Below are 56,839 nucleotides of genomic sequence, written 5' to 3'. Positions count from 1 at the left end.
CTTCCTCGGGGTCGCCGACACCGGAACGCTCCAGATGTACGCGCGCCTGGAGGCGGCCGGCGAACTCCGGGCGCGGGTGAACGTACTGCTGCTCCCCCTGGAGATGGGCGGCGCGGCCCGGCATCTGCCCGAGCGGATGGACCGGCTCGAAGAGGTGTGCGCCCGGGCCGACCCGCGGCGGCTGCGCGTACTCGGCGTCAAGCTGTTCGCCGACGGCATCCCGCCGAGCCGCACCGCCTGGATGCACGAGGAGTACGTGGGCGGCGGGTACGGCAGCCTCTGCCTGCACGGTCACAATCACGCGCAGCGCGTCGAGGAGCTGGACGCGATCGTGCGGTACGCGCATACGGCCGGCCACCAGCTCGGCGTGCACATCACCGGGGACCACGGCATCGACGCGGTCGTCGACGCCTTCGAGGCGGCGCAAGCCGACACTCCGCGCCCGGACGCGCGCCACTACGTCATCCACGGCGACTTCGCGTCGGCCCGCTCGCTCGCCACGCTCTCCCGGCACGGCTGGGGCATCAACATGAACCCCGGGGTCAAGGACGCCATCGCCGATCTGATGGACGGGATCGTGGGGCCCGAGCGCTCCGCCTACCAGTGGCCCGTACGCAGCGCCGCGGAGGCCGGGATCCCGGTCACCGCGAGTTCGGACGCGCCCATCACCTACCCCGACTGGCGCCGGGGCGTGGCGTCGATGATGCTGCGGGAGTCGAAGGCGAGCGGCCGGCGCAGCGGCCCGGAGCAGTGCGTCGATCTGGAGACCGCGGTCCGCGCGTACACCTCGAACGCCGCGTGGCAGGACTTCGCGGAGAGCTGGAAGGGGTCGCTGGAGCCCGGCAAGGTCGCCGACATCTGCGTGGTGGACGGCGATCTCGCGCACGCGGACCCGCACGAGATCGCCGCGATGCCGGTGGCGATGACGGTCTTCGACGGGGAGACCGTCCATGACGCCCGGTGACATGACGCCCGACGGCGCGGCTACCGACGGCTCGGCGCCCGGTGCGCGGCCGCCCCGGCCGTCCCGGAACGGCGCGCTCTCCCGGCGGTTCGCCCGGTGGGCCGTCGCCCTCTCGCCGCGGCGGAAGTGGGCGATCTTCGGCTCCTGGTTCGCGTTCGACGCCGTGGTGGCGCTGGCGCCGCCGGTGTACTGGGTCGCGGGCGACCCCGCGTTCCAGGGCGGAATCCCACTGTCCTTCCTCTACTTCCTCGCCATCGGCGCCCACGTCTCGGCCGGCGTCATCGCGCTGTACTGCGTCGAAGCGGCCCGCGGCGAGATCGACTGACCCGCGGCCCCGACCGACACCTCCTCGGACCTGAGAGGGGTTCGCCCCCAGTGAATGTGTTCCTCGGCTACAGCATGGTGGTGCTCTTCTTCGCCGGAGTGCTCCTCACGCTGTACATGCACCGCCGGCGCGACGCCGACTTCACCGACTACGCCGTGGGCGGGCGCAGCTTCGGCAGCGGCTACCAGACCATGTCGGTGCTCAACACCTGGTTTCCCGGCTCGGTCTTCATCGCCGACGCCGGCCTGGCCGCGCGCAGCGGCGTGATCGGCTTCCATCTGCTGATCTACGGGCTGTTCGCCTATCTGCTGATGTATCTGATGTCCCGGCGGGTGTGGATGTGGGGCGAGCGGAACGGACTGCGCACCCAGTCCGACCTGTTCGGGCTGCGCTACGGCGGAACGGCGTCGCGCACCGTGCCCGCGCTCATCCAGGTCCTGGTCAACTTCCCGATGACCGTGCTCGGGATGCAGGCCATGGGGCTGATCTTCTACTACATCTCGTTCGGGCACCTCAGCTATTCGCAGTCGGTGCTCGCGGGCGTGCTGGTCCTCGTGGCGCGCCAGTTCTGGACGGTGCGCATGGGCATGCGCGGCGTGGTCGTCACGGACTTCTACCAGGGCATGATCGCGTACGTCTTCGGCTCGGCGCTCCTCGTGGGGCTCATCGTCTATCTGGTCGTCAAGGGCCACGGGTTCGCCCGGCTGCCCGTCGAGCGGCTGTCGCTGCCGATGGACGGCGGTGGCAGCGGCGGGCTGTACCTCTTCGCGCTGACCTTCACCGGCGCGGTGGGCGGCTGGTGCCTCTCGGGGATGTTCGTCCGGCTGTTCACCGCGGACGGGGTGCGGAGCGTCAAGCGTTCGGCGATGTTCGTCATGCCCAGCTCGCTCGTCTTCGCCGGGCTGCTGCTGACCGTCGCGCTGCTGTCCGGGACGCTGCCCGGCGTCTCCGACAACCCCGACCGCGCGCTGTTCACCCTGGCCCAGCGGATCGGCGGGCCGTGGATCATCATCGCGATCGCCCTGTGCGTCCTGGCGGCGCAGATCGGCATGGCCGACGGGGTGCTCCAGTCCGTGGGGACGCTCATCTCCAACGACCTGGTGGCGGTGGTCCGGCCGATGAACGACAAGGGGCGGCTGCTGGCGGCGAAGATCTCCATCGCCGTCTACACGGTGGCCTCCGCGCTGGTCGCCAACATCGGGCTCAGCAACCTCATCACGCTGTCGATCATGGCGTACCAGGGGGTGGTGCAGCTCGCCGTGCCGCAGTTCCTCGGCCTGTTCTGGAAGCGCGGCAACCGGATCGGCGCGGTCGCCGGAACCGTGGCGGGCTTCTGCACCGCGGCCGGGCTCTCGGCGGCGTACCCCACGTCCATCCCGTGGCTGGACGGCCTCACCTCGGGGGTCGTGGGCATGGCCCTGAACCTCGCGATCTACGTCGCCTGCGCGTATCTCTTCCCGCAGAGCGCGGCGGAGGGGAAGCGGGTCTCCGAGCTGTTCGCCGCCACGTCCGTCGTCAAGGCGCCGGCCGCGCCCGGCAGGGCCGCGGCCGCCCCGCCCGGGCCGGCGCGGACCTGAGCCACGGGTACGCCCCTGCCCGACCGCTCCGGGCGGTTGGCGGGGGCGTACCCGAAGGGGCTCAGTCCCGGCGGGGCGGGCGGATGCCGCGGTACTCCCAGTCGCCGCCGAAGGCCGTGGAGCGGACCTCCTCGGAGGCGGTCGGCTGCGCCCCGCAGTCGTCCCGTACGGGCGTGGGGCCCGTCACGATGTGGTTGGTCAGCCGGCCCAGGCCCTCCGCCTCGACCTCCACGACGTCGCCCGGCTCCACGGGGCGCGAGTTCGCGGGCGTGCCCGTGAGGAGGACGTCGCCGGGGACGAGGGTGATGGTCCGGGCGATGTCGGCGACGAGGTAGTCCATGTCCCAGGTCATTTCGTCGGTCGAGCCGTCCTGCACCAGCTCCCCGTTGACGTACGTGCGCAGGTACTTGCCGTGGAAGTCCCACCCGGTCACCAGCCCGGGGCCGAGCGGGCAGAGGGTGTCGGAGCCCTTGACGCGGAGCATCGACCCGGCGTCCGTGTCGCGGAAGTCGTGCAGGCCGTAGTCGTTCGCGACGGTGTACCCGGCGATGTACTCCCCCGCGTCGCGCGGCGCGATGTTGCGGCACACGCGGCCGATGACGAGCGCGATCTCGCCCTCGTAGTTGAGGTACCGGCAGCCTTCGGGGCGCACCACCGCGCCGCCGTGCGCGTTGAGGGCGGAGACGGGCTTGTGGAAGTACGTGGGCGCGGGCGGCAGCGCGGTCCGGAACTCCTCGACCCTGCTGCGGTGGTTGAGGTGCACCGCGATGACCTTCGAGGGCTGTACGGGCGGCAGGTGGCGGGCGTCGGCCGCCTTGACTCGGCGGCCGTCGCCCGCGACGAGTTCCTCGCCCTCCCTGACGGCCTGGACGGCGGCGCCGTCCAGCAGGATGCGGCGGTGTTCACGTGTGTCGCTCATTTCGGTTGGTCCTCCTCGGGGGTGCGGGGGGGGCTCAAGGGGGCGCCCCGCAGGGCGCCCCCGGGACGACGCGCGATCCGCCGCTATGCGGTCCAGCCGCCCGCCGGGCGGTCGAACCACAGGTGGACCTGGCCCGTGCCGATCGAGTTCTCGTACGCGCTGTAGGCGCGTCCGGGCGCGGTCAGGCGCTCCTCGCCGAGGGCGCCGGCCATCATCAGGTAGTGCCCGAAGCCCGCCTCGGGCTTGTGGGCGGCGAACTCCGGCATGGTGCGCAGCACGCGCGCGTGGTCGCCGCGCGACAGCCAGTCGATCCGCTCCTCGTCGGCGGCGCGCGCCTCGGGGGTGCGCAGGTGCACGGGGTCGCTCGCCTCGTGGTCGCGCAGTTCGCGCAGGGGCCAGAAGGTGTGGGAGAGCGCGCCGGAGGCGATCAGCAGCACCTTGCGGCCGGGCAGTGCGGCGATGCCGTCGGCGAGCGCGCGGCCGAGCCGGAGATGGTCCTCGGCGTCGCCGGTCTGGCAGACCCCGACGGACATCCACCGCTTGTCGGGCAGCCCCTGTCCCAGGTACGTCCACAGGTTGACGGTGGCGTAGTGGATCGGCAGGTACGGGTCGTCGATCGGGGTGATCCAGGTGCCGTGCCGCGCGGCGAACGCGGCGGTGGAGCGGGCGAGTTCGGGGTCGCCGGGGAAGTCGTAGGGCATCCGGGACATGCCGCGCGGCAGTTCCTCGGAGGTGAACAGTCCGGCCCTGCGGGACTGCGCGGCGACGACGAACTCGACGGTGGTCGCCCAGTGCGAGTCCAGGACGACGACGGTGTCGTAGTCGAGTTCCTCGAAGACGTCCCGGCGCAGTCTGCGCAGCCCCGGCACCAGGCTGACCTCGCGGCCCGCGTTCAGCTCCCGGCGGCCCGCTTCGGGCAGGACGATGGTGGGGACGTGGGCGAGGAGGCCGGCTCCGACGATCTCACCCATGGCGCTGCCAGCCCTTCGGCGCGGTGACGGTGTTCTTGAGGTCGCAGTAGAAGTCGAAGCTCCAGTCGCCGCCCTCGCGGCCCATGCCGGATGCGCGGGAGCCGCCGAAGGGCGCGGCGAGGTCGCGTACGAAGAAGCAGTTGGTCCAGACCGTGCCGGCGACGAGCCGTGCGGCGACGCGGGCCGCGCGTTCGCGGTCCCCGGTGGCGAGGGTGGCGGCGAGTCCGAAGCGGGTGTCGTCGGCGAGGGCCACGGCCTCGTCCTCGGTGGTGAAGGTCTGGAGGGTGAGCACGGGTCCGAAGACCTCTTCCTGCACGATCTCCGAGTCCTGCGCGACATCGGTCAGCAGCGTCGGCCGGTAGTAGGCGCCGCCGGTCCGTTCGGTCAGCTCGGTGTGCGGGCCGCCGCCGAGGAGCGCGGTGGCGCCGGCCGCCAGCGCCCGCCGTACGAAGCCGTCGACGCGCTCCAGGTGCCGGGGGTGGATGGTGGGACCGATGCCGGTGGCGTCCTCGCGCGGGTCCCCTTGGACGAGGGCGCGGGCCCGGTGCAGGAAGCGCTCCAGGAAGGCGTCGCGCACGGAGTCCTCGACGAGCAGCCGGGTGGCGGCGAGGCAGACCTGGCCGGCGTTGTCGTACTGCTCGACGGCGAGGTCCGCGGCGAGGTCGAGGTCGGCGTCCGCGAAGACGAGCAGCGGGGACTTGCCGCCGAGTTCGAAGCTGGTGGGCGTCAGGTGCCCGGCCGCCGCCCGGGCGATCCGCCGCGCCGTGGGCACGGACCCCGTGAAGCTGATGCGGCGGATGCCGGCGTCGGAGACGAGGGGTTCTCCGGCCTCGTCCCCGTACCCCTGGAGGACGTTGAGGACGCCCGGGGGCAGCCCCGCGTCGGCGGCGATGTCGGCGAGGAGCGAGGCGGTGAGCGGGGTCCACTCGGCGGGCTTGAGTACGACCGGGTCGCCGGCGGCGAGCGCGGGGCCGATCTTCCAGGTGGCGAGCATCAGCGGCGCGTTCCACGGGGTGATGAGCGCGGCGGGGCCGGCCGGGTCCCAGGTCACGTGGTTGGTGTGGCCGCGGGTCGCGAAGTCGTCGTGGCCGAGGGCGAGCAGGCGGTCGGCGAAGAAGCGGAGGTTGTGGGCGGCGCGGGGCATGACGCCGCGCCGGTGGGAGCGGAGCAGCGCGCCGTTGTCGGCCGTCTCGACGGCGGCGAGGTCTTCGAGGCGGGCCTCGATACCGTCCGCGACGGCGTGCAGCAGCCGGGCGCGTTCGCGCGGCGGTGTCGCGGCCCAGCCGGGGAAGGCGGCGCGGGCGGCGGCGACGGCGGCCCGCGCCTCCTCGGCGCCGCCGCGGGCGATCTCGGCGAGCGGCGTCCCGTCGATGGGCGAGCGGTCGGTGAACGTGGCGGCGGAGTCGAGGCGTTCGCCGCCGATCCAGTGGCGGGTGTCGACGGTGACCCCGGCCACCGTGGCGGTGGGCGGGCGGTCCCGGTGCTCCGACGGCGCCGGGGCCGCCTGCTGCGCCGGGGGCCCTGGGGCGGGGGCGGGGAGGGCCATCGCGGCCTCCAATTCGTTTGAGTCCAAACAAAATAGGCGACCTCGTTCCGGGCGGTCAACCCTCTTCCCCGGTGGTGGCTCGCGGCTATCATTTGGCCCCAAACATCATGCCGGAGACGCACGCGCCGACACAGCGACCACAGCGGACACGGGAGAGACGCCCATGCCGGACAGCCAGCAGGACAGCGCGAAGAGCCGCGACGACGGCCGCGACAGCCACCGCGCCGACGACCACGACGCGTGGCTGCGCCGGGCGGAACGGTGGACGCCGCCCACCCGCCACCGCGTCGCGGGCAAGGACGAGGACGGCTCCGGCGCGTCCTTCCGCGTCCGCTCCCCGCGCGACGGCCGCGAACTGGCGGTCGTCGCCGACGCCGGCGAACAGGAGGTCGGCCGCGCGGTGCACGCCGCCCGCCGCGCCTTCGACGCCGGCCCCTGGCCCCGCCTCTCCCCCGCCGAGCGCGGCCGGGCCCTGATCCGCCTCGCCGACCTCCTCGAAGAGCACCGCACAGAACTCGCCCTGGCCGTCAGCCTGGAGAACGGCAAGCCGGTCGGCGAGGCGTACGGCGTCGAACTGCGCGCGACCATCGCCACGTTCCGCTGGTACGGGCAGCTCGCGGACAAGCTGCGCGACGAGTCCCCGCACACGGATCCCGGCGCGCTCGCCCTCGTCACCCGCGAGCCCTCCGGCGTGGTCGGCGCCGTCGTCCCCTGGAACTTCCCGCTCTCCCTCGCCGCCTGGAAGCTGGCCCCCGCGCTCGCCACCGGCTGCACGGCCGTGCTCAAGCCCTCCGAGCTGACGCCGCTGTCCGCGCTGCTCCTCGGCCGGCTCGCCGACGAGTCGGGGCTGCCGCCGGGCGTGCTCAACGTGGTCGCGGGCGACGGCCCGACAGCGGGGCGCGCCCTCGGCCTCCATCCGGACGTGGACGTCCTCGCCTTCACCGGCTCGACGGCCGTGGGACGCCGCTTCCTGCGCTACGCCGCCGACTCCAACCTCAAACGCGTCTGGCTCGAACTGGGCGGCAAATCCCCCAACATCGTGCTGCCCGACGCTCCCGACCTGCGCGCCGCGGCCGCCACGGCGGCCTGGGGGATCTTCTTCAACCAGGGCGAGATGTGCACGGCGCCCTCCCGGCTGCTGGTGCACTCCTCGATCGCGGAGCAGGTCGTGGACACGGTGGTCGAGCGCGCCCGCGCGCTGCGCGTCGGGGACCCGCTGGACCCGGCGACGGAGATGGGCGCCGTGGCGGGCGAGGCCCGCGCCGACGCGGTGCTCGGCCACGTACGGGCGGGGCGGGAGGCGGGCGCCAGGCTGCGCACCGGCGGCGCCCGCCTGGAGCGCGTACCGGGCGGCAGCTACCTGGCGCCGACGGTCTTCGACCGGGTGACGCCGGACATGCGGCTCGCGCGGGAGGAGATCTTCGGCCCCGTGCTGTCCGTCCTCGCCTTCGACACGGAGGAGGAGGCGGTGGCGCTGGCCGACGACACCGAGTACGGCCTCGCCGCGGGGGTGTGGACCGCCGACCTCGGCACCGCCCACCGCATCTCGCGCGCCTTGCGCGCGGGCACCGTCTGGGTCAACTGCTACGAGGAGGGCGACCTCTCCGTACCCTTCGGCGGCTACAAGCAGTCGGGCAACGGGCGCGACAAGTCCGTGCACGCGCTGGAGAAGTACACCGAGCTCAAGACCGTCTGGATGCGGTGGTGACCGCCGCGCGCAACGGCGCCCCCCAGCGCGCCCGCCCCCTCATCGCCCTCCCCCAGCGCTTCTCCGCCACGGCCTCGGCGCTGCGCTACGGCGCCGTGGTGACCGCGCGGGCGCTCTCGGCGGCCGTACTGCGCGCGGGCGGCGAGCCGTTCATGATGCATCCGGGCCCGCCGGAGGAGGCGGCCGGGCGGCTGGCCCGCTGCGACGGGGTGCTGCTGCCGGGCGGCGGCGACGTGGCGCCGCACCTCTACGACACGGGCGCCGAGGTCCACGACCGGGTCTACGACGTCGACGCGGAGCAGGACGCGTTCGACCTCGCGGTCGCGCGGCACGCGCTGGCGGGCGGGCTGCCGCTGCTGGCCGTCTGCCGCGGGCTCCAGGTCGTCAACGTCGCCCTGGGCGGGACGCTCCGCCAGGACATGGGCGGCGAGCGGGCCGACCACCGGCACCGCGTGCACCGCGTCGCGCTCACGGCGGGCTCGGTGGTCGCCGCCGCGATGGACCCGGCGGCGGCCGGGGTCTCGGCAGCGGCCGGGAGCGGCCGGGAAGTGGAGGTGTCGTGCTACCACCACCAGTGCGCGGACCGGCTCGGCGAGGGGCTCGCGGTCACCGGGCGCGCCGAGGACGGCACCGTAGAGGCCCTCGAACTGCCGGGCCGCCGCGCCTGGTTCGCGGCGGTCCAGTGGCACCCCGAGGACACGGCGCTCTCGGACCCCGCCCAGCAGGGCCTGTTCGACGCCCTGGTCGAGGCGTGCCGCGAACGGCTGCCGCTCACCGCCGGCCGCGGGCGGCTCCCCTGACGAGCGGGCCGGAGCCCGGCGGCGGGCCGGGCTCCAGCGGCAGGCCGGATGCGGAACGGGGCGGGGAGCCGGGCGGCTCAGCTCCGGGAGGGGCGGCGGCCGCTGCGCCGCGGGCGGGGGTCGGCGCCGTCGAGGAGGGCGAGCCGCCGCTCCTCCCCGTGCTCCTCCGTCTGCGTCACGATCTTGCGCAGCAGATCGGCCAGCGTCCCGCACTCCTTGGCGGTCAGCCGCTCGGCGACGAAGACCTCCTCCGCGTTGAAGGCGGGGAAGACCTCGGCCATCAGCTCCTCGCCCTTGTCCGTCAGCCGCAGCAGCACCAGCCGCCCGTCGGAGGGGTGGGAGCCGCGTTCGAGCAGGCCGCGGTTCTGGAGCGTGCGGGCCACCCCGGTCAGGGTGCCCTTGGAGATGCCCGCCTCCTCCGCCACGTGGCGGGTCTCCATCTCGCCCCAGATCCATACGACCCACAGCACGACGAACGAGGTCCAGGTCAGCTCGGCCCCCCGCAGCACGGAGTTCTCGAAGTGCTGGCGCACCGCCGCGGCGGCGCGGTAGATGTTCGCCACCGCGACCATCTGCTCGTGCCGGATCGGCGTGTCGCCCAGCTTGGCCTGTACGGCCTTCTCGGTCTCCCGGATGGAACGGTCCGCCGTCACGTCGTGTTCTCCCGCATCTCTAGCCGCCTCCCGCGGGCCCTGCCGGGCCCCTGGCACCTCACCGCCGGGTCGCGACCGCTCCTGTACGACCGTTGCCGTTCGCGACCCTTACGGACTCAAACGATAACCCGCCACGCGCCGGCCGCCCCGTTCTCCCCCCTCTGCCCGAAACCGCCCGCTTCACCCCCGCCCGGCGCACTCGCCGGACCCTGCCCGAACCACCGCCTCGCGAAAGGGAGTTCCCCATGAACCAGCCCATCGAGCCCCGGCCGCCCGTCCTGCTCGTGGCCGGGGCCAGCAGCGGGATCGGCGCGGCCGTCGCCGCGGGCGGCGCGGACGACGGGGCCCGCGTCGCCGTGTGCGCCCGGCGCGCCGACGCGCTCCGCGAGGTCGCGGACGCGTGCGGCGCGACGCCCTACGTCGCCGACGTGACCGTACGGAGCGAGGTCGACCAGCTGATCGCGGCGGTGGTGCGCGACCACGGCCGGCTGGACGGCGTGGTCGCCAACGCCGGGGTCATCCGCCCCGGCGGCCTGCTCGAACTCAGCGACGAGGACTGGGACGCCACGCTGCGCACCAACCTCACCGCCGTCTTCCTGCTCGCCCGTGCGGCGCTCCCCCATCTCGCCGCCGCGCGCGGCGCGTTCGTCACGGTGGGCTCCGTCGCCGGGCTGCGCGCCGCCACGGGCGCGGGCGCGTACGCCGCGTCCAAGGCGGGCGCAGCCATGCTGACGAGCGTCATCGCCGCGGAGTTCGGCCCGCGCGGAGTACGCGCCAACACGGTCTGTCCGGGCTGGACGCGGACGGAGATGGCCGACGAGGAGATGCGGGAGTTCGGCGGCGAGGCCGCCCCCTTGGACGCGGCGTACGCACAGGCCACGGCGCTGGTGCCGCAGCGGCGCGCGGCGCTGGCCGAGGAGGTCGCGGACGCCGTGCTGTGGCTCCTCGGACCGCGGTCGTCGTACGTCAACGGGGCGACGCTGACGGTGGACGGCGGCCTGACCATGGTCGACGCGGGGCGCGTGCCGTTCGACTTCACGCTCGCGCCGCGGTGACGGAGCGGGGCCGAGCACCGAGGACCGAGCGGGTACGGACGTACGGGCACCCGCATTCCTGGGGGGCGCGGGCGTGCGGGTACGGGCGCACGGACGCCCCGGCACCCCGGCGAGGCGGGCACCCCTCCGCCTCCCCGCCCGCACCCCGCCGATCGCCGCTACCCGCCCGTACCCCGCTCCAGCAGCGTCCCGCCTTCCCAGCACACCCCCACCTGGCGGTAGTAGGCCCCGATCGGCTCCTCGACGGTGAGGACGGCCAGTTCTTCCGTGGGCGACTCGAAGAGTTCGAGGTCGGCGTCGGCCGCCCACGCCTGGCCGGCTTCGAAGGACGCGGCCCCGCTCTCGACGAGTTCGTCGAGAGCGAGCCCCGACCCGTCTATCGAGGGCATCCAGCGGTGGTGGGCCATCGGGTGGCCGTTGACGAAGCCGCCCGTCCCGGACGGCTCGCGCAGCGTGGCGACCGTCTGCGCGAGCCGCCGGTCGCCCGCGGCGAGCGTCGCGCCGAAGACGGCTCCGGGTTCGATGCGGGGCGCGGGCCCGTACGGATGGGGTCTGGTCAGGTGAATGGAGCCGAGCTTCTTCGGGTAGCCCTGGTGGATTCCGCGGGCGAGGGCGAAGTCCTTGTCGACCCAGATGTGGACGCAGCGGGAGTACGTATGGCCGCGGTAGCCGCAGCGCACGACCGCGAAGCACTCCTTGTACTGGCTGCGCACGGGGTCGAGCAGTTCCTCCCGCCCGGCGCCGCAGGACTGCCAGTCGGCCCAGATCAGCGCGACGGCGCCGGGGTCCTCGGCCGCGGGGGTGAGCGGCGCGGGCAGGAGTTCGCGGACCCGCGCGGGGTCGGTGCGGTATTCGACGGTGAGCAGGTCGCCCGAGTAGTACCAGGGCGGGGCGGGGATCAGCGACGCCCGCCCGGTGGCGGTCTTGGGCGGGAAGAAGCCTCGGACGGTCGGCACGGTGGGCACAGCGGACTCCTCGGGTTCCTCGCCGGACTAATCGTTTGGGCCCATACGTTATGACCTCGGCCGCGAGTTGTCACGGGCGCGCCGGGATCGCCGCCGATTCGCCGCGACCCCTTGCGCGGCCCTCGCCCCCTTCATATTGTTCGACCCCAAACGACTTACCGAGTGAGCCCGCGAACAAGCCCCGCAGGAAGGCTGGACAGGGTGAACGAAGAGAGCCCCGCCGCCCACGGCGACCAGGCCCGTCAGACCGTCACGACGCTGCGAGCGCGGAACATCGACGTGGTGCGCGTCCTCTACCCCGATCTGCTGGGCGCCGACCGTGCCCGCGACATCCTCGTCGACCACCTGCCGGCCGCCGTCCGCCACGGCCTGACGTTCTGCCGCGCCGTCTACCACACCAGCCCCCAGAGCGACGTCGTCCCCATGCCCGGGGGCCTGTCGGCCGGCATGCCGGACATCTCGGTCCGCCCCGACCTGGACACCCTGCGCGCCCTCCCCTGGGAGCCCGGTGTCGCCTGGTGCCTGGGCGACGCCCTGGACCCGGCGACCGGCGAGGCGGCCACCGAATCCCCGCGCGACCTGCTGCGCGGCGTCCTGGAGCGGACCGGCGAGGAGCCGCGCGCGGTGATCGGCCCCGAGCTGGAGTACTACCTGTGCGAACGGGACGAGGGATCGGTCACCGGCTGGTCGCCGTACGGGCGGGCCCCCGGCAACGTCTACAGCGCGGGGCTGCGCGGCGACCCCGACGGCCATCTGCTGCGCACCCTGCGGCACTTGAGGAAACTGGAGATCGGCGCGACGGCCGGGAACCGCGAGTTCGGCAGCGGCCAGTTCGAGATCAACCTCGACCACTCGGCGGCGCTCGACGCCGCCGACCGCGCGTTCCGCTTCAAGTCGGCCGTCAAGGAGATCGCGCGTACGGAGGGGCGGCTGGCGACCTTCATGGCCCGGCCCTTCAACGAGGAGGGCGGTTCCGGCTTCCATCTGCACCTGTCGATGGTGGACGCGGACGGCCGCAACGTCTTCGAAGGCCGTGCCGATGACGGCGCGAACGCACACGGCCTGTCCGCCACCGCGCGGCACGCCATCGCCGGCGTCCTGACCCACGCCCCCGCCCTCACCGCGCTGCTGAACCCGACCGTCAACTCCTACAAACGCTTCGGCCCCGACACCCTCGCCCCGTGGCTGATCGACTGGGGGCTGGACAACCGCAGCGCGATGGTGCGCATACCGCCCGAGCGCGGCCCCGGCACCCGGCTGGAACTGCGCCTCGGCGACGCCACCGCCAACCCCTACCTCGCCGTCGCGGGCGTGATCGCCGCCGTGGGGCTCGGCCTGCGGGAGAAGCGGGAACCGCCCGAGCCACTGCGCGGCTACGGCTACCAGGAGGGCGCCGCCGCCCGGCTGCCGGACACGCTCGGCGCGGCGCTGGACGCACTGGAGGACGACACGGACCTGACCGAGGTGCTGGGGGCCGGCTTCACCCGCTCGTTCCTCGCCTACAAACGCAACGAGATCGAGCGGTTCCGGCAGTACGTCACCGACTGGGAGTTCAAGGAGTACGCCTTCCTCACGTGACGGCCGATCAGCACCCCGCGCCCCGCCGCCAGCCGCCCGCCGCCCGCCGCCCGCTTCGAAGGACAGCCCCATGACCGTCACGTCCACCGCACCCGAACCGCTCCCCCTCGACGCGGTCGACCTCGCCGACCACGACAACTTCACCGACGGCGAGCTGCCCTGGCGGATGTTCGACACGCTGCGCCGCGAGGCCCCCGTCCACTGGCAGCCGGAGTCCGCGCCCAACAGCGGCTTCTGGGCCGTCACCCGGCACGCCGACATCGTGCGCGCCGGCAGCGACCCCGAGACGTTCACGTCCACGCGGTTCACCAACCTCGAAGAGGTCGACGAGGACCACCGCGAGCTGCGCCGCTCCCTCCTGGAGACCGACGGTCCGCGCCACCGGGCCATGCGCCGGCTGCTCCAGCGGCAGTTCACGCCGCGCGCCGTCGCCGGGTACGAGGTGTTCCTGCGCGGGCTGACCGCGCGGACCCTCGACGCGGCGCTCGCCAAGGGCCGCTTCGACTTCGTCCGGGAGATCGCGGCCGACTTCCCCATCAACGTCCTCGCCCGCATGCTCGACGTCCCCGAGCACGACACCCAGCGGCTCATCGACTGGGGCAACCGCATCATCGGCAACACCGACCCCGACTACGCGGACGTCCTGCTCGGCACGGAGGAGAGCGAGCGCTACCGCGACCTGCCGTTCCGCAGCCCGGCGGCGCTGGAGGTCTTCGCGTACGGCCGGGAGCTGGCGGCGCGGCGCAGGGGCGCCGGCGGCGACGACCTGGTGAGCCGGCTCGTCAACGAACCGCCGTCGGACGGGGCGGCCCTGTCGGCGCGGGACTTCGACAACTACTTCCTGCTGCTGGTCGTGGCAGGCAACGAGACCACCCGGCACGCCATTTCGCTCGCCACGCTCGCGCTGATCCACCACCCGGAGCAGCGGGAGAGGCTGCGCCGGGACCCGTCCCTGATGCCGGGCGCGGTGGAGGAGTTCCTGCGCTGGTCGTCCCCCGTCCACCACTTCCGGCGCACCGCGACCCGCGACACCGAGCTGGGCGGCAGGCGGATAGCCGAGGGCGAGAAGGTCGTCCTCTGGTTCTCCTCCGGCAACCGGGACGAGGCGGTCTTCGAGGCGCCCCACCGCTTCGACGTCACCCGCACCCCCAACGACCACCTCACCTTCGGCAAGGGCGGGCCGCACTTCTGCCTGGGCGCCTCGCTGGCCCGCCTGGAACTGCGCGTGCTGTTCGAGGAGCTGCTCCCCCGCCTCGCCGACATCCGCCTCACGGCCGAGCCCCGCCGCGTCCGCTCCAACTTCGTCAACGGCCTCAAGGAACTGCCGGTCGAGATCACGGCGGCCTAGTACTCCAACACCATCTCCGCGTCGTCCCCCGCCAGTTCCTTCGTCGACAGCCACCACGTCGGCGACATCCCCGGCGTCTCCTACGCGGCACCAGGGCGGCGACGCCGGCCGCATCGGGTACTCGGGCCACCAGCGCTGAGCGCGGAACCGGCCCGCCTGTCCCTCACCGGCCACCGGCCTCCTGGTCGACGGCTTCGTTGGCGCGGTCGATCTCGGTCATATGCTCCTCCGCCCAGGTCCGCAGCCCCGCGAGCGCGACCTCCAGAGACAGCCCGAGTCCGGTGAGCCGGTAGAAGACCTGCGGCGGCACGGTCGGTTCGACCCGGCGCGCCACCAGCCCGTCGCGGGTCAGGCTTCGCAGCGTCACGGACAGCATCTTCTGCGAGACGCCGGGCATCCGACGCCTCAGCTCCGCGAAGCGCACCTCGTCCGGTGCGGCATCAGCGAGCGTCTTGACGGCCATGGAGGTCCACTTCGTACCAATGCGGTCCAGCAACTGCCGCGTCGGGCACTGGGGATCGAACAGATCGCCGCGCGCACCGCGACCGGCGGTCCGGGCTTCTCGGGTGGTCACCTGCGACTCACCACCTTCCCTGAAAGTGCCGTCTGGGCACCGGTCGGACAGTTACCTATCGTTTTGTAGTCACCAATGGTAACCGCGAAGGGACCGTCATGCCCACCCCCGCACACCGACTGCACCGCATCACGACGAACGGCGTCCAGCTCAACGTCGCCATCGCCGGAGACGGACCCGCGGTCCTCCTGCTGCACGGCTTCCCGCACACCTGGCAACTCTGGAGCGGCATCATGGGCCGGCTGGCCGGGCAGTACCGGGTCATCGCCCCGGACCTGCGAGGCTTCGGCGCCAGTACACGAGCCGTCGAGGGCTACGACGCGGGGACCCTCGCCACCGACGCCGAAGGGCTGCTCGACGCACTCGGCGAACCCTCGGCAGCGGTGGTGGGCATCGACGCCGGAACCGCCCCTGCCGTCCTGCTCGCGCTGCGCCGCCCCGGCCTCGTCCGCCGCCTGGTCGTGATGGAGGCACTGCTCGGCCCCCTTCCCGGAGCAGAACACGTCTTCGCGGGCGGCGCCCCGTGGTGGTTCGGCTTCCACGCCGTCCCCGGCCTCGCCGAGACCGTCCTGGCCGGCAACGAGGCCCCGTACATCGACTGGTTCCTCGACTCGGGGACGCTCGGGCGGGGAGTACCCGACGACATCCGTGCGACCTTCGTCCACGCGTACACCGGAAGCGAGGCCCTGCGCTGCGCGTTCTCCTACTACCGGGCCCTGCCCACCAGCGCCCAGCAGATACAGGACGCCGTCGCGACGGCCCGGCTGACGATGCCCACCATGGCCATCGGCTCTCACCCCATCGGCGCCGGGCTCGAACGCCAACTCCGCCCCATCGCCGACGACCTGGTCGGACACCAGCTCCAGGACTGCGGCCACATCATCCCCCTCGACCGCCCCGACGCGTTGTTCGCGCTCCTTGCTCCCTTCCTCTCGACGACGAGGCCGACGGGGCCGACGGGGCCGGCGATCCGGTCGTAAGGCTCCAGTGCGAGCTGCTTGAGCCGGGCGAAAACGCCCAGTCGTATCCACTCGTCGCGGCGGTTGCGGATTGCGGTCCCCAGTGATCAAGGAGCGCGTACCTGTCCGCGCGATCTCCTAGTCGTTCGGCCTCGGCTCGTTCGGACTGGGCACGTTCCGTCCCGGCTCGTTCCATCCCGGCAGCCGGTGGATGTGGCGCAGGCCCAACGGCGGGGGCGGGGACAGGGGTTCGGCGCGGTCGGCCCGGAAGGACTGGAGGAAGTAGCCGACCAGCCGCCGGGAGGCGGCCGATGCGTCCTGCTGGGTTCCCTCGACGACGCCGCAGTTGGCCAGGAACAGGAGCGTGAGGTCGGCGGGGTCGAAGTCCTGGCGCAGCCGCCCCGCGTCCTTGGCGCGCCGCACCAGCCGGTCGAGGCCGGCCTCCGCGCGGGTGCGCTCGCGCTCGTACTCGACCGCGTCGGGGGACCGGGAGAGGAAGGCCGCCGTGAAGCCCCGGTCGACAGTCTGCATGGCGCACACCTTCTCGATGACGGAGCAGAATCCGCGCCAGGGGTCGGGGTCCTCCAGCGCCTCGTCGAGGATGGCGACGCAGCGGGCCAGTTGTTCGGCGAACGCCTCGGCGACGAGGGAGGCGCGGGTGGGGAAGTGCCGGTAGAGGGTGGCGGCGCCGACTCCGGCCCGGCGGGCGATCGTGGTGAGGGGCACGTCGATGCCCCGGCTCATGAACGCCTCGCGGGCGGCTTCGAGGATGCGCTCGCGGTTGTGCCGGGCGTCGGCGCGCAGCCCCGCCGCACCGGTCGGCCGGTCGCGCTTCCGAGGGGTCTGAGCAGGCATGTCTCTCACTTTACGGTAAGTGGAAGGTGTCGCCCGGTTATGGCGCTAGCTTGGGCGAGCAGGCGTAGAGCCCCCTCTCGTCGGCGAATCCCCGGCAGACGACAGAGACAGGACGGTCATGCCGTGAACGAGATGCGCGCTGCCCTCTACGACCGGTACGGCCCTCCGGAGGTGCTGTACGAGGGCAGGGTGCCCGTGCCGGACGTCAACCCCGGCGAGGTGCTGGTCCGCGTCCGCGCGATCAGCGTCAACGGCGGCGAACTGGCGGGCCGGGCCGGAAAGGTGCGTCTGGTGACGGGGCGCCGCTTCCCGCAGCGCACCGGCATCGACTTCGTCGGCGAGATCGCCGAGGTCGGCGCCTCGGTGACCGGCGTCCGGGAGGGTGAGCGGGTGTGGGGAGTCCTGGGTCGGATGACGAGCGGCAGCGCGGCGGAGTACGTCACGGTCCGCCCCCGGCAGATAGCCCCCGCCCCGGGCAACCTCACTCCGGTGGAGGCTATTTCCTTGCCCGCGGGCGGTACGACCTCGATCACCGCCCTGCGCGACAAGGCTCGTCTCAGACCGGGCGAACGCCTTCTGGTGCGCGGCGCCAGCGGCGGTGTCGGCAGCGTCGCCGTCCAGCTCGGCAAGGCCTTCGGCGCCCACGTCACCGCCCTCGCGGGCCCCAACAACCTCGACTTCGTCCGCGGCCTGGGCGCGGACGAGGTCTTCGACCACCGGACCACCGGCCCGTCCGAACTGGGCTCCTTCGACGTCATCATGGACACCGCGGGCACCGAACACCCTGCCTTCCGCCGGCTGCTGGCTCCGGGCGGCCGCATGGTGGCCATCGCCTTCGACATGGCGAACCCTCTCCCCAGCATCGCCTATCTCCTCGCGTCCGCCCTCCACGGCTCCCGCCGGGTCCGCTTCTTCAGCGGCAACCCCCGCCACGAGCTGTTCGCCGAACTGACCCGGTACGCGGAGAACGGCGATGTCCGCCCCGTCGTGGACACCGTCCACCCCCTCGCCTCGATCGCCGCCGCGCACCGGGCGCTGGAGGCCGGCGGCGTGCGCGGAAAGCACATCATCGAGATCGCGTGAGGCACGGCCGTTCCGGATCGGCGCCCGGCCCCGCCCCGCCCGGCGCCTCCTCCCGGACCGCGGCCGCGGTGACGCTCGTACCAGGCGTCAGGCCGCCAACCGGCGCACGTTCAGCACAGCGGTGGCCGTGAGGCCGACCGCGACCACGCAGCCACGCAGTCCCGCAGGACAGCGGTGGACATGCGACGGGCGGAGAGCGCACCGCCGCCGGGAATGGCACGGCCGCCGGGAATCGCACGGCCGCCGGGAATCGCACGGCCGCCAAAGACCGTACGGCTCAGGGCCGATGGCCGTTCCCGAACCGGCTCAGCACCCGCTCGGCGCGGTCCATCATCTCCCGGACGATCTCCCCGGCGGACCCGATGTCGCGGATGAGGCCCACGCCCTGCCCCATCAGCCAGGGCATCTCCTCCCAGTCGGCCACGGTCTCCGGCACCGGCGGCAGCACGTTGAACTTGCGCAGCACGGTCTCCTCCCCCTGGAAGACCGTCGTGCCGACCTCGGCGAGCGAGTCACGGTCCGCGGGCACCTGATCCAGCCGGTCGTCCCACTCGGACACCACGCGGTCGCGCTGTACCCGCATCGGATTGAAGTCCGGCCACTCGGGGCCGAAGACCGCTGTACGCACCGTGTCCTCCCCTCGGGAGGCGAGCAGCCGACGGTGGTGCTCGGGATGCACCCGGGCCTCCCGTGAGGCGGCCAGCCGGGTTCCCACCCATACGCCGTCGGCGCCCAGGCACAGGGCCGCCGCGACCTGACGGCCGTCGGTGATCCCGCCCGCGGCGAGGACCAGCGCGCGGTCCCCCACGGCGTCCACGACGGCGGGGACGCCGACCATGGTGGGCAGTCCGCCGTAGTTGTGCCCGCCGGCCTCCCAGCCCTGCGAGACGACGACCTCCACGCCGTCGTCGACGGCCGGTTCGGCCGCCGCCGCGGAGCCGACCTGTTCCCACACCGACACACCGGCGTCGCGCAGCAGCCCGATCTGACCGGCCGGCGGGTGGCCCCAGTGGAAGGAGACGATCGGCACCCGCTCCTCGGCGCAGACGCGGACGTGGTCGGCGGTGTCGAAGTAGGTGACCAGGTTGATGTTGAAGGGCGCTCCGCCCACGCCGGCCCGGACCTCATGGATGATCCGCCGCAGCCCGTCCGGGGTGGTGAGCGCGGCCCCCACCGCCCCGATACCGCCCGCCTTGGTGACGGCGACCGCCAGATCGGGGGTCCCGCCGGCGATGGCCATCCCGGCGCCGGCGAACGGGTACGGTACAGCGAATCTCTCGGTCATCCTGGTGGCAAGCGCGTTCATGACGGCTCCCTCCCGGTTCCTGGAAGACGTTGTGTTGTACGGGTATGGGGGCCGAGCCGGCGGCGCGGGCAGCCGAAAGGCGTGTCCTGCTCCCTCACCGCGTCCGGGACGGTCACTCGCCGATGACGATGTCCGCCGCCTTGCCGTACTCGCGCAGCCCGCCGCGCGCCGTGGCCAGGTCGTCCAGCGTCAGGCCGGGCATGACCGCGTCCACATGCGGTGAAGACCGGCTCGGGCCGCTGCGGCACGGAGACGACCGTCCCGTCCGCCCACACCGCGATGCCGGAGTAGGCGGCCGGTTCCCGCAACCGCCCGAGGCTCAGGTCGGCGATGAGGGCGCGGAAGGGGCCGACGACCTCGTTGCCGCGGAACCCGAAGTCGACGCAGGAGTGGTGGTTGGCCAGGCACTGTTCGGTCAGCGCGGTGAAGCGGTCGTTGCCGACCACTGTCCAGATCCGCGGACGTACCGCCTTCGCGTGGGCCAGGGCACGACCGTGCCGTCGATGTACACCGGGGCCACGTCGGGGATGTCCGCCAGAGCCGAGGCGAGGGTCAGGGCGCCCAGGCTGGGGAAGTTGGACCAGTCGGTGTGGTCCTCGGGGCGCGTGACGGTGCAGACGGAGCCGTCGAGGACGGTGTTGGAGTTGGGCGGGTTGACGATGATCACCTGGGCCATACGCCCGACTCCCCGTCTGGGAGGGCTCATTCATGGCTCTCGGCTCATGGGCCTCGGCTCACGATCTGTTGGGCCCTTGGGCCCTTGTCTCTTGGTTCTGCGAGACGCCGCCGGCAGAGGAAACGACGGGCCGAGAGGGCGTGGGAGAACAACGGTAAGCACGCGGACGTCGAGGGATGGCCGAAACGACCGGTCTGGCGTGTTCGATTACGAACATGACCTGATGCCGCGTAGACACGGCTGACCTGTCACCGCTCCGGACAGGTACGGACACGTGCAGACAGATACGGGCAGACACGAACAGGTACGAGCAGGCACGACGTCAGGCGTCAGGCGCCAGGCGTGAGACGTCGCGACATGCCACGGAGAGGGCTCAAGTGGCACTACTACTCGGGCTGTTGTCGAGCGTCCTGTGGGGTGCGGCGGATTTCGCCGGAGGGCGGCTGTCGCGGGCGCGGTCCGCGTACTCGGTGATCTTCGTGGCCCAGACGGCGGCCCTGGGCGGCACGGTCCTCCTGCTCCTCGCCCCTGTCGCCGCCCGAGCGGAACCGGCGGTGGACGCACCTGCCCTGGCCTGGGGCGTGGCCCGCCGGCTCGACCACGAGCGCCTCCGGCCGCTCCAGCTGGCCGGCATCACGGTGACTTTCCTCGGCGTCGCCTGCATCGCGGCCGGCTGATCGCGCTCGCGCGCTCCGAACAGTGGCACGATCTGGCCATGAGCCCGCCCATCCCCGTGCCGGTTCGCCACGGCCGCCCCGGACCGTCGGCTCCCCCGATCGAACACCGACGCCTCGATGCGGCTCGATGCGGCTCGATGCGGCGGAGGCGGCCCGCCGCGTCCGCACCCGGCCCGGTGCCGGTACCGCTGAAGCGAGGTGTAAAAAGTTCGGCCGGCGATGTCGAGAATCCGCGACCGGCTCCGTCCCCGCAGTGAACGTGACAGCGAATCTGACAGCGAACGCGGCCGCGAGAGGCCGCACCAGCGACGAGGAGACCCACCATGGCCAAGTACTTGCTGCTCAAGCACTACCGCGGCGCCCCGGCCCCGGCGAACGACGTGCCCATGGACCAGTGGACGCCGGACGAGATCTCGGCCCACATGCAGTACATGCGCGACTTCGCGGACCGGCTGGAGGAGACCGGCGAGTTCGTCGACGGGCAGGCGCTCGCTCCTGAGGGGACGTTCGTCCGGTACGACGGCGAGGGCCGGCCGCCCGTCACCGACGGGCCGTTCGCCGAGACCAAGGACCTCATCGCCGGCTGGATGGTGATCGACGTCGACAGTTACGAGCGCGCCGTCGAGCTGGCCGGGGAGCTGTCGGCCGCGCCCGGGGCGGGCGGCGAGCCGATCCACGAGTGGCTGGAGCTGCGCCCGTTCCTCACCGCGCCGCCCACCGTCACGGAGTGACCTCCGAAGTGGACGAAACCCTGCTCAGGAGCCTCTCGCCGGGCGTGCTCGGCATTCTCGTCCGCCGCGGAGCCGACTTCGCGGCGGCCGAGGACGCCGTGCAGGAGGCGCTCATCGAGGCGGTCCGCGTCTGGCCGGCCGACCCTCCGCGGGACGCGAAGGGCTGGCTGGTCACCGTGGCCTGGCGGCGGTTCCTCGACGCGGCGCGGGCGGACACCGCCCGCCGGCGGCGCGAGGGCCTCGCCGACGAGGAGCCGCCGCCCGGTCCCGCCCCCTCGGCGGACGACACGCTCCAGCTCTACTTCCTGTGCGCCCACCCGTCGCTCACGCCGTCGTCCGCCGTCGCGCTCACCCTGCGCGCCGTCGGCGGGCTGACCACCCGCCAGATCGCCCAGGCGTATCTGGTGCCCGAGGCGACCATGGCCCAGCGCATCAGCCGGGCCAAGCGCACCGTCTCCGGCGTGCGGTTCGACCGGCCCGGCGACGTCGCCACCGTGCTGCGCGTCCTCTACCTGGTCTTCAACGAGGGCTACTCGGGCGACGTCGACCTCGCCGCCGAGGCCATCCGGCTCACCCGGCAGCTCGCGGCCGCGATCGACCACCCCGAGGCGGCGGGGCTGCTCGCCCTCATGCTGCTGCACCACGCCCGGCGTACGGCCCGAACCGCGCCGGACGGCGGCCTGGTGCCGCTCGCCGAGCAGGACCGCGGCCGGTGGGACACCGCCGCGATCGCCGAGGGCATCGGAATCCTGCAAGCGGCCCTGGCCCGCGACCGGCTGGGCGAGTACCAGGCCCAGGCGGCCATCGCGGCGCTCCACGCCGACGCGCCCACCACGGCGGAGACCGACTGGGTGCAGATCGTCGAGTGGTACGACGAGCTGGCGGGCCTGACCAACAGCCCCCTCGTCCGGCTCAACCGCGCGGTGGCCGTCGGCGAGGCCGACGGCCCGCGCGCCGGCCTCGCGGCGCTCGCCCTCCTGGACGACTCCCTCCCCCGCTACGCCGCGGTGGCCGCCTACCTCCACGAGCGCGAGGGCGACCTGTCGACGGCCGCGCGGTTGTACGCGCGGGCCGCCGCGAAGGCTCCCAACCTCGCCGAGCGCGACCACCTGACGCGCCAGGCCGCCCGGCTCAACGCCGGCCGTCGCCGCTGACGTCGCTGACCTCGCTGCCGCCGCTGACGCCGCTGACGCCGCTGACGTCTCTCACGTGGCGGCCCGCGCCCGGCACCGCGTGCACAAGCTCACAAGCGTTCAACGCGTTCACGCTCACGCGCCCTCGCCCGCCTTCCACACCTGGGATGGATGGTGCTTGATGGAGAGGAAGCCCCTCCAGAACCCGGTCTGCCGGCCGGACAGCCACGGTGCGGGAAGGGACAAGGAGGTTTCTCACCGGTGTACAAGAGCATGTGCAAACGCGAAACGCCGCCGCTGTCGGCCCCTGTGACGGCGAACGGCGGGCGGCTCGCCGGCCGACTACTGAGCGTCCTGAAAGCCGTCCGGGCGTGCGGCGAATCCGCCACGCTCACCCAGGTCGTTCAGCTCACCGGACTGGCCAAGACCACCGCCCACCGCCTGCTGGCGGATTTGCAGGACCTGGACATGGTGAGCCGGGACGGCGAGTGCTACCGGCTGGGGAACGCGGTGCACGAACTGGCCGCGTCCAGGGAGGAACAGCACATCAAATTCCTCAGACTCGCGCTCAAGCCACTGCTGCTCCCCCTGTATGAGAAGACGCGCTACGTAGTCGGTCTCGGCGTGCAGCACGGGGATTCCGTGCGGTTCATCGAGCTGATCTACAGCGAGCAGTACAGCCCCGTGATCGGTCGGCTCGAAAAGCCGACACCGTTGTGCCAGAGCGCCGCCGGAAAGGCCCTGCTCGCTTATCCTCCGGCGCGGTTCGCGCCGGGCCGCGGCCGGCAGAGCCGTCTGGAGACGCTCGCCGCGCAGTCGAGCCTCGGCCCGGAGCTGGCGCGGATACGGACCCGCGGCATCGCCCTCGACGAACGCGAATCCCAGCCGGGCATATCCGCCGCGGCCACCCCGGTGTTCGGGCCGCGCGGGCAGCCGTTGGCCGCGCTGAGCATCGGCGCCTTCCCCGAGGTGTTCGACCTCGCGAGGGGGTGTGCGCTGCTGCGGCACTCCAGCCGCCACGCCCGCCGGATCCTGCAACGGACAGCCGTTGCCGCCGAGTACCCGCGGGCGGCCAACGGCTGAACCGGGCGCGGCGGAAGGCGCGCGTACGAGGCCCGCGACCGTACGAGCCGTACGTACGAGAGGCGGGGGCATCTGGCCGGCCACCACCAGCACGGCGTTCGACGTCTCCTGCTTCGAGATCTTCGGCGCCCTGCTGAACGGCGCCCGCCTGGTGCTGCTGGACCGGGACGCCCTGCTCTCGCCCGACGCGCTGGCTGCCCGGATCCAGGACGTACGGGCCACCGTGATGGTGCTCAGCGCGGGGCTCTTCCACGAAGTCGCCGCCTGGTGGCCGGAGATGTTCGCGCCGCTGCGCTGCCTGTACGTCACCGTCGACGTGCCGCAACGCCTCGGCGGTCCGCGAGGTGCTGCGGCACGGGGCGCCGCGGCGGCTGATCAACGCGTACGGCCCGACGGAGAACGGGATCTTCTGCACCAGACGCGAGCGCGTCATCACGGGGCCGGCTGCTCACCAGTGCGCTCCCCGCGTACGGGCGGGACAATTTCGAGCAGGCCATGGAGGCCTCGGGCATCAGCTGCCCGCCCGTCGACGACGCCCTCATCGACCACTACCTGGACCACTTCGAGGACATCGGCTTCCTGGCCCCCGGGCGGCCCGGCGCTCCGTGACGGATACGTGCGCGGCCGCTGGGGACGGCGCCGAGTAGGGAGCCGGCCCGGACCGCCCTACTTCTTCGGGCTGCGGAAGCGGCCGAACGCTTTCGTGAGGGCGGTCAGCGGCGAGCCGTCCGGCTTGCTCTGCCCCAGTACGGACGGCCGGGGCGCACCGTCGCCGCCGCTGGTCCGGGCCAGCTCGGCCTGTGCCTCCTCGGCCGCCTCCCGGTACAGGTCGCGGGAGTTCGTCATGGCGTCGAGCGCTTCGGCGTACTTGGCGACGAGGCCCTGGGCATGGACCAGTTCCTCTTCCGGGGTGAGCAGGTGCCAGCCCTGGCGCAGCCGCGTCAGGGCCCGTTCGGCGCCGGCCGGCAGCGGTCGCGGCAGCGCGGCGAACTCCTTGATCCTGTCGAGGAGTTCGGTCGGTTCCGAACCGTCCAGGAAGACGTTGCGCACCGTGTACCGCTCGGCGTCGTACTCCGGGTCCCGCGGTTCCGTGGGCAGGACGACGGCGCCGCCGCGCGGGATGCGCACGCTCAGCTCGCGCTTCATCGCGAAGTCGACGATCTGCGCCTGCTCCGGCGTGCCGCGGTGCTCGACCACCCGGTGCCGCAGGCTCGGCGGCAGGAACGTGGAGACCGGCTGCTGCCCGCGCGCGTCCGGCGTCATCGCCTCGTGGATCACGACGTGGACGTACCAGCTCTGCCGGGTGCAGTCCCGCAGCCGGCGGCGCAGCTCGTCGTCGTCCTTCGGCAGGTGGTTCGCCGTCCGCAGGCGCACGTCCGGCACCGTGTCGTAGTCCCAGGCGACCCGGTCGCTGTCGGGCCAGAACATGGTGGCGGGCGAGGGCCAGTGCTCCTCCCAGGCCCGTTCCGCCTCGGCGGCGAGCGTCCAGGCGACGCCCTCGCCCTTCTTGCGGCGGGCCTCGGGGTCGTACGTGGTCAGCTGTGCGCGTACGGTCACGTCGTCGCCGACGCGCCAACGGGCCTCGAAGAGGCGACGGGCCGTGGGGCCGGGGTCGGCGGACTCGTCCCGCGGGTGCAGGACGGTGGACCGGGCGGCCTCGGCGGGTTCGAGCTCCAGGAAGTCGTCGAGCACCCCGGCCGCCTTGAGGGCGATCAGGTTGCGCCGGGCGTCCTGTTCGGGCTCGGGCCCGAGGTGGCGACCGCACGCGAGCCACGCGGAGTCGGGGGCGGGGGTCGAGGGGGTGCTGTTCTTGGCCATGGAGTAGTTCTGTGGGGGTTCGGGGCCCGACCAATGTGGTCTGCGGACCTGGCGGTCATGGTCTGTGAACCTGTCGTACGGTCTTCGAGCCTGGCGTACGGTCGTGGACGTGGGCGATGGAAGCGGTACCCCGTCCACGGCTTCACCACGCCCGCGGGCGGTGCGTGGATTGGACGAGGACGAGCCGAACCGGATCCTATAGCGGCGGCCTCGACGGACGAGGGACCTCGGCTCCGACACCCGCGGGCCCGGGACCTCGGTCTATGCACCAGGAGGGGACTCGGCCGGGTTCGCGGGGTTTTGGCGCCGGGGCCGCGTCGAGTCTCGGCCTGGGATCGCTGAGGACGGCCCTGGACGGCCGGGGCCGTTCAGTCGGCCGGGGGCGGCCCGGCGGCGATGACGGTGTCGAGCATCGTGCGGGAAGCCCGCAACGCGTCGATGCTGCGGGTGATCCGCTCACTCTCGTCCTTCAGCTGGGCGACGAGGTCCGGGCAGGTGGGCACGAGGTGGTCGTCGTCCGCGCGAATGCAGGGCAGGACCTGGGCGATCAGTGCGGTCGGGAGCCCCGCGGCGAGCAGGCAGCGGATACGGCGCACGGTCTCCACGTCCGGCTCGCCGTAGACGCGGTAGCCGCTCGGCAGCCGCTCCGGTTCCAGCAGCCCTTGCTGCTCGTAGTAGCGCAGCAGCCGCTCATGGACTCCCGTGCGCCGGACCATCTCCTGCATCCGCATGCGGCTCGCCTCCCGGCTCGCGACTTGACTCTGACATTGATGTCGGAGTTTAGCTTCGTCGGCATGACCACCACCGAGCACTCGCTCCCCACCTCCCGCCTTCCTCACCTTCCTCGCCTTCCTCACCTCGACACCCTCGTGCAGGGCAGCGGCCCCGCGCTGCTGCTGGCCCACGGCGCCGGCGGGGGCGTCCACGGCAACTTCGGCCTCGTACTGGACGACCTCGCCCGTGACCACACGGTCATCGGCCCCCACTACCCGGGGGCGGGCGGCACTCCGGTCGCCGCGGCCCCCCTGGACGTGGACGAACTCGCCGACCAACTCGTCGCCTCCGCCGTCGCGGCGGGGCAGGAGTCGTTCGCGGTGCTCGGCGAGTCGCTGGGCAGCGCCGTGGCCGTACGGGTCGCCGCCCGCCACCCCGAGCGCGTCACGGCGCTCGTCCTGACCGCCGGCTTCGCTGTCGCAGACCCGGTCCTGTCGCTGGCCGCCCAGCTCATCAAGGCGCTGGCCGCTGCGGACCGGTGGGACGAGGTGGCCCGGCTCGCCACCCTGTCCTGCATGTCCGCGACGGAGCTGGCGGCCATCGCCCCGGCCGACCTCGACGCCAAGGCGGCCCAGACCCTGGCCGGGCTGCCGCCCGGGACGGTGGACCACTTCGACCTGGTGTCCCGAGTCGACGTCCGACCGGACCTCGGCACGCTGTCCGCCCCCACCCTGGTGGTGGCCCCGACCGGCGACCGCCTGGTACTGCCCGAGAGCTCGTACCGCCTGGCGGCCGGCATCCCGGACGCCCGCCTCGTCGAACTCCCCGGCGCAGCCCACATGTTGAGCGAGCCCGACCGTATGGCGTGGCTGCGGCACGTACGCGCGTTCCTCGGCTCCCTCGCCGTGAAGTAGGCGTGGCCACGCCGCCGGGGCGGGTCGGAGACCGGCTCCGGTATCAGGCGCCGAGCTGCTCCAGGACGCGGTGGCGAAGCAGCTCGTACTCCTCACGGAGCCTGCGCCACTCGGTCACGGGCGGGCGGGGTATGACGACGCCTTCGGTGACGGTCTCCTCCGGCCCGAACTGCTCGCGGGTGAGGTCGACCTCCACGCCCGGACCCAGGCGGTTCCACCAGTGATAGTCCACACGCTCCCCACCGACGCGCACCTCTCCCCGCAGCAGCTCGCCTCCCAGCAGGTCGTTGAGGACCATGGCGGTCACCCCGCACTGGTCCCGAGCCGGATTGCCGGGACTCCAGCGCGACCGGAACTCAGGCGTGCACGTCTCGGCACTCCAGCTGCCGCGCACGGCGCGTTCGATGTCGGTGAGGAGCGATGTCGTCATGCCGGTGATCCTGCCAGGGGGCACTGACAATCGACGGTGGGCCGGACGGGCTGGGGCCGGTCGGCTGCTGCCTTCGAGGGCGTCGGGCCGGTCTCCTTCGACGGCTACGGACGTACGGTCCGGCCTTGTGCGGCGCCTTCCACCACGTTCACGTATGCCCGGGCCACCTCGGAGACAGGCGTTCCGTCGGCCCCGTCCGCGCCCATGCCTTCCAGGGTTTCCTTGATCCAGCCGGGGCTGATGAGATTGATGCGCAGCCTTCGCGGTAGTTCGCTCGCCGCATTGCGGACGAAGCCTTCCAGGCCGGAGTTGATGAGGGCGCCCAGCGAGCCGCCGGCCAGCGGAGCGGTGAAGGTCCCCCCGGTCAGCGTGATGGAACCGCCGTCGCGCACATGGCGCGCAGCTCGCTGGACCAGCGTGACCTGGCCGAGCAACTTGCCCTGAATCGCGGCCGCGATCTCTTCGTCCGCCGCCGATCCCAGATCTATCAGCGGGCCGCCGGCGGCGCAGCACACCACCGCGTCGAGATCCGTCACCTCGTCGAAGAGCGTGTCCAAAGAAGAGGCATCCGCCACATCCACCTTCGTCGGTCCGCTGCGGGAACCCTTGACCACCTGATGAGAAGCCTCTAACGCACTGGCGACAGCGCTGCCGATCGTTCCTGTCGCCCCGATCACAAGTACCTTCATGCCGCGGATCATGTCAGGGCCGGCGATACGCGGACATGCCATTTCCTGCCTCCGGCACTCAACGCGGTGCAGCCGGTACGCGCGTTCGGGCCCGGCCCGCGTGTGGGCGAGGTGGCCTGGAAACGGGCAGAAGTCGGAAGCAAGATCGCCTTACAACACCTCCCACAACACAGACCCCTCGCGCTAACTTCTGTGGTGACCTGTTTCTCGGGCTCTCGGCCCCCTGGCTCGTCGGTCAGGGGCCGAGCCCCCCACTTCGCCGAGGAGCGCCACTTCATGAGCATGCACATCAGCCGCAGGAAGTTGCTTGGAGGGGTAGCGGCCACCGTCGCCGCGGCCGGGACCGGCCTCACCCTCGCAAGCCCACGCGCCATCGGCGCCCAGCAGCGGGCCGGGTCTCTGCCTCTCTCGATCGTCAACAAGACGGGAAAGTACGGCAATTCGTCGATATGGGTCTACATAGTCGGCAATCAGGGCAACCAGCAGGTCCGGGTCACCCCGGACGGCAAGATCGCGCCCGTGCAGCTGTCCGACAACGGGCCCGACGGCTGGACCGACTACGCCATCCCGCTCACCGGCAGCGGCGACACCAAGCTGACGCTGCCTCAGATGTCCGGCCGGATCTACGTCGCCCTCGGCGACAAGCTCAAGCTCAAGGTCGTCGCGGACGGCGCGGGCAAGCCCGCGCTGCAGTACCCGGCCGGATGGGTCTCCGGCGATCCCAACTACAAGATCATGCACGACTGCGCCGAGTTCACCTTCAACGCGGACGGCATGTTCTGCAACACGACCATGGTGGACATGTTCAGCGTCCCGCTGGCCATCCGCCTCACCGGCGCCAAGGACCAGACGACCGGCACGCTGAAGGACGGCGCCCGCGCCAAGGTCTTCGCCGACCTCGCCGCCGTCGACGCGTTCGCACCGCTGATCGTCGAGGGTGACCTGCGCGTCATCGCCCCGGGTCACGGCCTGGACGTCGGCCTGTTCGCCAAGGACTACTTCGCCCCGTACATCGACGAGGTGTGGAACGCGTACGGGTCCAAGGACCTCAAGGTCACCACCGACGCGGGTACGTTCACCGGCCGGGTGAGCGGTGGAAAGTTCGCCTTCAACGGCCCCGCCGCCGTCTCCTTCGCCAAGCCCACCACCCGCGACGTGCTCTTCTGCGACGGCACCCTGGCCGCCCCCAACGACGGGCGGACCGGGCCGGTCGCCGCCGTCCTCGGCGCGGGCTTCAACCGCACCACGCTGCACGACACGCCCGCTCAGCCCACCACCGACCCGGCCGCGTTCTACAAGGCACGCACGACCAACCACTACGCCAAGGCCATGCACGCGGCCACCGCCGACGGCCACGCGTACGGCTTCGCCTTCGACGACGTCGCGGGCTTCGCCTCGTACATCCAGGACACGGCGCCGACAGGGATCACGCTCACCCTGACGCCCTTCTAGCCTCCGGCCCGGAGCGGCATACGGACACCGCGGGCCCCGGCCACCCCCACGTGGCCGGGGCCCGCCCGCGCGAGCGCCCCGGCTCAGCCGTGAGACTCCGCGGCCGCCGCCTCCCCGAGGACGCTGAACGAGATCCAGACGTCGGGAGTCAGTTCCGGCCGCCCCGGTATCGGCCTGCGTTGCTCGCTCCACGCGTCACCGGCGATCTGCGTGGCGACGCGACGCCAGAAGCGCACCGCGGCCACGTTGGCGTCCTGGAAGGCGACTTCCCACGCGCCCGGGTGTCTGGCCACGATCTCCTGAACGGCGCGCAGCCCGATCCCGGTCCGTCGCGCGCCGCGCGCCACGAAGAAGGTGTTCAGCACGCGCGTCGGCGCGTCGAGACTGCGGACGAACGCGAAACCGGCAGGGCTGCCGCCGCTCGTCAGGAGGTACGGCGCCCAGTCGGGATCGCAGAACGCCTTGTCGAGCCAGCCGTTGCGGGGGAAGGTCCCGTCAGCGCCGGGCAGCAGGCCGTCGAACTCCGACAGGTCATGACGGAACATCAGCCACAGCCGCTCCACTGCGGGCCGGTCGGCGACGCCCGCTCGGCGGATGGTTACGTCTGGCACGAGACTCCTTCACAGAGGTGGTCAACGGGCGACCAGCATCCGTCACTTGCCCGGTCGGCGGCGCCGGGGCAAGAAGGATCACACCCGACCGGGGCGTCGGCAACTGAGTACGCGGGCCTGCCGTTCCCGAGCCGCCCCCCTCAGCGCACAGTGATCACCAGCTTCCCCGTGGTGCGCCCCGTCTCCCCCAGGGTGTGGGCGCGGGCCCCGTCTGCGAGGGGGAAGACACCGGAGACGTGGGGACGGAGCCTGCCCCGCTCGGCGAGTTCGGCGATGGCGCGCATCCCGGCCTGGTCGTGCTCGACGACGAGGACGGCGGCTCGGACCCGTGCCTTCTCCGCCGCGGCCCGGGTGTGCTCGTCGCCGGGCAGCAGGGAGACGAGGACGCCGCCGGGGCGCACGACGCCCACGGAGCGGGTGGCGGTCGGTCCGCCGAGGGCGTCGAGGACCACGTCGTAGGGCTTCTCGGTGTCGGTGAAGTCCTCGTGGCGGTGGTCGACGCAGGCGTCCGCGCCGAGTTCGCGCAGGAAGTCGTGCTTGGGGGCGCTCGCCGTTCCGGTGACGTGCGCGCCGCGTTCCTTGGCGATCTGTACGGCGAGGTGGCCGACGCCGCCGGCCGCGGCGTGGATCAGCACTCGCTGCCCGGCCCGGAGGGCCGCGGTGTCGACGAGGGCCTGCCAGGCGGTGAGCGCGGCCAGCGGCAGCGCGGCCGCCTGGACGTGGTCGATCCCGGCGGGCTTGGCGGCGAAGGCGCGGGCGGGGCCCGTCACGTACTCGGCGTGGGAGCCGGCCCCGTACGGATAGGGCAGCATGCCGAACACCTCGTCACCGGGGCGGAAAAGGGTGACGCCGAAGCCGGTCTCCACCACGGTGCCGGAGACGTCCCAGCCGAGGGTCAGCGGCGGGGACGGCAGGAAGATGCTGAGGGCGCGGTGCTTGAAGTCCGTTGGGTTGAGCCCGGCAGCGTGCACGGCGACGAGGATCTCTCCGGTGCCGGGCGCGGGGCGCGGGAGTTCGGTCAGCCGCAGGACCTCGGGGCCGCCGAGGCGCGTCTGGTGCAGGGCGAGCATGACGGGGGCGCCGTCCGGGCCGGCCGCCGGGTTCGGGGAGTCGGGGTTCTCAGAGGTGTCGGTCGAGGTCATGCCTTGATCCTGGTCGTACGGTCCGCCCCGGCACGATGGCGAGAAGGTCATGCTCCGATACATTCCTGCCATGTCCGCACCCCCTGCCGCCCGCCGTGTCCCCGGCGTCCGCGGCGCCACCACCACCGCCCGCCCCGCGCCCGCCGCGCCGTTCCCCGGCCGCGACCTCGCCGAACGCGGGGCCGAGCTGGAACGCCGGATGCGCCCGGCCCCACGGCCCGGCGCCCACAAGGTCGTCGTACTCGCCCTCGACGGCGTCTACCCCTTCGAACTCGGCATCCCGCACCGGGTCCTGGGTTCCGCCGACGGCCGCTACGAGGTGGTCTCCGCGAGCGCGGACGGGCGCCCCGTACGGACCGACGCGGACCTGACCGTCACCCCCGGACACGGCCCCGAGGCGCTGGCCGGCGCGGACACCGTGATCATCCCTCCGTACGCGCTCTCCGCCGCCTCGGCCGCCGCCCCGGACCCGCGGGCCCTCGCCGCCCTGTCCCGCGTCCGCCCCGGCGCCCGTCTGGTGTCCATCTGCACCGGCGCCTTCCTGCTGGCCGCCGCCGGCCTCCTGGACGGACGCCGGGCCACCACCCACTGGGCGCTCACCGACTACTTCCAGGAACTCTTCCCCCGGGTCGAGCTCGACGCCGACGTGCTCTTCGTCGACCACGGCGACGTACTGACCTCCGCGGGCGCGGCCGGCGGCGTCGACGTCTGCCTGCACCTGGTGCGCCAGGACCACGGCAGCGAGGTGGCCAACCAGGTCGCCCGCTGCTGCGTCGTACCGCCCTACCGGGACGGCGGCCAGGCGCAGTACATCGAACGGCCGCTGCCGCCGCCGAGCGAGGCCGGCACCGGGCCGACCCGCGACTGGGCGCTGCGGCGCCTGCACCAGCCGCTGTCGCTGGACGAGCTCGCCGCCCACGCGGCGATGAGCACCCGCACCTTCGCCCGGCGCTTCCGCGAGGAGACCGGCCTGAGCCCCGGCCGCTGGCTGACCCGGCAACGGCTGCGGCACGCCCGCCGACTGCTGGAGTCCAGCGATCTCCCGGTGGAACGCGTCGCCCACGAAGTCGGCTTCGCCACCGCCACCTCCCTGCGGCGCCACCTGGCGGCTGAGGCAGGGGTCGCCCCGTCCGCGTACCGGCGCACCTTCCGCGCGGCAGCCCCGGCAGCGGACCCCGTCGAGGAGACCCCGAGGACGGATTCCGCTCACTGACGCGACGCCGCCGCGCCACCGGCTACCCGCCGCCGCCCGTCCCGGCCGGCCGGCGCGTACAGGCCGCGAGACGGCCGTCCCCGCGTCACCGGCGCGTGCGGGCCGCGAAACGGCCGTCCCCACGTCAATCGGCCGGCCTCACGCCGACGACGGCGGCTGGTCGTCCAGGGCCATGAAGTGGGCGGTCAGGTCGTCGGCGAAGCGGGCGAGGAGGCGGCCGAAGTCCCCGCGGACCGCCTGCCTGGGGCATCGACGCCCTGACGCTCTACGTCAACGCCTACACCCTTGAGACGTCCCTGCTCCGCCACTCCGGCGACGCATGGGTCCTCGGCCGGGACGAACTGCTGGGCCGGTTCGCCGACCTGCCCGACGCGTTCCCGCAGACCAGGCGCTATGCCGCCGAACTCACCTCGGGAGCCGGGCACGAACGGTTCGACTTCACCGTCGGGCTGATCCTCGACGGCCTGGCGCGCCGCTGAGGTTCAGCCACCGGCGGGCCGACGCGGTGCCTCCCCCCGCCGGCCCGCCGCGCTCAGGGGCCGGACACCCGCGCCGTGCCCAGCGCCTCCAGCTCCCGGAGCCACAGCCCCGGCAGGTCCGCCACGCCCCGGACCGACGCGTCGGCGGTGAATCCCACGCTCACCAGGCCGTTCAGGGTCACCAGCACCGCGGACAGCGGGTGTCCCGCCGGGAGGAAGTTCAGCGGGAGCACCTCGTGTACGGGCGCGCCCGCCAGCCGGAGAGGGTGGGCGGGGCCGCGGACGTTGCTGGCGAGGAGCGTGCTGCGGTCGGGGCGGAAGTAGCGCTCCATGCACCACGCGCCCAGGAAGCGGGGCAGCCCCCAGAACACGCCGTGCACCACGGGGTGGCGCAGGGCGCGCGCCAGTCCCCTGGTGCGTGCGGCGACCGCGGCCAGCCGCTCGCCCGGGGCGGCGAGATCCACGGGCAGGGTGACGCGTCCGGGGAGGTGGCGGTTGCGCAGGACGCCTTCGCGGTGGCGGCGGATGTTGACCGGGCACAGGGCCCGTACGGCGCGCAGCCCGTCGGCGGTCTCCTCCCCCGCCCACGCGCGCAACGCCCCGGCCAGCGCGGCGAGATAGACGTCGTTGACGGTCGCGCCGTGCCGGTGGCCGATGCGGCGCAGGACGTCCAGGCGGGTGTGGGCGAAGAGGTGGCGCAGCCGGGGCGGGGCGTCGGCCCGTACGGCGGCGAGCCGGTCGGCGGCGCCGCCGCGGTCCAGCAGCGGGCCGGTCACCGCCCGGCTCGCGCGGGCCAGGTCGGCGACGGCCCGGACGGCGGCCGCCCCGCCCCCTCGCGAAGGCGCGCGGCAGGCCGCGTACGAGAAGGCGGCGGCCTCGTCCGGGTCCTCGGGGCTGCAGAGCGTGGTGAGGACGGCGGCGGCGCCTCCCCCGTCGAGCAGGACGTGGTCCCCGCGCCACAGCAGCGCGAACCGGCCGTGCGGCAGCCCCGTCAGGACCGTGCAGTCCCAGCCCGCCTCCGGCAGCGGCCGGGCCGCCTCGGCGTCCAGCGTCCGGTGCCAGCGGCCCGCCGCGGCGTCGGCGGCGTCCACTGCCGCGTACCGCATCCCACCGGCCGTCGCCTCGGGGTCGCCGAGCGCGGGAAAGGCCGCCGCGGAGCGTTCCAGGACCGTCCGCAGGAGGGCGTCGTCGGGCACCGGTCCGGCGCACACCAGGGCCGCTCCGATCGCCAGGCTGGACCGGGGGTGGCAGGTCCGGTAGGCGGCCAGTCCCGCGTCGGAGAGCAGGACCGCTCCGGTGGCCGCCTGGGAGCCCTGCCGCTGCCGCGGCCAACGGACCTTCTCGCGCCGGGGCGTCACCCGCTGCTCCGGCCGGACGGTCTCCCGCCGGGGTGTTCGCGGTCCCTGGCCCGTCGTGGGCACGGCGCTACACCGCCGCCCGCTGACGCGCGCCGCTCCGGTCGAAGGCGCGGCTGAGGTACGCGGCGTCCACGTCCGGCGGTTCGGGCAGGTCGCCCACGTCCTCGCGCAGATGGGTCCGGTCGTACGTACGCCGCTGCACGCCGAAGTCGAGGAGGTGGCCGGCGTGTTCGATGACGAGGGCCTCGTGGCGGGAGGGGTTGCGTACGGTCGGGACGACGGTGAGGCGCAGGCCGGGGTAGAGCTCCCGCAGCGCCTCGCGGGCCGTGGGGAAGGCGACTTCGCGGGGGTGGGTGACGTGCACGGTGCGTACGCCGGCGCCGGCGCCGGCGCCGGTCCGGGCGCGGCCGGCGGCGGCCACCCGCAGCAGGGCCTCGGCGGCGTAGTCGGCCTGGAGGAGGTTCATGGTGCCGTGCGGGTCGCCCTGGAGCCGCATGGGCAGGACACCGCCGCGCATGGGGAGTCCGGGGTCCTGGTCCGCGCGGGGGCGGAGGGTGTCGTCGACGAGCCGGGCGACGTAGTCCAGCGGCTGCGCGGGCAGTCCGGCGGGGGCGGGGCGGTCGGACACGAGCAGGCTGGGGCGGACGATGGTGGCGCGGCGGCCCTTCGCCGCGGTCCAGGCGCGGATCATGCGCTCGGTGGTGTACTTCGTCTCCTCGTACCGGGTGTGGAAGCCGTCGGCGTCGCTGAGGTCGTCCTCCATGATGTGGCCCGCGTCTCGCCGGCCGGCGACGAAGGCGGTGCTCACGTACACGAGGTGGGCGTCCGGGGCCTGTTCGGCGAGGTCCAGTACGGCGCGGGTGCCGCGGACGTTGGTGCTGAACAGCTCCGACTGGTCGCCCGCCAGGTGCAGCCGGGCCGCGCAGTGCCACACCTGGGCGGCTCCGGCGGCGGCTTCGGCGAGCTCTCCGGGCGTCAGCCCCAGCGTCGGCCGGGTCAGGTCGGCGCCGACGCAGCGCACGCGCTGCCACGCGTCCGGTTCGACGGGCGGGCCGTCGAGCCAGGCCACGGCGGCCTCGACGCGCTCGCGCAGGGTGTCCGGGGACCCGCGGCCCAGCACCGTGACGGTTTCGCGCGTCTCCTCGGCGAGCAGGTGCCGCAGGACGCGGCTGCCCAGGAATCCGGTTGCTCCTGTGATGACGACTGACACAGCGCGCTCCTCTGCGAGTTCTTGCCTCGGGACCGCCGGGGGCGGCGTATACCGGTTGATCCGATCACCGCGGCGACGGTCCGCGCGCCGGTCGCGGGGCCCCGCGACGCCGTGTCCGGGAGTGCGGGCCGGGCGTGACGGGCCCGGCACGACGCCCCCGAAACCACCCCTATGAGTGAAGGTGAACGAACAAGCCCCTTTCACTCTCTTCAGCGTTTCTCGGGCGTCGTCCCTCGACGGGTGACTCCAGCCGCTCTCGGCGGCGTTCGACCACTACGGTGCGTCACCTGGCAGTGGCGTTACGTCGTCTGCCGGCGTCTGCCCCCGGCGAGAGTCCGGCAGGACTCCGATGAGGATTCGCTGAGTTTCCGACGAGATGCCGACGAGATACCGACGAGTTTCCGACGAGAAGAGGATCGATGCAGCAGAGCAACGCGGCGCCCCGCCGGCCCATCGCCGTGGTCGGCGCCGCCTGCCGACTGCCCGGCGGGGTCAACTCGCTCCGCGAGCTGTGGTCGGCACTCCAGGAGGGGCGCGACCTGGTCGGCGAGGCGCCGGCCGACCGGTTCGAGGCGGAGCGCTTCGTGGACACGGGCGTGCCCCGGCCGGGCAAGAGCTACACGGCCGCCGGCGGCTTCCTCGCGGACGTCGCGTCCTTCGACGCCTCCTATTTCGGGATCTCGCCCGCGGAGGCGGAGCAGATGGACCCGCAGCACCGGCTGCTGCTGGAGCTGGCCGCGGAGGCGCTGGACGACGCGGCCATCGCGCCCCACCGGCTCGCCGGTTCGGACACGGCCGTCTACGTCGGGATCTCCGACGCGTCCTACGGGGCGCTCCAGTTGATGGCGCAGCGGTCCATCAGCCCGTACACGATGTCCGGCGGCGCCTCGTCGCTGGCCGCCAACCGCCTCTCGTACGCCTTCGACCTGCGGGGCCCGAGCATGGCCGTGGACACGGCGTGCTCGTCGTCGCTCATCGCCCTGGACCGCGCGTGCCACACGCTGTGGGACGGCACCAGCCGGGTCGCCGTGTGCGGCGGCGCGAACCTGCTGATCTCCCCGTACCACTACGTGGGCTTCTCCCAGGCGTCGATGCTGTCGGTGCGGGGGGTCCCGGCGCCGTTCTCCGCGCGGGCCGACGGCTTCGTACGCGCCGAGGGCGGCGGCGTGGTGATCCTCAAGCCGCTGGACGCGGCGCTGGCCGACGGCGACCGGGTGCACGGGGTGATCCTGGGCACCGGCGCCAACAGCGACGGCCGGACCCTGGGCATCGCGCTGCCCAACGAGCGGGCCCAGGAGGACCTGCTGCGGCAGGTGTACGCGCGGTCCGGCGTGCACCCCGACGAGCTGGTGTACTTCGAGGCGCACGGCACCGGCACCCCGGCCGGCGACCCGCTGGAGGCGCTGGCCATCGGCCGGGCCCTGGGCACCCGTCGCATCTCCGGGGACCTGCCCTTCGGTTCGGTCAAGAGCAACCTCGGCCACCTGGAGCCGGCGTCCGGCATGGCCGGGCTGTGCAAGGCGCTGCTGGTCCTGCGGCACGGGGCGATCCCCGCCACCCTGCACGCCGACGAGCCCAGCCCGCATATCGACTTCGCAGGGCTCGGTCTGGAGCTCACCACCACGCCCCGGCCTGTCTCCGCCGCCGAGCGGCCCGTGGTGGGGGTCAACTCCTTCGGCTTCGGCGGCGCCAACGCGCACGCGATCGTCGCCGCCGCCCCCGTCCCCGCCCCTCGCCCGGCGGACTCCGGCGGTCCGCCGGACGCCCCACTTCCGGTGCTGGTGTCGGCGCGCGACGAGAAGGCCCTGGCCGAGGCCGCGACCGCGTTCGCGGAGCATCTCGCCGGCGTGCCGGCGGAGGAGTTCTACGACGTCGCCCACACCACGTGCCTGCGGCGCGGCCGGCACGAGCACCGGGCCCTCGTACTGGCCCGCACTCCGGGCGAGGCGTCCCGCGCCCTCGCCGAACTGGCCGACGCCGAGCGGACGGCGCCGCGCCCCGAGCCCGGCGGCCCCGTGGGCGCCTGTGCCCGGGGGGTGCGCGGCGGGCGGGTCGCGTTCGTGCTGTGCGGCAACGGCTCCCAGTGGGCCGGGATGGGCGCCGACCTGCTGGCCCGTGACGCGGCCTTCCGCGCCGCGGTCGAGGAGTTCGACGCGCACCTGACGCCCCGGCTCGGCTGGTCGGTGGCCGAATGTCTGGCCTCGCCCCCCGAGGGCTGGCGGCTCGCGGCCACCGAGGTCGCGCAGCCGCTGCTGTGCGCCGTGCAGTTGGGCATCGCCGCCGCGCTCCGCGCCAGGGGCGTCGAACCGGCGATGGTGGTGGGCCACAGCGTCGGCGAGGTCGCCGCCGCGCACCTCGCCGGGGCGTTCACCCTGGCCCAGACCGCGCGGGTCGTCGCGGAGCGCGGCGCGGCGCAGGCGCCCACCGCGGGGCAGGGCCGGATGGCGGCCGTAGGACTGGGCGAGGACGAGGCGCGGGCGCAGCTGGCCCCGTACGGCGGGCTGCTGGAGATCGCGGCGGTCGGCAGCGACCGGGATGTGACCGTGTCGGGCGAGGCCGAGGCGCTCGCCGCGCTCGGCGGGGAACTGGCCCGGCGGGAGGTGTTCTTCCGCGATCTCGGCCTGGACTACGCCTTCCACAGCAGGGCCATGGACGGGCGGCACGACGCCCTCACCGCGGCGCTGGACGGCCTGGAGCCGTCCGCTGCGACCCTGCCGATGTACTCCACCGTCACCGCCGGCCGCGTCCTGGGCCCGGAGCTGGACGCCGGGTACTGGTGGCACAACGTGCGCCGGCCGGTGCGGTTCGCCGCCGCGGTCGAACGCGCCCTGGACGACGGCGCCGACATCCTGCTGGAGGTCGGGCCGCACCCGGTGCTGCGCGGCTCGCTGCGGCGCGTCATCGCGGGCCGCCCCACCGAGCACATCCTGGTGGCGCCCACCCTGCGCCGCGAGGCGGACGCCGTCCACGCGCTCGACACCGCGTGCGCGGCGCTGCTGGCCGCCGGCGCGGAGTTCGACTGGTCGCGGCTGCTGCCCGCGCCCGGCCGGGTGGTGGACCTGCCCGCCTACCCGTGGCAGCGGCAGCGGCACTGGAAGGGCACCCCGCAGTCGTGGGTGCGCTCCAGCGGGGACGGCGTGCTGCGGCACCCGCTGCTCGGCGAGCGGCTGCCCGCCCCGCAGCCCGTATGGCAGGGGCCGATCGAGCCCGTGCTGACGCCGTGGCTCAGCGGTCACCGGGTGGGCGGCTCGGTCGTCATGCCCGCCACCGCCTATCTGGAGATGGCCCTGGCCGCGGGGCGGGCGGCGCTGGACACGGCCGTCGAGGTCCAGCACATGGACATCAGCAACGCGCTGGTGGTGCCCTGGCCGGACGCGGGCGGTACGAGCGTGCAGGCGTCGCTGAACCCCGACGACGGAACGTTCTGCCTCACCAGCACCACCGAGAACTCCGAGCAGTCACGGCCCCACGCCCGCGCGCGCGTCCGCGCCCAGCTCCGCCCGCGGCCCGAGCCCCTCGACGTCGGCCGGGCCCGCCGGGACTGCCCCGAGCCGCTGGCGGCGGAGCAGTTCTACGGGGCCTGCGACGCCGTCGGGCTGTGCTACGGACCGGCGTTCCGGGTGCTGGACGAGATGTGGTGCGGGCCGGGGACCGCGCTGGCCGCCTACCGGCACGACGTGCCCGGCGACCCCTACACGGTGCACCCCGCCCTGCTCGACGGCGCGCTCCAGACCGGGGTGGCCCTCCTGCTGGACCGGATCGCCGCCGGGCACCCCTACCTCCCGTCGACGATCGCCGCGCTCCGGGTGTGGAAGACCCCGGCGCCGCACGGCCTCATGTTCGTACGCGAACGCAGCCGGACCGACGAGGAGGTGTGCTGGGACATCCTCCTCACCGACGACGACGGCGCCGTCTCCGCCGAGCTGGAGGGCTGCCGGCTGCGGCGGCTCCAGATCGGCCGGCTCACCCAGGTCGGCGTGGTGGAGACCGTGCTGCGGGCGGCCCCGCACAAGGAACTGCCCCGCACGCCCGTACCGCTGCCCGCCCCCGCGGACCTCGTGGAACGGGCCGGCCACCGCATCGGGCAGCTGCGCGCCGCCTGGCACGAAGCGGGGCACGGCGCGGCCGTCGAGGGCATGCAGCGGTACACCGCCGCGCGCTACGGGGAGCTGATCGCCGCCCTGCTCGACGACGCGGACAAGCCCTTCGCCGTCGCGGACCTGATCGCCCGGGGCCTGCCGGCCCAGCACGAGCGGCTGTTCGCGCTGCTCGGCCCGTTCCTGGAGCGGCAGGGCGTCTGGCGGGCGGAGGACGACCGGTGGCGGCTGTGCGCACCGGCCGCGCCGGCCCACCAACTGCTGGCCGAATTCGTCAGCGGCCACCCGGCGTTCGCGTCCGTCGCCGCCCTCACCGCGCGGCAGTTGCAGACCCTGGCCGACTCCTGCCGCGACGGCGAGGGCACCGCGCAGGTGATGGTCTCCGACTCCACCGCGCGCATGCTGGAGCAGTACTACGACGTCTCGCCGCTCTGCCGGTTCCACAACCGGGTGGCGCAGGCGCTGGTGGCACAGTTGGCCGGGGCCTGGCCCGCGGACCGTACGCTGCGGGTGCTGGAGATCGGCGCCGGTACGGGCGGGACGACGGCGGCCCTGCTGCCCCTGCTGCCGGCCGACCGCACCCACTACACGTTCACCGACGTCTCCACCTACTTCCTCACCCGGGGCGAAACCCACTTCGCCGCGTACGACTTCGTCGAGTACGCCGCCTTCGACCTGGACCAGGACCCGGCCGAGCAGGGCCTGGCCCTCGGCGGCTTCGATCTGATCGTGGCCTCGAACGCGCTGCACACCGCCGCCGACCTGCGGGAGTCGCTGCGCCGGGTGCGCTCCCTGCTGGCCCCCGGCGGGCAGTTGCTGGCGTTCGAGACGCACGACGCGGAGGTGCTGGCCCCCGTGTTCGGCGCGCTGGACAGCTTCTACGCCCACACCGACCACGAACTGCGGCCCGGCTCCCTGCTGCTGCCCCGCGACGAGTGGCCGCGGCTGCTCATCGAGTGCGGCTTCGACTCGGTGGCGCGGACGGGGAACAACCGGCCGCCAGTGAGCGACGGTTGGTCCGTCCTCCTCGCCGCCGCCCCGGCCGCGACGGAGGCCCCGGAAGCGGCCCTGCCCGCGGCGGACGGCGCCGGTGCCTATCTCATCCTCGCTGAGCGGGAGAGCGAACTCCCCCTGGCCCAGGCGCTCGGCGAGACGCTGGCCGGGTGCGGCGCGGGAGCGGTCCGTACGGCGCCGCTGCCCGACCGGCCCGAGGAGTGGACGACGCTGCTCACGGAGGCGGTTACGGGCGCGAAGCCCGCGGAGACGGTCGTGGTCACCGTTCTTCTCGGGAGCGAGGGGGAAGGCGGGCCCGACGGCGGGCGGGAGGTCGAGTCCCGCTGCGGTCGGGAGGGCAGTCCCGGCGACGGGCAGGAGGCCGAGCCCCACTGCGGCCGGGAAGGCTCACCCGACGACGGACAGGAGGTCGAACCCCACTGCGGCCGGGAGGACGGTCCCGACGGTCCCGCCGAGACCGTCGCCGTAGCCGCTCGCCGCGCCGTGGCTCTCGGCGCCCTCGCCACCGCCTGCGAGGAGCTGCCCGACGGCGTCCGCGCCGAACTGTGGCTGGTCACCCGGCCCTGCGGGGCGCTGCCCGCGTTGGAGGAGATCACCCACCCCGAGGACGCGGCGGTCTGGGGCGTCGCCCGCACTCTGGCCAACGAGCACCCCGGCCTCGTGGGCCGGCGCGTGAGCCTGCGCCGCGGCGCCCCGGCGGCCGATGCCCCGCGGCTGGCCCGCGAACTGCTCGCGGCGGGCGACGAGGACGAGATCGTGCTCACCGCCTCCGACCGCTTCGTCCCCCGTGAGCGGCCCCGCCCCGAGCCGGCCCGGCCCGCCGGGGACACCCCGTTCGCGCTGCGCGTCCGCCGGCCGGGCCTCTCCTACCAGCTGGTGTGGGAGGAGACGCCCGTTCCGGCCCCGCCGGGACCGGGCGAGGTGCTGGTGGACGTCCGCGCGAGCGCCCTCAACTACCGCGACGTCATGAAGGCGGTCGGCCTGCTGCCCGCCGAGGTGTTCGAGAGCGCGGCGGACTCGGAGGGCATCGGCCTGGAGTGCGCGGGCGTGGTGCTGGCCTGCGGCCCCGGCGTGACCGGCTTCGCGCCCGGCGACCGCGTCGTGGGCATGACGTACTCCGCGTGCGCCAGCCACGCCGTGATGCAGTCGGTCAAGATGTGGCACCTCGCCGACTCGGTGTCCTTCGCGGAGGCGGCGGCCGCCCCCATCGCGGTCACCACCGTGCAGTACTCCCTGGGCGACCTCGCGCGCCTGCAACCCGGTGAGACCGTGCTGATCCACGGCGCGGCGGGCGGCGTGGGCCTGGCCGCGGTCGGGTACGCCACGCACAAGGGGGCGCGGGTGATCGCGACGGCGGGCAGCGACCTCAAGCGCACGTTCCTGCGGAGCCTGGGCGTCGAACACGTCCTGGACTCGCGGACCCTGGACTTCGCCGAGCAGGTCCGCGACCTCACCGGCGGACAGGGCGTGGACGTGGTGCTCAACTCCCTCGCCGGGGAGGCCATGGCCCGCAGCCTGGAACTCCTGCGTCCGGGCGGCCGCTTCGTGGAGCTGGGCAAGCGCGACTTCTACGAGAACAAGCCGCTGCTCCTGCGCCCGTTCACCAAGAACATCGCCTTCTTCGGCGCCGACGTCTCCCAGATCCCGGACCACTGCTTCCCCCGCATGCGCGCGGAGATGGGGGAACTGGCCAGTGACAGCGCACATGTCAAAGTGCCGCACACCGTCTTCCCCGCCGCCCGCGTATCCGAGGCTTTCGCGCTCCTCCAGCACTCCCGCCACCTGGGCAAGGTGGTCATCGCCTACGACCCGCTGGACGAGCCGCTGCTCATCGAGGAACGGCCGGCCCCGCCCCGCCTCGACCCCGAGGGCAGCTATTTGGTCACCGGCGGCACCGGCGGGTTCGGCGCGGCAACCGCGTGCTGGCTGGCCGAACTCGGCGCGCGGCACCTCGCCCTGGTGAGCCGGCGCGGCGAGCGGGCCCCGGAGGCGGCGGCCGCGGTCGCTCGCCTGACCGCACTCGGCGTGCAGGTCAGCGTGCACGCCGCGGACGTCACCGACCCGGAGGCCGTACGCGCCGTCCTGGCGGAACTGGCGGCAACGGGCCGCCCGCTGCGCGGGATCGCGCACGCGGCGATGCACCTCGACGACGCGTCGCTGAGCGAACTGAGCCCCGAGCGCGTCCGCGCCGCGTTCGCGCCCAAGATGGCGGGCGCCCAGGTCCTGGAGTCGGCGGCGAGGGAACACGGCGTGGAACTCGACCTGTTCCTGCTGCACTCCTCGGGCACCACCGTCATCGGCAACATCAAGCAGGCCCCCTACGTGGGCGCCAACCTCTACCTGGAGGCGCTGGCCCGCAGGCGCCGGCAGCGGGGCGAGACGGCGCTGGCCGTCGGCTGGGGGCCCGTATCCGACGCCGGGTACGTCGCCCGCAACGAACTGGGCGGCGCGATGGAGCAGATGGGCATCAAGCCGACGACCGCGGCCGACTCGTTCGCGGCGGCGGTACCGCTGCTCACCTCCGGGGCCGACGTCGCCTCGGTGCTGCGGGTCGACTGGGGGCGGCTGCCCGCTCTGATCCCCCAGATGGCCGCCCCGCGGCTGCGGGACCTCGCCCCCGCCGGGGCGGGCGACGCGCTGAGCCGGGAGGAACTGCTGGCCCGGCTCGCCGCCATGAACGCGGACGACGCGCTGGAATACCTGCGCACCACCCTCGCCGGTCTGCTGGCCGAGGTGCTGCGCATGGAGGTCGACCAGTTGGACCACTACCGCAGGCTCGACGACTACGGCATGGACTCGCTCATGGCCGCCCAGGTCCTGGTCACCGTCCACCAGCGGTACGGCGTCGACATCCCGCCGATGGAGCTGCTGCGCAGCAACGGCACCATCGACGACCTGTCGCGCATCCTGCACGTACGGCTCGGTCTGGCCGGCCAGTCGGCGCCGGCGGCGGCCCCGCCGCGGGTGGTGCCCCAGTCCCGTGCGGAGCAGGAGCCGGAGGTGGAACTGGAGCCGGTAGCGGATGCCGTTGAGCCGCGGCCGGAAGCGGAGTCGGAGACGGCATCGGCTGAGGCGCGGCCGATCGGCTGACGGGGCGGGTTTCCGCCGCATCGGGGGCGGGGCACGGTGAGTGAACCGTGCCGCGCCCGTGGGGCACTGCCCCGAGTCATCGGGTCACTCGCCGTCCGGGTCCACGCCGAGTCCGCGCAGGAACGCGGCGGCGGGCGGGGAGGGCCCCAGGCGGCTCCACACGAGTCGCTCGGTGCGCGCGGGCGCGCCCCATACGCGCAGGATGTGCAGTCCGGTGAGGTCGGAGGCGATGGCCTCGGGCACCATGCCCACCGCCAGCCCCGCGCGTACCAGTTTGGCGAGCATTTCCACGGTGGTCACCTCGAAGGCCACGTCGGTCCGCAGCCCGGCGGCGAGGAACGCCGCCTCGGTCTGGCGGCGGGCTGCCGAGCCCGCCGTGTAGTCCACGAAGGTCTCCCGCGCCAGCCGCCGCAGACCGACCCGCTCCTGTTCCGCGAGGGGGTGGCCCGGCGGGACGACGGCCACCAGCTCCCCGTGCGCCAGCACCTTTTCGCGTACGCCCTTGATGCGCTCGCTGGGCACCACGCCCACGAAGGCGACGTCCAGGGCGCCCTGCCGGACCTGTTCGATGAGCTCCTCGCTCATGTCGACGCGCATGCGGACGCGCACCTTGGGGTGCTGGGCGCGGAACTCCCCCAGGACCTTGGCGAGGTCGACGGCGGCGACGGTGGAGATCGCCCCGACCGCGAGCCGGCCGCGGACCTCGCCGACCGCCGCCTCCACCTCGGCGCGGGCGCGTTCGGCGGCCTCCAGGGTCTGCCGGGCGACGGGTACGAACGCCTCGCCCGCGGCCGTCAGCCGCACGCTGCGGCTCGTACGGTCGAAGAGCCGGGCGCCGAGCTCCTGCTCCAGGCGGGCGATCTGGTGGCTGAGCGCGGACTGCACCACGTGGCACCGCTCGGCGGCGCGGGTGAAGCCGCCGGTCTCGGCGACCGCGACGACGTAGCGCATCTGCTGGAGTTCCATGGCGGGCATCCTAGCGATCGATCGTGGAACGAGATCGATGAGATGACAATGATGTGTTGGACTCATCGGTGGGGACGGCTCACTCTGGAACGTACGCACCGGCCCCGCCACCACGGCGGGGCCGGTGACTGTTCGTGTGCGGGGTACCAGGGAGGACATATGGGAGCGACGGAGCACGGCCCGGAGGGGGCGCCGGGGCTGGGGCGCGGCATGCTGCTGCTGATGTCCGTTGCCACCGGCCTGTCCGTGGCGGGCAACTACTTCGCCCAGCCGCTGCTGGACGTCATCGGCCGCGACCTGGGGCTGAGCGCGTCGACCGCGGCGCTGGTGGTGACCGTCGCCCAGGTCGGGTACGGGCTGGGGCTGCTGCTGCTCGTACCGCTCGGGGACCTGGTGGACCGGCGACGGCTGGCGGTGGGGCTGTGCGCGGCCACCGCGGTCTTCCTGACCGTGACCGCGAGCGCCCCCAACGGCACGCTCCTGCTGGTCGGCACCGCGCTGACCGGGCTGGCCTCGGTGGCGGCCCAGGTGGTCGTGCCGTACGCGGCGACCCTGGCGCCGCCCGCCGAGCGCGGCCGGACCGTGGGCACGGTCATGACGGGGCTGCTGCTGGGCATCCTGCTGGCCCGTACGGCCGCCGGGCTGCTCGCCGACCTCGGCGGCTGGCGCACGGTCTACTGGGTCAACGCCGTGCTGATGCTGCTGATGGCGCTGGCGCTGCGACTGCGCCTGCCGGTACTGCCCACCCCTGCGGGCCGCGGGTACCCGGCGCTGATCGGCTCCACGCTGCGGCTGTTCGCCGACGAGCCCGTGCTGCGGTGGCGGGCGGCGCTCGGCGCGCTGTCGTTCGCGCCGTTCAGCGTGTTGTGGACGGCGCTGGTCTTCCTCCTGTCCGGCCCCTCCTACGGCTGGTCGGAGGCGGAGATCGGGCTGCTGGGGCTGGTCGGCGCGGCCGGCTCGCTGGCCGCCTCGGCGGCGGGCCGGCTGGCGGACCGGGGCCTGGTCCAGCATGTCTCCGGCATCGGCGCGCTCCTGCTGCTGGGCTCCTGGGGCCTGCTGGCCCTGGCCGGCTCCGGCGGCCCCTGGCCACTGGTCGCCCTGCTGGCCGGGGTGATCGTCCTGGACCTCGCCGTGCAGGCAGTGCACATAAGCAACCAGAACCTCGTCTACGCCGTCCGCCCCGAGGCCCGCAACCGCCTCAACTCGGCCTACATGACCAGCTATTTCGTGGGCGGCGCGGTCGGCTCGGCCCTGACCAGCGTGGTGTGGGGCGCGGCCGGATGGGGCGGAGTGTGCGCCCTGGGCGCGGCGCTGTCGGCGGCGGGGCTCGCGGTATGGACGGCGGAACGGCTGCGGCACCGGGCGGTCGCGCCCCCGCACCACTCGCCGTCCGCTCCGGCCACGGGTGGCACCTCCGCCACCGCCGCTGCTCCGGCCGGGAACGAGACGCGCGGAGACTCGCGGTAGGGGCCGGTGGTCCGGCCCGCGCCGCCGCCTGTTCATCGGGCGGCGGCGCGGGCCGCCTCGGTTACAGATACGGGCGGGTGATCAGCTCGATCGCGTGCCCGGCGGGGTCCTTGAAATACACCCCACGACCGCCGTGCTCGTTGTTGATCTCGCCTGAGCGGCGCATCCGCGGGTCGGCCCAGTACTCGATGCCGCGTTCGCCCAGCCGCCGGTAAGCCCGGTCGAAGAGCTCGTCGTCGACCAGAAACGCGTAATGCTGCATCTGGATCTCCACCGGCGGCTCGGCGAACTGAAGCAGCACGCCGTCGGAGAGCTGGATATTGGTGAACGGCCCCCAGGACGGCGCTTCCGCGAGCTCCAGCAGCTCCCGGAAGAACCGGGCCGAGTCGTCTCGGTCCTTGGCGGCGATGATGGTGTGGTTGAACGTGACTGTCATACGGCTGGCCTCTGTTGTTCGACACGGAAACGGACTCGTAGTGCACGAGCACTGGGGAGGTCCGCGTGCCGAACCAAGGGGGCGCCTGCCGCGCACCCGACGGGCGGTCAGCCCTCCGCCGGATAGCCGATCCGTGTGTGGCGCGGCCGCGCCGGTCCGGTGTTCACGCCGGGGACGTTACACGACGGTCCCTCAGGCGGTCGGCCGCGTGCTGAGGGACTTGAAGTGCGCCGACGACTCCCGCCCCCACAGCAGGGCCATGGCCGCCGCCCCGCCCAGGCACGGGAGCAGTCCGGCCACGGTGATCAGGAGGGGGTGCGGCTGGCTGAAGTTGTAGGCGGCCAGGGCGGTGCCGAGAGCTACGGCCACCGTGCCCGTTCCGCGCACTCCGCGCCTGCCCCGCCGACTCGCCCGGCCCAGCCAGGCGAACAGGGCGGCGCCGGCCGCGGCGAGGGTGAACAGGTAGGTGGGGATGCTGGATTCGGCCGCCCCGATCCGGTCGGCGGCACGCTGGGGGTAGGTCCGCTGAAGCTGATGCGCGAGCGCGTCGCCCACGGCCTGGTCGGCGACGGTCACCGCGGCGGCGACGACGGCCAAGGCGGCCGCGACGTACAGCAGAGTGGCGGCCTTGCGGACGGGGGCGGGTGGCTGCGTGGACATGCGGGCTCTCCAAGGGTCGACATGACCGAAATCGCCGCACAGGCCGCACGGCGCTGATGAAACTTGGGATATCGTGTCTCAAGTTCATCGAGAGAGTAGAGGCAGGATGACGAACGAGCAACCGGCCGCCGGGCCGACCCGGCGGCGGCGCCGGCTCACGGACGCCGAGACCGCGCGGCGCATGCTCGACGCGGCCATGTCGATGGTCGCGGGCGCCGGCCTGACGGTGAGTCTGGAGCACATCAGCTTCGAGGACGTCATCCGTGACGCCGGAGTCGCCCGCAGCGCCGTGTACCGCCGCTGGCCCTACAAGGACCTGTTCTTCAGCGATCTGCTCAGGGAACTCGCCCAACAGGCGCCCGCCGCGACCGGCGCCGACGGCCGGGGCGGCGAGGACGCGGTACGGCAGCTCGGACGCGAGCGCTTCGATCTGTTCGGCACCCCCGAGGGCCGCCACGGCCTCTGCGTCGAACTGCTCCGGCAGGGCGCGCTGCGGGACTTCGACGCCATGTACGCCTCGACGCGGTGGCGTACGTACATCGCGCTGCACGCCACCTATCTCGGCCTCGCCGACGGGGAGTTGCGCCGGGAGGTGGGAGTCTCCCTCGAAGCCGCCGAACACGGGCTCAACGCCCGGATCGCGCGATCGTACGAGCAGCTCGCAGACCTGCTGGGGCTGCGTCTGCGACCCGGACTCCGCACCACGTTCGAAGAGTTGGCCACCCAGCTGAACGCCACCATGCGCGGCTTCGTGCTCACCGCGCTCTCCCGCCCCGACCTACGCGACCGGCACATCAGACCGCGCGTCTTCGACACCACAAGCGAGGCCGAGTGGTCGCAGCCCGCGCTGGGGATCGCCGCCACAGCGCTGTCCTTCCTCGAACCCGACCCTGGGGTGGAGTGGGACGAACAGCGCCTCAAGCGAGTACGACAGATGCTGGGGCTCTGACCTCCTCGACCACACACGGCACTCCCGCCACAGCGGTCCCTAAACTGAGCCGATGGACAGTCCCGCCACACGCAGAGAACGCGCCCGACGCCGCCGTGACACCGCGCACGGAATCCTCGATGATCTGGGGCTGTACTTGGCGGCTGGACTACGAGTCTGCCGTCTGGCGGGCCCGTACGGCCACGGACCGGCTGACCTTCTGGCGCCCGGGGCGGTGAGAGCGCCGAGGGCGGCAACGTGGCAGTGCGCCCCGCCCGCCCCCGGATATTCGCTCGTCCCCTTTCCCCGCCGAACATTACGATCCCGTCATGACGATCACCTATGAATGGCGCGGCGACGTCGACAACGAGTCGATCGAGGCGCTGCACTCCGAAGGCTTCGACCACCCGCCCCTCGCGACCGATTGGGTCGCGCAGCTCACCCGCCACAGTCTGGGCTGGGTCTGCGCGCGGGAGGAAGGCCGCCTCGTCGGTTTCGTCAACGTCGCCTGGGACGGCGGCGTGCACGCCTTCATTCTCGATACGGTCGTGGCCCGCGCGGGGCAGCGGCGGGGCATCGGCACCGCGCTCGTCGCGGCGGCGGCGGAAGGGGCTCGCGCCGCCGAATGCGAGTGGCTGCATGTCGACTTCGACGACGGTCTGGAGTCTTTCTATTTCGATTCCTGCGGGTTCAAACCGACGAAAGCCGGGCTGATTGCCCTGTGAAATTCGCCGTCCTTTCGAGGGCGCGATTCCCCATTCACTGACGCCCTCTCTCGACGGCGGCCCCTGCTGCACGCCCTGCACGCGCACCCGCACCCCGACGTGCGGTACGCGGCCCACCGGACGGTGACGGAGACCGAGCCAGGGGGGCGGCCGGTCGTACACCTCCCCGTCACGCGCCGCCGGGGACGCGGCCCGCGACCGCGACCCGGCGGGTTCAGTACGCGCGTTCACCGGCCGACGGCTCTCGCGGAGCGACGTCAGGCGGCCCGTCCGCGGCTGAGGGACGCGACGAGGGCGAGGACGCAGGTGCCGGCGAGGGTCAGGAGCACCCAGCGGTAGCCGGTGGTGAAGGCTTGCAGGGTGTGCGGGGAGAGCGCGGAGACCGTGCCGGCGTAGGCGGCCTTCTTGACGGGGGCGGGCAGGCCGCCGGTCACGATCGCGAGGGAGAGGGCGGTGCTGACCGCGTACCCGGCGTTCTGCACGGTCTGGCGCACACCGTTGGCGATGCCGCGCCGTTCGGGCCGTACCGAGCCCATGATGGCGCCGGTGTTCGGGGTCATGAACAGTCCCACTCCGGCGCCCACGGCCAGCAGGCACCCCGCGAGGACGGCGCCGTTCATGTCGGGGCCGACCACCGCGGACAGGCCGAACAGCCCGGCCGCCGAGACGGCCAGCCCGGTGCTGGACAGGGCGCGTGCGCTGAAGCGTTCCCGGAGCCGGCCGGCGGCCGGGGCCGCGGCGGCCATGGCCACGGCCACGTACAGGACGTGCAGCCCGGCCTGGTAGGGGGCCATGCCGGCGGCGGCCTGAAGGTAGAGCGACATGAGCAGCACCACGGCGAAGTAGGCCATCGCCACCAGGAACAGTGAGAGGTAGGCCAGGCTGCGGGCGCGGTCGGCGAACAGGCCGAGGTCCAGCAGCGGCTGCCGCCGCCGGGCCTGCACCACGAGGAAGAGCGGGGTGAAGGCGAGGAAGAGGGCGCCGCCGACGAGGACCGGCGGGCTGGTCCAGCCGAGCGCCCCGCCCTCGGACAAGGCGAGGATCAGGCCGCCGAGGCCGAGCGTGGACAGCACGGCGCCGAGGTAGTCGAAGGACTCCCCGCGCGTGTGCGGCGCTCCGGCGGGCAGCACCGTGCGGGCCCAGACGAGGCCCAGCAGTCCGACGGGCACGTTGAACCAGAACACCGCGCGCCAGCCCAGGCCGGAGGCGAGCGCGCCGCCCAGGGCCGGGCCCAGCACCTGGGCGAGGGCGGCGATGGTGGCGTTGGTCCCCAGCGCGGTCGGCAGCCTGCGCGCCGGGAAGGCGTCGGTGATCAGCGCGGTGATGTTGCAGAGCAGCGCCGCCGCCCCCACGGCCTGGAGGCAGCGGAAGACGATCAGCCAGCCGATGCCGGGCGCCAGGCCGCAGAGCAGGCTGCCGACGGTGAGCAGGGCTATCCCGCCCAGGTACATGCGGCGTCGGCCGATCATGTCGGCCACCCGTCCGAAGACGAACACCAGCACGGTGGTGACCAGCATGTAGGAGAGCAGGGTCCAGGAGGCGCCGGAGGCCGAGGCGCCGAAGTGGCGGCTGACGGTGGGCAGGGCGACGTCCATGGTGGAGGTGTTGACGCCGGCGAGGAAACCGCCGAGCCCGGCGACCGCCTGCACTTGGAGCAGGCGTCCACGGCTCGCGGGAGGTGTCTCTGTCGGGGCGGCGGCGGTGTGCGTACGAGTTGGGGGCTGGGTCGTCAATTGGCCCTCCTTTCCTTGTCCTCGGCGCCGGGCAGCGCTTCTGGGTCGAGATGGGCGAGAAGGGTCTCGCCGATGGTGGTGAGCTGGTCGCGCAGGTCCCCGGTCAGCGGGGCGAGGACGTGCTCGCGGACGCCGCGCGCGTAGATCGGCGCGGCCTGCTCCGCCCGTTCCAGGCCTTCCGGGGTCAGGACGGCCAGCCAGCCGCGCTTGTCGCCTTCGGGGACTTCGCGGCGCACCAGTCCGGCCTTCTCCAGGCGGCCGACGGCGTGCGTGATCCGGCTGGCCTTGGAGCGGGTGATCTCCGCCAGGCGGGTCATGCGCAGGGCTCGTCCCGGTGCGCGGCGCAGCCGCCAGAGGATGTCGAAGTAGCTGCGGGGCAGGCCGAGTTCGCGCTCCAGGTCCTGGTCGAGCCGGTCCGTCACCGCCTCCCAGGCACGGTTGAGGGCGCGGAAGGTCCGCAGTTCGTCGGGGTCCAGCCAGTCGAGCTGGTCATCGCTCATCACATTAACTACAGTACTGGATTATCCAGCGCTGTAGTAAATCGTGCCGGAGCGCCGGGACGCCCACCCCGCGCCGGTCAGCCACAGCGCACAAGGAGTCCGAACCCTTCAGGAAGGAAACTCTTGCCCAGCGAAACTCCCACCTTGGCCGCCGGCCGGACCGCGCTGCTGCTCATGGACTTCCAGCACTCCCTGCTGGAGCGCCTCCCCGCGTCGGAGCGGCTCGTGGAGCGCGCCCGGCGCGCCCAGCGCGCCGCGCGGTCGGCAGGCATCCAGGAGATTCACGTGCGCGTCGCCTTCACCCCGGAGGACCACGCCGCCGTCCCCGCGCACAACAAGGCGTTCGCGCCCCTGGCCCGGGCCGGGGCCCTGCCCGCGGGCGCCCCGGGGACGGAGGTCCACCGCCTGCTACGGGCCGACGGGCGGGCGCACACCGTCACCAAGACCCGCGTCAGCGCCTTCAGCACCACCTCGCTCGACGCGCTGCTCCGCGCGCGGGGCATCGACACCCTGGTACTCGGCGGCGTCTTCACCAGCGGCGTCGTCCTGTCGACCCTGCGGGACGCCGCCGACCGCGACTACCGCCTGCTCGTCCTCGGCGACCTGTGCGCCGACGGCGACCCGGAGCGCCACGAGATGCTGATGCGCTCCATCATTCCCCTGCACGCGGACGTGCTCGACGTACCGGCCTTCGAGGCCGCCGCCGGAGCGGACAGCGGCTCCGGCCCCGCACCGGGGGACCGTGAACGGTGACAGCCCTCGGCCGTCGGGGCCGCATGGCGCGCGTACAGGCGTATAGGGCGTACGTGCCGTCAGTTGTGCTGTAGTACCAGGTGCCGCGCGCTTCTTGTGCGCGGGGACGAATCGGTGGCTCCCTGGTGGGCGCGACACTCGCTGGGTTCCGATACGGAGTCCGACGGAGGTCGTTTCTGGTGTCCACTGTGGTTGCCAGGCCCGCAGCACCGGACGGTGTGCTGCGGGGGGTGCTGGGGAGTCCGTGGCTGTCGTTCGCGGGGCGGCGGCTCGGGCGGTTCGCGGTGTCGCTGTGGGTGGTGGTCACCGCCGCTTTCGTGATGATCCATCTGATCCCCGGGGACCCGGTGCGCTCCGCGCTCGGGATGACGGCTCCGGTGGCGGCGGTGAACGCGCGGCGGCAGGCGCTCGGCCTGGACGACGGGCTGCTGACGCAGTACTGGCACTACCTGCGGTCGGTGTCCGTCGGCGACTTCGGCACGTCCATGCTGAGCGATCTGCCGGTGTCGCGGCAGATCGCCGACCGGCTCCCGGCTACGGCCCAACTGGCCCTGGCCGCCTTCGCCGTCGCCATGGTGATCGCCATCCCGGTGGGCGTGGCGATGGCCGTCCTGACCCGCGGCGGCCGGCGCAGGGGCGCGGAGCTGGCGTTCACCTCGACCAGCGTGCTGCTGGCGGCGATCCCCGAGTTCCTGCTGGCCGTCGGGCTCGTCTACGTGTTCTCGGTGCATCTGGGGTGGTTCCCCGTGGCCGGGCGCGGCGATATGAGTTCGTACGTGCTTCCCGTACTGGCGCTGGCCGCCCAGCCCGCCGCCGTACTCGCCCGGATCGTGCGGGTCGAGATGCTGGCCGTGCTGGGCCACGACTTCATCCGCACCGCGCGCGCCAAGCGGCTGCCCGCACCGGCGGTCTACGCACGGCACGCACTGCCCAACGCGCTCACCGCCACGCTCACCATGGGCGGCCTGGTGCTGACCGGGCTGGTCGCCGGGACGGTGCTCGTCGAGAACGTCTTCGCGTGGCCGGGGCTCGGGTCGACGATCGTGCAGTCCATCCAGTCGAAGGACTACCCCGTGGTGCAGGCCGTCGTACTCGTCTACGGGATCGGGGTCCTGACGGTGAATCTGCTGGTCGACGTGTTGCTCGCGGTGCTCGATCCGCGCTCGACGATCCGGGGGGCGTGAGCCGTGCGCGACAGCGAAGCGCCGCCGCCGGGCGGGCCCGCGGCGGCCGGATGCGCGAAGGACGGGATCGAGGAGGGCCGAATGGCGGACGGCCGGCTCACGGAAGGCCGGATCACGCAGGACAGGTTCGCGCAAGGCAGGTTCGCGAAGGTGCGGGCCGTCGTGCGTACGCCCGTGGGCGCCTGCTCCGCCGCCCTGCTGACGCTGCTGATCGCGCTGACCCTGCTCGCGCCCGTACTGTGGGGCGGCCGGGCGTCGGCGATCGACACGGACGCGCTCCAGCAGGGCCCGACCGGAGCGCACTTGCTCGGTACGGACGGCCTGGGGCGGGACATCCTCGCCCGCGTCCTCGTCGCCACGCGGCTGTCCGTCAAGCTCGCGGTGGAGGCCACCGTGATCGGGGTGGCGGCCGGCACGGTCCTGGGGACCGCGCCCACGGTGCTGCCCCGGTGGGCGGGGCGGCTCGTGACCTCGGCCGTGAACATCGCCGTGGCCTTCCCCGGACTGCTGCTCGCCCTCTTCTTCGCCATGATCTTCGGGGTCGGCGCCGAGGGCGCGGTGCTCGCCATCGGGCTCGCCATGGCGCCCGCGTTCGCCCGGCTGACCCAGACGCTGTCCGCGGCGGTCGCCGGGCGGGACTTCGTGGCGGCGGCGCGGGTGGCCGGGGTGGGCCGGGTCCGGCTGCTCGTGCGGCATGTGCTGCCCAACATCGGGGAGCCGCTGATCGTCAACGCCACCATCAGCGCGGGCATGGCGCTGCTCGCCTTCGCCGGGCTCTCGTTCCTCGGCATCGGGGTGCAGGCCCCGGCCTACGACTGGGGCCGGCTGCTCGGGGAGGGCCTCAACCAGATCTACGTCAACCCCACCGCGGCCCTCGCGCCGGGCGTCGCGGTGGTGGTCGCCGGGCTCGCCTTCAACCTGTTCGGGGAGACCGTGGCGGGCGTGGTCGGAGCGCGCTCGTCGGCGCCCGCGCCGCTCAAGGAAGCGCCGCTCAAGGAAGCACCCTCGTACGCCGTCCCGGCGGCCACCGCGCACGTAGAGGACGACGGCAGCCGGCCCGTACTCGTCGTGGAGGATCTGCGCGTCGCCTTCCCCGGCGCCTCGGGGCCCGTGGCCCCGGTACGCGGCGTCAGCTTCACCGTCGGCGCCGGGGAATCCGTCGGCGTGGTCGGGGAGTCCGGGTCGGGGAAGAGCCTGACGGCCCTCGGGATCTCCCGGCTGATCGAGGCGCCGGGCGTCGTCTCCGCCGCCCGCCTGGACTTCCTCGGGACGCCGCTGCTACGGGCGTCCGAGGCTCGGGCGCGGGCACTCCTCGGCACGTCGCTGGCCCTGGTGTTCCAGGACCCGATGACCTCCTTCAACCCGACCCAGCGGATCGGGCGCCAGCTCGCCGAGGTGTCCGAGCGGCACCAGGGGCTCTCGCGCGGCAAGGCCCTCGCGCGGGCCGTGGAGCGGCTGCGCGGGGTGCGGGTGCCGGCGCCCGAACGGCGGGCCCGCCAGTATCCGCACGAGTTCTCCGGGGGCATGCGGCAGCGGGCGATGATCGCGATGGGGCTGATGGGCGAACCGCGCCTGGTCATCGCCGACGAGCCGACCACCGCCCTGGACGTCACCGTGCAGCGGCAGGTGCTGCGGCTGCTCGCCCGGGTGCGGAGGGACGCGGCCGAGGACGGGGACGGAGCCGGGGCCGGGGCCGAGACATCAGCCGATGCCGGTCGCGCGGCTCGGCGGGACGGGCCCACGGCTCGTCAAGGCGAGCAGGCCGCCCTGCTGCTGATCAGCCATGACATCACCGTGGTGGCGCAGAGCTGCCACCGGGTCCTGGTCATGTACGCCGGGCGGATCGTGGAGGACCTGCCCACCGCCGGGCTCCGCACCGCCGCGCGCCACCCGTACACCCGGGCGCTCCTCGCCGCCGTCCCCGCGCTCGACACCGACCGGAACGCGCCGCTGGCGGTCATTCCGGGCCGGCCGCCGGAGCCGGGCCGGACCGGGGCGGGCTGCGCGTTCGCCCCGCGCTGTTCGTTCGCCGACGAACGATGCCGGGCCGAGGACCCGGTGCCGGTGCCGGTGGACATCGGTGCCGGGCCCCCGTCCCGGCAGCGGCACCGGCATCGCGTGGCCTGCTGGCACCCGCAGGGCGGCCGGGGCGACGGGACCGGGCCCCGGCCGGGGCCTGGGGCGGACGATGGTCGTGACGTCGAGACCGAGGCCGCCGGAGGTGGCGCGTGAGCGAGCTGATTTTCGAACAAGTGAGCGTGCGGTACGGGACCCGGAGAAGCGGACTCACCGCCGTGGACGGCGTCAGCCTGACCGTGCCGTCCGGCCAAGTGGTCGGCCTGGTGGGCGAGTCGGGATCGGGAAAGTCGACGCTCGCGCGCAGCGCCGTCGGCCTCGCGCCGGTCAGCGCGGGGCGGGTGCTGCTCGACGGCGCCGACGTGCGGCGGTCGGCGAGGCGCCGCCCGTTGCAGATGGTGTTCCAGGACCCGTACTCCTCGCTGGACCCGCGCATGAGCATCGGGGCGTCGATCAGCGAGGCGATGCCGCGCGACGGCGGTCCGCGGTTCGCGGCGAGACGTTCCGGGGCGCGGCGGGCCGAGGTGGCGCGCCTCCTCGAACTGGTCAACCTCGATCCGGACCGGGCCGGCATGCTCCCCGGCCGGCTCTCCGGCGGTCAGCGCCAACGCGTCGCGCTGGCCCGCGCGCTGGCCGCCCGGCCCCGGGTGGTGATCGCGGACGAGATCACCTCCGCGCTCGACGTGTCGGTGCAGGGCGCCGTGCTCAATCTCGTCCGCGACGTACGGCGGCAGCTGGGCCTGTCGATGCTGTTCATCTCGCACAACCTCGCCGTCGTGCGCTACCTCAGCGACATCGTCGCCGTCATGTACCTGGGGCGGATCGTCGAGGCCGGCCCCACCGAGCAGGTCCTCTCCGACCCTCAGCACCCCTACACCCGCGAGCTGTTGAGCGCGGCGCCGTCCTGGGACACGCCGCTGTTCGAGCACGCCGAACACGCCGGGCGCTTCGAGGACACGGGCGGCGCGGGAGCGGTGGGCGCGGGCGGCGCGGAGGCCGTGGACGCCGAGCCGAGCGATCCGCACCATCCGCCGGCCGGCTGCCGCTACCACCCGCGCTGCGGGCTGGGCCCTCTCGTACGGTCCGACCGCGACCTCTGCCGCACCGCCGACCCCGCGCGGGACGCCGAACGACGCCCGCACCGGGCGGCTTGCCACTTCGCGGGCGAACCCGGCGCGCTCACGGAAGAACTCGGCCTGTTCGCGGGAGAACCCGGCCTGTCCGCGGGAGACCCAGGCCTGTCCGCGAGAGCCTCCGACCGCCAAGAAGCCGGAGACTCCGAAACCCGACCGGAGACCGGAACCCCCGCCGCCAAGGAAGCCGAAGACCCCGCCCGATCGACGACAGGCCGCCCCTCCCCCACCAGCGCCGAAGATCACAAACGCCCCGGAGCGGGTAGATCCTCCCCGTCGAGCGCGGAACGACCCGCCGCCCGGCCGGAACCGGAAGGACCCGTACCACCCCCGGCCGGCGACCCCGCCCCTCCGAATGGAGCCCGTACATGACCACAGCCCCCAGCCGCGCCGCCGCCCTGCACCGGCGCAGCGTCGTCGCCGACACGCACAACGACCTGCTCTGCGCCGTGACGACCCGGCCCGTCGATCAGTGGGCGTCGTTCTTCCGTGAGCGGTGGCTGCCCCAACTGGTGGCCGGCGGTGTGGACATACAGGTGCTGCCCGTGTTCATCGACGACG

General features: G+C 73.5%; 48 protein-coding genes and 1 pseudogene (2 of these 49 only partly in view). 27 read left to right on the top strand and 22 right to left on the bottom strand.

What is annotated here, in order from left to right; genetic code table 11:
- The 3 genes in view from AB0I22_RS29800 to AB0I22_RS29790 are tightly spaced (at most 50 nt apart) and all read left to right on the top strand, a layout consistent with a single transcriptional unit that may run on beyond the window.
- A protein-coding gene (locus tag AB0I22_RS29800; RefSeq protein WP_363134053.1) for an amidohydrolase crosses the window boundary here: on the top strand, positions 1-964 show its 3' portion. Its footprint begins 737 nt before the window's first position; 964 of the gene's 1,701 nt are visible here — the last part of the coding sequence; the start codon falls outside the window, past its left edge; it ends in the stop codon at positions 962-964.
- On the top strand, positions 951-1,289 hold the full coding sequence (locus AB0I22_RS29795) for a hypothetical protein (RefSeq protein ID WP_363134052.1): 339 nt from the start codon (positions 951-953) through the stop codon (positions 1,287-1,289). The genes AB0I22_RS29800 and AB0I22_RS29795 overlap by 14 nt, the downstream gene beginning before the upstream one ends.
- Positions 1,290-1,339: 50 nt before the next feature.
- Positions 1,340-2,866 (top strand): sodium:solute symporter family protein, encoded by a 1,527-nt coding sequence (locus tag AB0I22_RS29790; protein ID WP_363134051.1) that lies wholly within the window; start codon positions 1,340-1,342, stop codon positions 2,864-2,866.
- Positions 2,867-2,927: 61 nt separating this feature from the next.
- On the opposite strand, the gene AB0I22_RS29785 is transcribed toward AB0I22_RS29790, so the two are convergent.
- The 3 genes from AB0I22_RS29785 to AB0I22_RS29775 form a co-directional block, all read right to left on the bottom strand.
- Positions 2,928-3,785, bottom strand: a complete 858-nt coding sequence (locus tag AB0I22_RS29785; protein WP_363134050.1) for a fumarylacetoacetate hydrolase family protein — start codon at positions 3,783-3,785, stop codon at positions 2,928-2,930.
- Positions 3,786-3,868: 83 nt separating this feature from the next.
- Complete coding sequence (locus AB0I22_RS29780) at positions 3,869-4,756, bottom strand: 3,4-dihydroxyphenylacetate 2,3-dioxygenase (protein WP_363134049.1); 888 nt, start codon at positions 4,754-4,756, stop codon at positions 3,869-3,871.
- Entirely contained in the window at positions 4,749-6,329 is a 1,581-nt protein-coding gene (locus AB0I22_RS29775; RefSeq protein ID WP_363134048.1) for an aldehyde dehydrogenase family protein, read from the bottom strand. Before AB0I22_RS29775 ends, AB0I22_RS29780 begins: the two co-directional genes overlap by 8 nt.
- A gap of 136 nt (positions 6,330-6,465) precedes the next feature.
- Here AB0I22_RS29775 and AB0I22_RS29770 point away from each other — a divergent pair, with 136 nt between their 5' ends.
- Complete coding sequence (locus AB0I22_RS29770) at positions 6,466-8,010, top strand: aldehyde dehydrogenase (RefSeq protein ID WP_363134047.1); 1,545 nt, start codon at positions 6,466-6,468, stop codon at positions 8,008-8,010.
- The gene (locus tag AB0I22_RS29765) at positions 8,007-8,810 is read left to right on the top strand and encodes a type 1 glutamine amidotransferase (RefSeq protein ID WP_363134046.1); all 804 of its coding nucleotides are present in this window, start codon (positions 8,007-8,009) and stop codon (positions 8,808-8,810) included. Before AB0I22_RS29770 ends, AB0I22_RS29765 begins: the two co-directional genes overlap by 4 nt.
- Before the next feature lie 77 nt (positions 8,811-8,887).
- On the opposite strand, the gene AB0I22_RS29760 is transcribed toward AB0I22_RS29765, so the two are convergent.
- Positions 8,888-9,463, bottom strand: a complete 576-nt coding sequence (locus AB0I22_RS29760; RefSeq protein ID WP_363134045.1) for a MarR family transcriptional regulator — start codon at positions 9,461-9,463, stop codon at positions 8,888-8,890.
- Between the two features lie 245 nt (positions 9,464-9,708).
- On the opposite strand from AB0I22_RS29760, the gene AB0I22_RS29755 reads away from it, so the two are divergent.
- Positions 9,709-10,518, top strand: a complete 810-nt coding sequence (locus tag AB0I22_RS29755) for an SDR family oxidoreductase (protein WP_363134044.1) — start codon at positions 9,709-9,711, stop codon at positions 10,516-10,518.
- Between the two features lie 158 nt (positions 10,519-10,676).
- Here AB0I22_RS29755 and AB0I22_RS29750 read toward each other — a convergent pair whose 3' ends face one another.
- Positions 10,677-11,474 carry an acetoacetate decarboxylase family protein gene (locus AB0I22_RS29750; protein WP_363134062.1) on the bottom strand — a complete coding sequence of 266 codons (798 nt, stop codon included), beginning with the start codon at positions 11,472-11,474 and terminating at the stop codon, positions 10,677-10,679.
- A gap of 267 nt (positions 11,475-11,741) precedes the next feature.
- Between AB0I22_RS29750 and AB0I22_RS29745 the strand changes: the two genes are divergently transcribed.
- Both AB0I22_RS29745 and AB0I22_RS29740 read left to right on the top strand, forming a co-directional pair.
- On the top strand, positions 11,742-13,061 hold the full coding sequence (locus tag AB0I22_RS29745; protein ID WP_363134061.1) for a glutamine synthetase family protein: 1,320 nt from the start codon (positions 11,742-11,744) through the stop codon (positions 13,059-13,061).
- A 70-nt stretch (positions 13,062-13,131) separates the two neighbouring features.
- Complete coding sequence (locus AB0I22_RS29740; protein ID WP_363134043.1) at positions 13,132-14,409, top strand: cytochrome P450; 1,278 nt, start codon at positions 13,132-13,134, stop codon at positions 14,407-14,409.
- Between the two features lie 163 nt (positions 14,410-14,572).
- Here AB0I22_RS29740 and AB0I22_RS29735 read toward each other — a convergent pair whose 3' ends face one another.
- Entirely contained in the window at positions 14,573-14,983 is a 411-nt protein-coding gene (locus AB0I22_RS29735) for a helix-turn-helix domain-containing protein (protein WP_363134042.1), read from the bottom strand.
- A gap of 98 nt (positions 14,984-15,081) precedes the next feature.
- Here AB0I22_RS29735 and AB0I22_RS29730 point away from each other — a divergent pair, with 98 nt between their 5' ends.
- A complete protein-coding gene (locus AB0I22_RS29730; protein ID WP_363134041.1) occupies positions 15,082-15,963 on the top strand; it encodes an alpha/beta hydrolase in 882 nt (293 codons plus the stop codon).
- A 117-nt stretch (positions 15,964-16,080) separates the two neighbouring features.
- Here AB0I22_RS29730 and AB0I22_RS29725 read toward each other — a convergent pair whose 3' ends face one another.
- Positions 16,081-16,797 (bottom strand): TetR/AcrR family transcriptional regulator, encoded by a 717-nt coding sequence (locus tag AB0I22_RS29725; RefSeq protein ID WP_363134040.1) that lies wholly within the window; start codon positions 16,795-16,797, stop codon positions 16,081-16,083.
- A gap of 123 nt (positions 16,798-16,920) precedes the next feature.
- Between AB0I22_RS29725 and AB0I22_RS29720 the strand changes: the two genes are divergently transcribed.
- A complete protein-coding gene (locus AB0I22_RS29720; protein ID WP_363134039.1) occupies positions 16,921-17,880 on the top strand; it encodes an NAD(P)-dependent alcohol dehydrogenase in 960 nt (319 codons plus the stop codon).
- 277 nt (positions 17,881-18,157) lie between these two features.
- Here the strand turns inward: AB0I22_RS29720 and AB0I22_RS29715 are convergent, their stop codons facing one another.
- Positions 18,158-19,186 (bottom strand): nitronate monooxygenase, encoded by a 1,029-nt coding sequence (locus AB0I22_RS29715; RefSeq protein ID WP_363134038.1) that lies wholly within the window; start codon positions 19,184-19,186, stop codon positions 18,158-18,160.
- Between the two features lie 415 nt (positions 19,187-19,601).
- Positions 19,602-19,862 (bottom strand): hypothetical protein, encoded by a 261-nt coding sequence (locus tag AB0I22_RS29710; RefSeq protein ID WP_363134037.1) that lies wholly within the window; start codon positions 19,860-19,862, stop codon positions 19,602-19,604.
- Positions 19,863-20,239: 377 nt separating this feature from the next.
- On the opposite strand from AB0I22_RS29710, the gene AB0I22_RS29705 reads away from it, so the two are divergent.
- From AB0I22_RS29705 to AB0I22_RS29690, 4 genes are all read left to right on the top strand, one after another.
- Complete coding sequence (locus tag AB0I22_RS29705; RefSeq protein WP_363134036.1) at positions 20,240-20,539, top strand: hypothetical protein; 300 nt, start codon at positions 20,240-20,242, stop codon at positions 20,537-20,539.
- A gap of 323 nt (positions 20,540-20,862) precedes the next feature.
- A complete protein-coding gene (locus AB0I22_RS29700; RefSeq protein ID WP_363134035.1) occupies positions 20,863-21,270 on the top strand; it encodes a YciI family protein in 408 nt (135 codons plus the stop codon).
- Positions 21,267-22,424: a DUF6596 domain-containing protein gene (locus tag AB0I22_RS29695; RefSeq protein ID WP_363134034.1), complete on the top strand. Its 1,158-nt coding sequence runs from the start codon at positions 21,267-21,269 to the stop codon at positions 22,422-22,424. The genes AB0I22_RS29700 and AB0I22_RS29695 overlap by 4 nt, the downstream gene beginning before the upstream one ends.
- A gap of 240 nt (positions 22,425-22,664) precedes the next feature.
- On the top strand, positions 22,665-23,486 hold the full coding sequence (locus AB0I22_RS29690) for an IclR family transcriptional regulator C-terminal domain-containing protein (protein WP_363134033.1): 822 nt from the start codon (positions 22,665-22,667) through the stop codon (positions 23,484-23,486).
- Between the two features lie 666 nt (positions 23,487-24,152).
- On the opposite strand, the gene AB0I22_RS29685 is transcribed toward AB0I22_RS29690, so the two are convergent.
- On the bottom strand, positions 24,153-25,304 hold the full coding sequence (locus tag AB0I22_RS29685; protein ID WP_363134032.1) for a hypothetical protein: 1,152 nt from the start codon (positions 25,302-25,304) through the stop codon (positions 24,153-24,155).
- Positions 25,305-25,672: 368 nt separating this feature from the next.
- A complete protein-coding gene (locus AB0I22_RS29680; RefSeq protein WP_363134031.1) occupies positions 25,673-26,035 on the bottom strand; it encodes a MerR family transcriptional regulator in 363 nt (120 codons plus the stop codon).
- A gap of 63 nt (positions 26,036-26,098) precedes the next feature.
- Here AB0I22_RS29680 and AB0I22_RS29675 point away from each other — a divergent pair, with 63 nt between their 5' ends.
- Positions 26,099-26,932: an alpha/beta fold hydrolase gene (locus AB0I22_RS29675; protein ID WP_363134030.1), complete on the top strand. Its 834-nt coding sequence runs from the start codon at positions 26,099-26,101 to the stop codon at positions 26,930-26,932.
- A gap of 43 nt (positions 26,933-26,975) precedes the next feature.
- Here the strand turns inward: AB0I22_RS29675 and AB0I22_RS29670 are convergent, their stop codons facing one another.
- Both AB0I22_RS29670 and AB0I22_RS29665 read right to left on the bottom strand, forming a co-directional pair.
- A complete protein-coding gene (locus AB0I22_RS29670; protein WP_363134029.1) occupies positions 26,976-27,362 on the bottom strand; it encodes a hypothetical protein in 387 nt (128 codons plus the stop codon).
- 104 nt (positions 27,363-27,466) lie between these two features.
- Positions 27,467-28,051, bottom strand: coding sequence for a short chain dehydrogenase (locus AB0I22_RS29665; protein ID WP_363134028.1), 585 nt, complete (start codon positions 28,049-28,051; stop codon positions 27,467-27,469).
- Between the two features lie 276 nt (positions 28,052-28,327).
- Between AB0I22_RS29665 and AB0I22_RS29660 the strand changes: the two genes are divergently transcribed.
- Positions 28,328-29,503, top strand: a complete 1,176-nt coding sequence (locus AB0I22_RS29660) for a glycoside hydrolase family 64 protein (protein WP_363134027.1) — start codon at positions 28,328-28,330, stop codon at positions 29,501-29,503.
- A gap of 83 nt (positions 29,504-29,586) precedes the next feature.
- Here the strand turns inward: AB0I22_RS29660 and AB0I22_RS29655 are convergent, their stop codons facing one another.
- Both AB0I22_RS29655 and AB0I22_RS29650 read right to left on the bottom strand, forming a co-directional pair.
- Positions 29,587-30,114, bottom strand: coding sequence for a GNAT family N-acetyltransferase (locus AB0I22_RS29655; protein WP_363134026.1), 528 nt, complete (start codon positions 30,112-30,114; stop codon positions 29,587-29,589).
- Between the two features lie 140 nt (positions 30,115-30,254).
- Positions 30,255-31,256, bottom strand: coding sequence for an NADP-dependent oxidoreductase (locus tag AB0I22_RS29650; RefSeq protein WP_363134025.1), 1,002 nt, complete (start codon positions 31,254-31,256; stop codon positions 30,255-30,257).
- A gap of 199 nt (positions 31,257-31,455) precedes the next feature.
- On the opposite strand from AB0I22_RS29650, the gene AB0I22_RS29645 reads away from it, so the two are divergent.
- On the top strand, positions 31,456-32,469 hold the full coding sequence (locus AB0I22_RS29645) for a helix-turn-helix domain-containing protein (RefSeq protein WP_363134060.1): 1,014 nt from the start codon (positions 31,456-31,458) through the stop codon (positions 32,467-32,469).
- Positions 32,470-32,684: 215 nt separating this feature from the next.
- Positions 32,685-32,948 (top strand): annotated as a pseudogene (locus AB0I22_RS29640) (TetR/AcrR family transcriptional regulator); the annotation flags it as partial.
- A gap of 53 nt (positions 32,949-33,001) precedes the next feature.
- Here AB0I22_RS29640 and AB0I22_RS29635 read toward each other — a convergent pair.
- Both AB0I22_RS29635 and AB0I22_RS29630 read right to left on the bottom strand, forming a co-directional pair.
- Complete coding sequence (locus tag AB0I22_RS29635; RefSeq protein ID WP_363134024.1) at positions 33,002-34,369, bottom strand: WS/DGAT domain-containing protein; 1,368 nt, start codon at positions 34,367-34,369, stop codon at positions 33,002-33,004.
- Positions 34,370-34,373: 4 nt separating this feature from the next.
- Positions 34,374-35,516 carry an SDR family oxidoreductase gene (locus AB0I22_RS29630; RefSeq protein ID WP_363134023.1) on the bottom strand — a complete coding sequence of 381 codons (1,143 nt, stop codon included), beginning with the start codon at positions 35,514-35,516 and terminating at the stop codon, positions 34,374-34,376.
- Between the two features lie 419 nt (positions 35,517-35,935).
- Here AB0I22_RS29630 and AB0I22_RS29625 point away from each other — a divergent pair, with 419 nt between their 5' ends.
- Positions 35,936-43,717 (top strand): SDR family NAD(P)-dependent oxidoreductase, encoded by a 7,782-nt coding sequence (locus AB0I22_RS29625; protein WP_363134022.1) that lies wholly within the window; start codon positions 35,936-35,938, stop codon positions 43,715-43,717.
- Between the two features lie 84 nt (positions 43,718-43,801).
- Here AB0I22_RS29625 and AB0I22_RS29620 read toward each other — a convergent pair whose 3' ends face one another.
- Entirely contained in the window at positions 43,802-44,683 is an 882-nt protein-coding gene (locus AB0I22_RS29620; protein WP_363134021.1) for a LysR substrate-binding domain-containing protein, read from the bottom strand.
- A gap of 159 nt (positions 44,684-44,842) precedes the next feature.
- On the opposite strand from AB0I22_RS29620, the gene AB0I22_RS29615 reads away from it, so the two are divergent.
- Entirely contained in the window at positions 44,843-46,150 is a 1,308-nt protein-coding gene (locus AB0I22_RS29615; protein WP_363134020.1) for an MFS transporter, read from the top strand.
- A gap of 61 nt (positions 46,151-46,211) precedes the next feature.
- Here AB0I22_RS29615 and AB0I22_RS29610 read toward each other — a convergent pair whose 3' ends face one another.
- Positions 46,212-46,586 carry a VOC family protein gene (locus tag AB0I22_RS29610; RefSeq protein ID WP_363134019.1) on the bottom strand — a complete coding sequence of 125 codons (375 nt, stop codon included), beginning with the start codon at positions 46,584-46,586 and terminating at the stop codon, positions 46,212-46,214.
- 192 nt (positions 46,587-46,778) lie between these two features.
- Positions 46,779-47,246: a hypothetical protein gene (locus tag AB0I22_RS29605; protein ID WP_363134018.1), complete on the bottom strand. Its 468-nt coding sequence runs from the start codon at positions 47,244-47,246 to the stop codon at positions 46,779-46,781.
- A 106-nt stretch (positions 47,247-47,352) separates the two neighbouring features.
- Here AB0I22_RS29605 and AB0I22_RS29600 point away from each other — a divergent pair, with 106 nt between their 5' ends.
- Positions 47,353-48,195 (top strand): hypothetical protein, encoded by an 843-nt coding sequence (locus AB0I22_RS29600; protein WP_363134017.1) that lies wholly within the window; start codon positions 47,353-47,355, stop codon positions 48,193-48,195.
- 308 nt (positions 48,196-48,503) lie between these two features.
- On the top strand, positions 48,504-48,899 hold the full coding sequence (locus tag AB0I22_RS29595; RefSeq protein ID WP_363134016.1) for a GNAT family N-acetyltransferase: 396 nt from the start codon (positions 48,504-48,506) through the stop codon (positions 48,897-48,899).
- A 257-nt stretch (positions 48,900-49,156) separates the two neighbouring features.
- Here the strand turns inward: AB0I22_RS29595 and AB0I22_RS29590 are convergent, their stop codons facing one another.
- Positions 49,157-50,632: an MFS transporter gene (locus AB0I22_RS29590; RefSeq protein ID WP_363134015.1), complete on the bottom strand. Its 1,476-nt coding sequence runs from the start codon at positions 50,630-50,632 to the stop codon at positions 49,157-49,159.
- A complete protein-coding gene (locus tag AB0I22_RS29585; protein ID WP_363134014.1) occupies positions 50,629-51,132 on the bottom strand; it encodes a MarR family transcriptional regulator in 504 nt (167 codons plus the stop codon). The genes AB0I22_RS29590 and AB0I22_RS29585 overlap by 4 nt, the downstream gene beginning before the upstream one ends.
- A 123-nt stretch (positions 51,133-51,255) precedes the next feature.
- Between AB0I22_RS29585 and AB0I22_RS29580 the strand changes: the two genes are divergently transcribed.
- From AB0I22_RS29580 to AB0I22_RS29560, 5 genes are all read left to right on the top strand, one after another.
- On the top strand, positions 51,256-51,885 hold the full coding sequence (locus AB0I22_RS29580; RefSeq protein WP_363134013.1) for a cysteine hydrolase: 630 nt from the start codon (positions 51,256-51,258) through the stop codon (positions 51,883-51,885).
- 179 nt (positions 51,886-52,064) lie between these two features.
- Positions 52,065-53,069, top strand: coding sequence for an ABC transporter permease (locus AB0I22_RS29575; RefSeq protein ID WP_363134012.1), 1,005 nt, complete (start codon positions 52,065-52,067; stop codon positions 53,067-53,069).
- A 3-nt stretch (positions 53,070-53,072) separates the two neighbouring features.
- Positions 53,073-55,301 carry a dipeptide/oligopeptide/nickel ABC transporter permease/ATP-binding protein gene (locus AB0I22_RS29570; protein ID WP_363134011.1) on the top strand — a complete coding sequence of 743 codons (2,229 nt, stop codon included), beginning with the start codon at positions 53,073-53,075 and terminating at the stop codon, positions 55,299-55,301.
- The gene (locus AB0I22_RS29565) at positions 55,298-56,650 is read left to right on the top strand and encodes an ATP-binding cassette domain-containing protein (RefSeq protein ID WP_363134010.1); all 1,353 of its coding nucleotides are present in this window, start codon (positions 55,298-55,300) and stop codon (positions 56,648-56,650) included. The genes AB0I22_RS29570 and AB0I22_RS29565 overlap by 4 nt, the downstream gene beginning before the upstream one ends.
- Positions 56,647-56,839 carry the start of a dipeptidase gene (locus AB0I22_RS29560; RefSeq protein ID WP_363134009.1) on the top strand. 860 nt of this gene lie beyond the right edge of the window, so the window shows 193 of its 1,053 coding nt (coding positions 1-193); it begins with the start codon at positions 56,647-56,649; the stop codon falls past the right edge of the window. The genes AB0I22_RS29565 and AB0I22_RS29560 overlap by 4 nt, the downstream gene beginning before the upstream one ends.

This window comes from Streptomyces sp. NPDC050610, assembly GCF_040654875.1.
GTDB lineage: Bacteria > Actinomycetota > Actinomycetes > Streptomycetales > Streptomycetaceae > Streptomyces.
This window is presented reverse-complemented; position numbering and strand designations above follow the sequence as displayed.

What these genes read in the sequence shown, in the direction of transcription:
- AB0I22_RS29740 (WP_363134043.1), top strand. Translation starts at nt 13,132, where the DNA reads ATGACCGTCACGTCCACCGCACCCGAACCGCTCCCCCTCGACGCGGTC.
- AB0I22_RS29610 (WP_363134019.1), bottom strand. Translation starts at nt 46,586, where the DNA reads ATGACAGTCACGTTCAACCACACCATCATCGCCGCCAAGGACCGAGAC.
- AB0I22_RS29710 (WP_363134037.1), bottom strand. Translation starts at nt 19,862, where the DNA reads ATGGCCCAGGTGATCATCGTCAACCCGCCCAACTCCAACACCGTCCTC.
- AB0I22_RS29715 (WP_363134038.1), bottom strand. Translation starts at nt 19,186, where the DNA reads ATGAACGCGCTTGCCACCAGGATGACCGAGAGATTCGCTGTACCGTAC.
- AB0I22_RS29700 (WP_363134035.1), top strand. Translation starts at nt 20,863, where the DNA reads ATGGCCAAGTACTTGCTGCTCAAGCACTACCGCGGCGCCCCGGCCCCG.
- AB0I22_RS29600 (WP_363134017.1), top strand. Translation starts at nt 47,353, where the DNA reads ATGACGAACGAGCAACCGGCCGCCGGGCCGACCCGGCGGCGGCGCCGG.
- AB0I22_RS29605 (WP_363134018.1), bottom strand. Translation starts at nt 47,246, where the DNA reads ATGTCCACGCAGCCACCCGCCCCCGTCCGCAAGGCCGCCACTCTGCTG.
- AB0I22_RS29665 (WP_363134028.1), bottom strand. Translation starts at nt 28,051, where the DNA reads ATGAAGGTACTTGTGATCGGGGCGACAGGAACGATCGGCAGCGCTGTC.
- AB0I22_RS29680 (WP_363134031.1), bottom strand. Translation starts at nt 26,035, where the DNA reads ATGCGGATGCAGGAGATGGTCCGGCGCACGGGAGTCCATGAGCGGCTG.
- AB0I22_RS29660 (WP_363134027.1), top strand. Translation starts at nt 28,328, where the DNA reads ATGAGCATGCACATCAGCCGCAGGAAGTTGCTTGGAGGGGTAGCGGCC.
- AB0I22_RS29585 (WP_363134014.1), bottom strand. Translation starts at nt 51,132, where the DNA reads ATGAGCGATGACCAGCTCGACTGGCTGGACCCCGACGAACTGCGGACC.
- AB0I22_RS29645 (WP_363134060.1), top strand. Translation starts at nt 31,456, where the DNA reads ATGCGCCCGGCCCCACGGCCCGGCGCCCACAAGGTCGTCGTACTCGCC.
- AB0I22_RS29685 (WP_363134032.1), bottom strand. Translation starts at nt 25,304, where the DNA reads ATGGCCAAGAACAGCACCCCCTCGACCCCCGCCCCCGACTCCGCGTGG.
- AB0I22_RS29755 (WP_363134044.1), top strand. Translation starts at nt 9,709, where the DNA reads ATGAACCAGCCCATCGAGCCCCGGCCGCCCGTCCTGCTCGTGGCCGGG.
- AB0I22_RS29795 (WP_363134052.1), top strand. Translation starts at nt 951, where the DNA reads ATGACGCCCGGTGACATGACGCCCGACGGCGCGGCTACCGACGGCTCG.
- AB0I22_RS29615 (WP_363134020.1), top strand. Translation starts at nt 44,843, where the DNA reads ATGGGAGCGACGGAGCACGGCCCGGAGGGGGCGCCGGGGCTGGGGCGC.
- AB0I22_RS29620 (WP_363134021.1), bottom strand. Translation starts at nt 44,683, where the DNA reads ATGGAACTCCAGCAGATGCGCTACGTCGTCGCGGTCGCCGAGACCGGC.
- AB0I22_RS29730 (WP_363134041.1), top strand. Translation starts at nt 15,082, where the DNA reads ATGCCCACCCCCGCACACCGACTGCACCGCATCACGACGAACGGCGTC.
- AB0I22_RS29725 (WP_363134040.1), bottom strand. Translation starts at nt 16,797, where the DNA reads ATGCCTGCTCAGACCCCTCGGAAGCGCGACCGGCCGACCGGTGCGGCG.
- AB0I22_RS29670 (WP_363134029.1), bottom strand. Translation starts at nt 27,362, where the DNA reads ATGACGACATCGCTCCTCACCGACATCGAACGCGCCGTGCGCGGCAGC.
- AB0I22_RS29650 (WP_363134025.1), bottom strand. Translation starts at nt 31,256, where the DNA reads ATGACCTCGACCGACACCTCTGAGAACCCCGACTCCCCGAACCCGGCG.
- AB0I22_RS29595 (WP_363134016.1), top strand. Translation starts at nt 48,504, where the DNA reads ATGACGATCACCTATGAATGGCGCGGCGACGTCGACAACGAGTCGATC.
- AB0I22_RS29785 (WP_363134050.1), bottom strand. Translation starts at nt 3,785, where the DNA reads ATGAGCGACACACGTGAACACCGCCGCATCCTGCTGGACGGCGCCGCC.
- AB0I22_RS29625 (WP_363134022.1), top strand. Translation starts at nt 35,936, where the DNA reads ATGCAGCAGAGCAACGCGGCGCCCCGCCGGCCCATCGCCGTGGTCGGC.
- AB0I22_RS29770 (WP_363134047.1), top strand. Translation starts at nt 6,466, where the DNA reads ATGCCGGACAGCCAGCAGGACAGCGCGAAGAGCCGCGACGACGGCCGC.
- AB0I22_RS29675 (WP_363134030.1), top strand. Translation starts at nt 26,099, where the DNA reads ATGACCACCACCGAGCACTCGCTCCCCACCTCCCGCCTTCCTCACCTT.
- AB0I22_RS29780 (WP_363134049.1), bottom strand. Translation starts at nt 4,756, where the DNA reads ATGGGTGAGATCGTCGGAGCCGGCCTCCTCGCCCACGTCCCCACCATC.